The sequence below is a fragment of the Rossellomorea oryzaecorticis genome (assembly GCF_038405515.1).
GTDB lineage: Bacteria > Bacillota > Bacilli > Bacillales > Bacillaceae_B > Rossellomorea > Rossellomorea oryzaecorticis_A.
Window position 1 is genome coordinate 1 of the sequence record NZ_JBBYAF010000026.1, and the last position, 56,230, is coordinate 56,230.

The window sequence follows — 56,230 nt, forward strand, 5'->3', positions numbered from 1 at the left end:
CTCCGGCGGCTAGAGGCTCGAGGTCATAAGTCAAGCAAGCCAAAAAGGCAAAGAACGCCTTTCCGGCTTGCTCGCCTTATGCTTGTCGCCTCTGGCCAAGCCGCCTCCGCTTTTCTAGCCCACTGGAACGCAGTGACGAGGAGGCTCACGGGCTACCCGTGGAAAGCGAAGTCTTGCACGGAAATCATTAGCGGTTTTTAGAGCCTACTATAAAATGTTCGTCTTTAGACAGTGTTATTAGGGTTTTGTCTCAGCCTTTTTCTTTTTCCTTGCTGGGTTAAAATCAATGACGAGCCCAATTTTGATAAAGATGTCAATCGCCCGTTGACAACGGATGATAGATGATATATTATTATCTCATATTCAAGATATTTAAAATCGAGATAATTTGTCCGGGAGGTGACGCGGCGACAGATAAAGTGAGAATGGGTAACGATATGTTGCTTTGTGCAATCAAAGTATGCAAGAATAAAAATTTTTGGATAAATATCTCGAATTCGAGATAAAAATAGGAGGATTTCATTATGATGGATCTTGGATTATTAATCATTCGTTTAGTTATTGGTGTGTTGTTCATTGGGCACGGGGCGCAGAAATTGTTTGGATGGTATGGCGGTCATGGATTGAAAGGCACGGGAGGCTGGTTTGAATCCATCGGGATGAAGCCTGGTGTAACGATGGCCCTGCTGGCTGGACTTTCAGAACTGGTTGGAGGAATCTTATTTGCGCTTGGGCTTCTGACTCCGTTTGCGGCCATCCTGATTGCAGGGACGATGTTCATGGCGATTGTTAAGGTACACGGCCAGAATGGATTATGGGCAACATCCAATGGGTATGAATACAACTTGACGCTGCTTGCAGTGGCGATCGGAATTGCGTTGATCGGTCCGGGTCAATATGCAGTGGATGCATTTTTATTTTAATGAGTAGAAGGGTTAATACTAGTAGCAGCAGATAAAAGGAGTGATGAACATGAACAAGAAGACAATGGGTATCCACCATATCACGGCAATCGTCGGGCACCCCCAGGAGAATGTGGATTTCTACGCAGGGGTGCTCGGCTTGAGGCTGGTGAAGAAAACAGTCAACTTTGATGACCCTGGAACGTATCATCTCTATTTCGGGGATGAAGGCGGGAGACCGGGGACCATCATCACGTTCTTTCCGTGGGCCGGTGCGCAGCAAGGTGTCATCGGTGACGGCCAGGTCGGAGTGACTTCTTACGTTGTACCTAAGGGCTCGCTGTCTTTCTGGGAAAAGCGGTTAGGTTCGTTCGATATTCCTTTTACAAAAGTGGAGCGTTTTGGTGAAACGTATGTGGAATTCGATGATCCTCATGGTCTTCACTTGGAAATCGTGGAGAGGGAAGATGGGGAACACAGTACGTGGAGCTTTGGCGGGGTGACCCCAGAGGTGGCGATCAAAGGATTTGGAGGCGCCACATTATTATCGGTACAGCCTGAGAAAACAGCTGGATTGCTTGAAGACGTTATGGGACTGGAGTTCGTCGGCAGAGAAGGAGATTTGGCCCGGTATCGTGCTGCTTCTGACATCGGGAACGTCATCGATCTGAAGATGACTCCGACCGGACGCGGCCGGATGGGTGCCGGAACTGTCCATCATATTGCATGGCGTGCCCAGGATGACGAAGATCAATTGGAATGGCAGAAACTCGTGGAATATAATGGATATAGCGTCACTCCAGTGATTGACCGGAATTATTTTAATGCGATTTACTTCCGGGAACAGGGGGAGATCCTGTTTGAAATCGCGACGGATCCTCCGGGATTCGCACATGATGAATCAGAGGGAACAATGGGGGAGAAATTGATGCTGCCCCAGCAGTATGAAGGCCATCGTGAACAGTTGGAGCGGGCGTTGATTCCGATTGAGGTTAGGGAAATGGATTGATTTGTGTGAGGGAGAGGATCGGATGTGTGTCCGGTCCTTTTTAAGTTGATAGGGATTTTTTGTTGAAAATGGGTAAGAAATGAGTGAAAATCGAATGATTTTAGAAGAGTGGAATTAATTAATACGATTCATCGTTCGGATTTACTCTTTTTTGCTTGTCAAAACCCTTTTTAGATGGGAATTTTGAACGGACATTAATTTTATTATCGATATTGAAGGATTTATTATCGGAAAAAGCGGTTCTTTTATCGAAAATGAAAGATTTATTATCGAAATGGGAGACCGGGTAAAATATATTCTCAAAAAGATAAGGGTGAAATTGATTTCAGCTTTTTATCATCGAAATGTCCTTTTTATTATCAAATAACTTCAAGGGCAATGGAGATAAGGGATCACAGCACATCCCATAAGCAGATAAATAGTCAAATCCATTTTCATCTACTATGATATCCCTTAGCACCAAGAAGGAGGCAAAATCATGAACGACAAATACAAAGAATTATTATCACCATATACATTTAAAAACGGAGTGGAGCTGAAGAACCGCATCATCATGGCGCCGATGACCAATTTTTCATCTGATGAAAACGGCAGCGTAACGGATGCAGAGCTGAAGTACTATGCGCGCCGTTCAAAGGATGTCAGCATGGTCATCACGGCGTGTACATATGTGACGCCGAATGGGAAAGGGTTCCCGGGTGAGTTCGGTGCGGACTCTGATGAGATGATTCCAAGTCTCGAACGACTGGCAAAGGCGATCAAGGATCAGGGGGCGAAAGCGGTTCTGCAGATTTTCCATGGCGGGGTGCAGTGCCCTCAGGATCTGGTTCCGGATGGGGACGTAGTCAGTGCGAGTGAGGTAACCGGAGATAATGGAGAGAAAAAAGCAAGGGGATTATCCGAAGCGGAAGTGGAAGAAATCATCGAGGCATTCGGTGAGACGACCCGCCGTGCAATTGAGGCCGGCTATGATGGCGTTGAGATCCACGGAGCGAACGGCTATCTCATTCACCAATTCTTTTCTCCGATGACGAATCAGCGTGATGACCGTTTTGGCGGAAGTCTGGAGAAACGCATGGCGTTCCCGATGGCGATTGTCGATAAAGTGAAGAGTGTGGTTGAAGAGCATGCTGATCCGTCTTTCCTCGTCGGGTACCGTTTTTCACCTGAAGAGGCTGAGGAGGATGGCTTCTCTATGGGCGACACGCTTGCGCTGGTGAATGCGCTGGCAGATAAGGATCTCGATTATCTTCATGTCTCCCTGTTTGAATTCTTCTCAAAGCCAAGAAGGGGCGTCGAGGATCTTGAGAAGCCAAGAATGGAGTATCTACTGGAAACAATCGCAGACCGCACACCTCTTATTGGAGTTGGTTCGATATACTCAGCTGAAGATGCCCGTAAAGCATTCGAGACGGAAGTACCGTTATTGGCACTCGGCCGCGAGCTCATCATCGATCCTGACTGGGTCGAGAAGATTGCAGAAGGAAAAGAAGAAGAAATCGTGACAGAGATTGATAAGGAGAAACAGGAAGAACTGGTTGTTCCTGATCCGTTGTGGAACGCGATCATCAATACGCCGGGATGGTTCCCGGGGGTATAACTTCTTTTTTTAAAAAAAACGTGCCTGTCCCAAACATTCGGGGCAGGCACGTTTTTATGATTTTACATCAGTTCTTTATCAGGTGTTCTCTTGTTGCTTGGTGCAAACCATCCAAGTAAAGCAATCGCCACCAGGACGCCATAGAAAATCAGGGTCCAAACGGTGCTGTGCGGGAAATCGTGAGCCAGTATGTGAATGTCTTCATGGGCAAGTGTGATGACAGCAAGCTTCACTCCGACCCAGGCTACGATTGCATAAGCAGTCGTTTCCAATGCCGGTCGTGTATCAAGCAGCTTCACGAACCAAGTTGCCGCATACTTGATCAAGATCAGACCAGCGATTCCGCCGAGGACGACAACCAGGAATTTCCCACCGTCCATACCGCCGAAATCCGGCAGCGGTGAATCCGGAAGACCAAGGGCAAGCGCCACTGCAGCAAGGATCGAATCGATCGCAAATGCAAGGTCGGCTAAACCAATCTTGCTGACTGTCGGCCAGAAGCCTTTTCCTTTTGCTTCTTCTTCCGTATCTTCCCGTATATTTTCATTTTTCTTCCCGAACTTTGCCTTGATGACATGCTTCAAACCTAAATAAAGCAGGTAAGCTGCACCGATCGCCTGAATCTGCCAGACATTGGCGATGAAGGAAATGGCAAACAGCGCTCCAAAGCGGAAGACAAAAGCCATTAATATACCGTAGCTGATGGCCTTTCTCTTTTGATCTTCAGGCAAGTGTTTCGCAATGACGGCAAGGACAAGTGCATTATCAGCTGATAAAAGGCCTTCAAGTCCGATAAGGATCAATAATGTCCATCCGTATTCTAACCAAATTGAATCCAAACATAACTCTCCTCTCAATATGCAGTCAGAAATGTGGGTCCCATTTTACAAAAAGCCAGAGAAAGAAGTGAATAAAACGAGTGCCGTTTTACATCACACACAGTCATCCGGCCGAGAATGGCCCCGTCTTTTCTGTACGTGTACTTTTTCATCATAGATTTTAAATTCTAAACTTTTTGCATACAAGTCTCCAGTGCCTATCTTACCACTTATTGTGCGTCAAATCTCTTTTGAACATTACCCTTTTTAAATAAAATTAATCAATATAAAAAATTGTCGGGCTGAGAAACCGCTGGGGGCTTAGGGATTGGCCTTGGGGATAATGGGCTTTCTCTTTTAGAAAATCCGTGGTATAGTGAATTTACTAATTATGACAGGAGTGATGGGTGGACGATGAAGCACTGATCTTATTTTTGAGACGTTTGAAATTCCATATTTCAAATCAACCTGAATAGGATTAGTCTGCCCATTTTTATACATTGCCTGAGCTATCGATTGAGAATAGCTTTGTTTGTGCACGTGACAGGTACGGCTAATCCTTCCAGATAAGAGATTCTGGGAGGATTTTTTTGTCCTCCCTTTTATAAGAGGGGAAGATTGTATGAGAGAATTAATGAAATTATTGAATATCCGTTATGAAATTGGAGATCAGAAGATATTTGAAGAGGTGAATGGGAGTGTTCAGGAAGGGGAGGTCATCGGAATCATCGGCCGGAATGGTGCCGGGAAGTCGACGCTCCTGAACTTGATTCATGGCGGTGTTGAGCCGGCGGAAGGACGGGTTCAGTGGATTCATAGCGGGCTGAACATGAGTATGGTCGTGCAGGAAACGGAGGAACATTCTTCTGATGAGGTGTCGGCTGCTGAAGTGAAGCTTTTGGAAAAGTGGCGTGTGCCTGGGCATGACTTTTCTCAGCTGAGCGGAGGGGAGAAGCTGAAGGCGAGACTTGCGAATGGGTTCGCCCGGAATGCTGACCTGCTCCTGCTTGATGAGCCGACGAATCATTTGGATCAGGACAGTTTGGAACTTTTGACGAAAGAAATCGCGGAATATCGAGGGACGATCATTCTCGTGTCCCATGACCGGTCTTTTTTAGATGAAGCGGTGACGAAGATTTGGTCGCTTGAACATGGCAGGCTGATTGAACACAAGGGGAATTATTCGAGCTATATGGAAGAGCGGGAGCAGAAGCGGCTGACGCAGCAGCGTAAATATGAGAAGCAGCAGAAGATGGTGAAGCGGATCGAAAGTCAGATGAAGGAGCTCTCTTCTTGGTCGGAAAAAGCGCATGCCCAGTCGACGAAGCAGGAAGGTTTCAAGGAATATTACCGCGTACAGGCAAAACGGACGGACAGCCAGGTGAAATCGAAGCAGAAGCGGCTTGAAAGGGAGCTTGAGAAGGCGAAGGTTGAGCGGGTGGAAGAGGATCATGAAGTGCGGTTCTCGATCAAATCCGCGCATAAGAAGGGGAAACGGTTCTTGGAAGTGAAGGATCTGGCGAAGTCGTTTGACGGGGGGACGTTATTTAGTAAGGCGAATTTTACAATTCAGTATGGTGAGAAGGTGGCGATCCTTGGTCCGAATGGGAGCGGGAAAACGACGCTGTTAAAGATGATCATGGGTGAGGAAACGGCTGACGGAGATGTATGGGTATCACCTTCCGCCGAGATCGGCTATCTGACGCAGGAGGTGTTCGACCTGCCGCTTGATGAGGCGCCTGAGGAGCTTTTTTATAAGGGAACGTTCGAGGAGCGGGGCAGGGTCCAGACGCTGATGAAGCACCTGGGGTTCTCGTCTGCCCAGTGGCGGGAACCGATCCGGGATATGAGTATGGGCGAGCGCGTGAAGTGCAAGCTGATGAAGTATATTCTAGAGGAAAGGGATGTGCTGATCCTGGATGAGCCGACGAACCATCTTGATCTCCCTTCGCGTGAACAGCTGGAAGAGACGCTTGCTAAGTATAATGGCACACTGATCGTCGTGTCGCATGATCGGTATTTTGTGGAGAAGACGACGGATGTGAAATTGGTGATTGAGAATGGAGGGGTTCGAAAGCAGCTTAGTCAGCCTGCTCCTGAGCGGGATGATGTGGAAGAATTGCGGTTGAAGCTTGAGACGGAGAGGCAGGAAGTGCTGGGGCGGCTTAGTTTTATGGTGCCCGGGGATGCAGAGTATGCTGAGCTGGATGCGCGGTTTTTGGAGTTGACGGTGTTGATTAATAGGTTGAAGTAGGGTGGTTGTGTTGGCGGTTTGGTGTGGTCATGTTAAATGAAAAATATTCGACATGAAGGGTAGAATTAATCTGGTGAAAGGCACAATGATTTAATTGAAGGGTGTAATAGGAATAGTGAAAGGCCTAATAATTGAATGAAGGGTGCAATTATCCGATTATAAGGCACAATCCGCTTTAGAAGGCCGTTTTTATAAAAGACACTTAACTTTTTAATACAAAACACCTCCGATTGGTTATTCGGGGGTGTTTTTTTACCAGGAAGATCAGCAGATACACGTTTTCCGTTTCAGACCGATACGATTTTTGTCAGCAATCTTCTTAATGTACGTTGAAGCAAGCGGCACCTTGCATGCGGTATTTCCGACATCCACATGGACCTTCCCGATCGACTCGGCGACACCCATGGCTTCCTCATGAAGGGCCGGGACATAGCTTCCGACTGAGATGACAAAGCCGTTCATCACATAGCGCACGCGGTTCCGTTCATTATGGACAGAGTTCTTGACCCGGTTCAGGAGCACCCTGATTTCGTTCAGGCCAAGCTCGTCATCCGGCGTGATGGAGAGATAATTTGAATACGTACTCCAGCCGCAAACCGCCATCATCTCTTCATCGGAATCCATCCATTTCTTTGCTAGCTCCCGCGCGTACTGACTTTCCGCAGCCACACCGGCCACCGTGTACTCGGCAATCATATACCAGTAGGCTTTTTCGGCCCAATCCTCCAGTGTTTCTTTTGAAACAAGCTTCGGATTGATGGAGAGACCGGCAAGATACATGGCATCGTGGTTGCCGGAATCATAGAGTCTGAGAGCCAGTCCATGATCCTTTTTTACGTATTTGACCAGCTTTTTCAAATCCCCGATCTTCACACCGTAATATGGTTCTTTCACGCCGTGGTTCAGGTAGATCCGCTTTGTCTGGTCCGTTCCGAGTTCTTCTAGTTTTAGCATGATTTCTTCGTAGGTCATGGTATCGCTCCTTTGGGAGAGGGGTATAGGTTAATGATACTGTATGGAGGGGAATCTTTCCTTTTTTAAAAATTGAATAGCGTTAATTACTATATGTAAAAAGGCACCACAGACAGCGATGCCTTTCTATTATTTGAAATTAGATCCTTTTGACCAAGCTGTTTTACTTATTTTTAATGACCGCCTGTCCATCCCCTCAGATGATTTCGTTGGGCACGGCAGAAAGCGTCATATCCGTCAGGCTTGTGAGTATCATAACAGTTACCAGAGAGATAGCCTTGGGAAAAATACCGTTCCTTGATGCTGCCGACAGTGACGACACCAGCCATGAAGGATAGTGGAATAAGAACGAATAACCAAACCATTTTGTTACCTCCTTTTTATGAACCGACTTGGGTAAAGCAGGTGAAAAACGATTATTGGATAAAAGCCTCTACTCTTATCATATCATTGAACTTGGAAAAAAATAGATATTTTCTAGACGGGTTCACAATTTTTAATAATCAACTAATCCCCCCGATAAAAAGCGACCGTCCTTTCAGCCCTCTCCAAAACCCTGCGGCTTAGTCCTTCAGGCTCGACGACTTTCAGCTGATCCCCGAATCCCAGCAGATAGCCCACAGCTTCTTCTTCCGTATCAAATGAGAGAGTAACGGGTACCCGGCCTTCATTGTTTTCAGAACCAACATTGAGGACACGGGCAAACCGTCCGCTGAAGGTAAGCCTTGAAACGACGGCTGCCGCTGCCTCTACTTTCACTTCATAGCTGGGCAGGTTCCTTATGAAGGTTTTGGTGGAAGAGGTCCAGTATTCGGCGAGGTTGAAGTCATCCGGCCGGACAAATCTTTCTTCGAGAAGTTCTGCGTGTTGGATCCTGGACGCCCGGTAGTTCCTGAGGTCGCCGTTATCTTTGGCGGCGATCAGGTACCAGAGGTCACCTTTAGCGACGAGGCCGAGCGGGGAAACTGTGCGGTCGTCGGTCTTCCCGTCTGCCCTCTGATAGGTGATCTTCAACTTGTTTTCTTCCCATATGGCTTGTTTCAGTATGTCGAACGATGCAGTTTTTCCCTGCTGCCTGCGCCAAGACCGGGTGTCGATGTGGATCCGGTTCCAGACATCTTTAGCGTTTTCCCGGTAGGTGGTTGGAAGGGAGGCGATCAGTTTGTTTCTGGCTTCTTGAGATAGACGGGTAAGCCCGAGATCGTCGAGCAAATGTGCGGAAGTTGAAACGAAGAGGGCCTGTATTTCAGCTTCCTTCAATCCGGTCAGGTCCGTTTTGTAGTTTTCAAGCAGTGACCAGCCTCCGTTCTTGCCTCGTTCCGCAACGACCGGGATGCCTGTCCCGCTTAACGCTTCCATATCCCTGTAGATGGTTCTTTCTGATACTTCAAGCTGTTCTGCCAGTTCTCCCGCGGTCATTCGGCCGTGAGACTGCAATAATAGTAGGATGGAAATCATTCTGTCGCCTCTCATTTCGTTCACCTTTTTCATAAATTTATTAGTTTAATTTAATTAAATATGACACTTGATGTCAAGAATACAATCGTATAATGAGAGTATCTTGAAGATGAAAGGGTTGAGGTTGATGAATTCACTGGCTGGAAAAGTGGCACTTGTAACCGGAGCAAGCAGGGGAGCTGGACGCGGAATTGCGATAGAGTTAGGAAAAGCAGGTGCGACTGTATATGTAACGGGACGAAGTACGAAAGGGAATTCCACCAATGATTGGCCGGGTACGATCGATGACACGGTTTCAGCGATTAAAGCAGCTGGCGGCCGAGGGATTGCGGTCCGGTGTGATCATACAATTGATGCGGAAACGGAGGCAGTCATCAATCAGATTCGTGACGAACAGGGGAAGCTGGATATTCTCGTGAATAATGTGTGGGGAGCTCATGATATTGGTGTCGAACCGGGTGCTTTCTGGGAACTGCCGCTTTCCCTTTGGGATAAAATGTTCACGGCGGGTGTGCGTGCCCAGTTGGCGACGAATCATTATGCGATCCCGCTGCTTTGTGAGAATCCGGGTGGAATGATCTTTCACACCACCTTCTGGGATGAAGGCAAATACTCAGGTCAGTTTTATTATGATCTGGCAAAGAATGCGCTTGTCCGCATGGCGTTTGGCCTATCGGAAGAATTGAAGGAAGACGGCATTGCGGTTCTTGCCGTGTCGCCGGGATTCATGAGGACGGAGCTCGTGCTGAAGCATTTTGGAACGGACGAGGAGAATTGGATGGAGTATGACGACTTGAAGCAAACCGAGACGCCTCACTATATCGGACGTGCCATCACTGCACTGGCAATGGATCCTGAAGTGGTGGAGAAAAGCGGACAGGTGTTAAAAGCAGGGGATTTGGCAGAGGAGTACGGGTTCACCGATATAGACGGGCGGTATATCCCGCCGTTTATGGTGTAGAGCCGGCAGCTTATTTCGACTAAGAAACAGGGGCTCGTAAAGAAGGTTAAAGGCCTGTCTTTTATCATATTTAATGTGATTAAGGACAGGCCTTTTAATGATGAGATTGCAGCTGTGGAATTTTCGACAATAGGCGCAATTATTCGGGGAAGTGGCGCAAATAACAGGAAACCGGCGCAATAATTTCTGTACAGGCGCAATTACCGTCGAAGTGGCTCAATAATGTGGATTCCGGCGCAATTATTAATAAATGAGGCTGGCTACTGTCCGATTCCCCCTGAGAGATCAGTTTCTCGCCTCGAAATCATCATGGCTTCCTATATTTCATAAAAAAACGAACCCGGATGGCCGCTTTAGCAGAGTTTTGGACCGGACCAGTGTGTTCTTTTTTTGTCACATTTCTCCAACCGGCGGCCAACTGGTATATAATGAAAGTATCAACTTCAGGGAGGTACATATGAAACAGCAAAATTATGAAAATCACAGTAAGATCGACCCGGTCTATCATTATGGATTGGCCATTTTAACAGTGGTCACGTTGATTTTGTCAATTACGTTTTTTGTGAAAAATGCCGGTGCGGAGACGCTGCTCAGTTTCATCGTGCTTTTCGCTGCGGTTACGTTCCTATTAATCGTGGCTAAACTGAGATTATATGCCCTGCAGGTGCAGGACCGGATTATCCGTAATGAAGAGAATTTCCGTTATTATCGTTTGACTGGTAAAACGCTGGATCCGGGTCTAACCGTGAAGCAGGTGGTTGCCCTGCGCTTTGCTCCGGATGAAGAGTTCCCAGGCTTGGTGGAACGGACAACGCAAGAGAACTTAACACCTAAAGACATTAAGAGAGCTGTACAGAATTGGCGTGAGGATCATCATCGCGTATAGACAACAGGGAAGGGACCGCTCAACGCCTGAGCGGTTACTTTTTTCAAAAGGAGGCTCTTTATGCCTGATGAAGTAATGGTTGATGTGAAAAATCTTGTGAAAAAGTATGGCACCTTTACGGCAGTGAATGGTGTTGCATTTCAAGTGAAAAAAGGAGAAATCTTCGGCTTGCTTGGTCCGAACGGGGCCGGGAAGACGACGACGATCGAGATGCTTGTCGGTCTCCGGAAGCCTGATGCGGGGACAGCAAGCTTGGCGGGCAATGATGTCCGTAAACAAGTGAACAAGGTGAAGGAAGTGATTGGGGTACAGCTTCAGTCGACTTCTCTTTTTGAATTATTGAAGGTGGAGGAAATCCTTCATTTATATGCGAGCTTTTATCCGAGTCATGTGGATATTGAAGGGCTGATCGGGGACATGCTTCTGACCGAGAAGCGGCGAGACCGGATCAAGGGGCTGTCTGGCGGCCAGAAGCAGCGGCTTGCGATTGCGCTCGCACTGATTCATGATCCCGCGATTGTGTTTCTCGATGAGCCGACGACAGGACTGGATCCGCAGGCAAGACGGACGCTGTGGGACATCGTGCTTCGCTTGAAGGAGCGGGGGAAGACGGTTATTCTTTCGACGCATTATATGGATGAAGCCCATGTGCTCTGCGACCGCATCGGCATCATGGATCAAGGGGAGCTGATCGCGCTCGACACGCCGGCGAATCTTGTGAAAACCTTGCAGTCGACGAGTACCGTGGAATTTTATCTGAACAACCCGCCTGAGCAGGAGTGGTTCATGAAAATGGACGGGGTCGAAGAAGCGGCAGTCAAAGATACATTCGTCCAGCTGTACACAGATGACCTTCAGTTGGCACTGACATCCCTTATCGGGGTATCGGCCGAGCACGGCCTGGAAATCAGGGACCTGCAGACACGGCAGGCGACACTGGAAGACGTGTTCATTCATATGACCGGAAGGAGGCTGCGTGAATCATGAGAGCTTATTGGCAGCTGACATTGGCACAACTGCGCATTTTTGCCCGCAATAAGCAGGTGATATTCTTCACGCTACTCTTCCCGATCATCCTGATGGTGGCGCTCGGATCTTTCGTGGGCGGCGGAAATTCCCTTTCGCTGACGGCAGGGATGGTCGACCGTGATGCAACTGATGCCTCAAAGGACTTGAAGGATTTATTTTATGAAAATGAAGGAATTGAGACCGCTGACTATAACACAGTCGACGCAGGTAAGGAAGCTGTCGAGAACGGTGATATCCAGCTTCTGATCGAGATTCCGGAAGGGTATGGAGCGAGCCTTGAGGATGGGGGCGGGGCATTTTCCGTTCCTGTTTATTATAATGAGAAAAATTTGACCACTGCTGAGCTCGGCCTTACGGTGGTGAACGGGATCATTGATCAATACAGCAAGGACCTTGTCGATTACAAGCCGCTGGTGACGGTTGAAAAAGTGGGGATCGAGGCGCTTAACATCCGCTATATCGACTTCCTCGTACCAGGGATCGTTGCGATGATGATCATGAGCAACAACATGAACGGTGTCGCAGGGCAGATCTCGGCCTGGCGCGAACGCGGAATCCTCCGCCGAATGCAGGGGACGAGGTTGAAAGCCTCAACGTTCATCGCTGCCCAGATTACGGCACGCCTCTTGCTGAACGGGACGCAGGCTTTATTGGTCGTCCTCATAGCGAATCTCATTTTTGATATTAATGTTGCCGGTTCGTGGCTGGCATTGATTTTCTTTATTGTACTCGGCACCCTGGCGTTCATGTCGATCGGTTTCATCATTGCCGGAATGGCGAAAAACCCGGAAAGTGCAGGACCGATTGCAGGATTTGTGTCGTTTCCGCTCCTATTTCTTGGCGGGGTTTTCTTCCCGATCAACAATATGCCTGAACTGATCCAGCCGATTGTGAAGGTCCTGCCGATTTCTCATCTGACTTCTGCACTGCGGGAGACGATGAATATCGGGACCTCGTTTTTTGCACTGGGGACGGAGATGCTCATTTTGGGCATATGGCTTGTTGGCGGGTTTGCGGTGGCGAGCTGGGTGTTTAAGTGGGAATAGGCTTGGTATGTGTAGACTGAAGCGGTTGGAAGAGTGGCTTAGGGCGGGGCACCTGTCCCTGTGGATGATGCTCCCCTGGTCATGAAGAGGTCGAATCGGGGTCAGTCCTCCGTGCACGGGGCACCTTTAGTCAAAGACAAGCAGAAAAGGAGTTATGAAATGAATTCAACTAAACCTGTTACTGAGAAATTGAATTTCAGCAAATATCCTGAGAAACTCATTCTTAACATCCCGGAGGATATCGAGGACTTTGATGCAATCGATTATGACGCGAACATTAAACAGGTTCGTTATGACCTCGTCTTCACTTTTATTTTCAGTTTAGAAGCTTTCTCCACTCAATTGAAGGAAATTTCCGAAAAGCAATTGGTGAAGGACAACGGCTATTTATACTTTGCCTATCCTAAGAAGAACAATCCAAAGTATGCCGAATACATAGACCGTGACAGCATTTATAATGAGAAACATTATAATGAGGAAGGATACGTTCATGGAAGTAACCTGAAGTTTTCAAGAATGATCAGTCTGAATGATGTGTTCACCGTGGTGGGCATGAAGGCTGCGCCTAAGAAAGCGAAAAAAGCCGCCACCACGAAAAGCAGTCAATGTGTAGATGACTACATTGACAATATTGATGACATCAAACAGTATTTGAGCAAAAATGACGCAGTCTTAGCCATTTATGCCGGATTGACGCCTGGATACCAAAAGGATTGGGCCCGTTACGTCTATAGTGCGAAACGAAAAGAAACGCAGGAAAAGCGATTGAAGGATATGGAGACTGTCCTGGATGAGGGCTATAAGTCGATGGATTTGTATAGAAGGAAGAATAAGTAATGGAATATGGTGCCTGATTCGGATTTGATTCGAGTTTGGGCATCTTTTTTAGATTTTAAATTTGATGCAGCTGGGTGTGGCTTCTGAATTTGGAGCGTTAGCCTGTCCAGAATGGTGAGCGGCATTCTCAGGGGCAGGTTTTTACAGGAGGGCTTGAGGTTTGGGATTGCCAGGCCCGTGGGAAAATCGAGAAAGTTGGCGCAATTATTTAGAATCTGGCGCAATAAATTGAAATCTGGCTCGATTATTTAAAAAAGTGGCGCAATTATTTGGAAGTCGTCATGATTATTAAAAGTGAAGCTGGATTTTTCGGTGTTGAGCGGGACCGACTAAAGGTAAAGAAGCGCGTTTTCAATGAAATTAGCTCTTCCAGATTCACTTTTCATTAAAAAAGTGCAAATCAGGGCCATTTTGTGTGCGCCTGGTCCCCAATATAGGGACCAGGCACTTTTTTATGGCTTAAGGATGACCTTGATGCAGTCGTCTTCTTTTTTGTTGAACAGCTGGTAGCCTTTTGCTGCGTCGTCAAGTTTGAGTTTGTGGGTGATGATGGAGGTGGAGTCGATTTCATTGTTGACGATTTGTTTATAGAGAGGGGCCATGTAGGCTCTGGCATGTGCCTGCCCCATTTTCAGCGTAATGTTCCTGGAGAAGAATGCTCCGAGGGGGAACATGTTGTAAAGTCCCCCGTATACGCCTGTCAATTGAACGGTGCCGCACTTTCGTACCGCTTTGGTCGCGATTTGAATCGGTCCGATCGTGCCGCCCTGCAGTTTTAATTTTTGTTCCACAAATTCGAGGGGTGATTTTTTACCGTCCATCCCGACGCAATCGATCACGACATCTGCTCCGCCCTTGGTCAATTCCTTCAAGGTTTCCCCCATATCGTCGTATTGGGTGAAATCAAAGGTTTCGGTGCTGTTCATCTTCTTTGAGTGCTGAAGCCGGTAGTCGAAATAATCGACTGCTATCACCCGTTCTGCGCCTTTTTTCCATGCGAACTGCTGGGCCATCAAGCCGACCGGTCCGCATCCAAGCACGATGACGGTATCCCCTTTTTTTACGCCTGCATTTTCTACACTCCACCAGGCAGTGGGCATTACATCAGAAAGCATGAGAAGCTGCTCGTCCTCCAACTCACAATCTTCCGGTACAAGAAAGGGGGTGTAATTCCCAAATGGGACTCTCAGATACTCCGCCTGACCGCCGGGATAATTTCCGAATTTCTCCGAGTAGCCGAATAGTCCGCCGGAATCGTAATGAGGGTTGGAATTGTCACACTGGCTTTCCAGATGGTGACTGCAATAGTGACAAGTTCCGCAGGCGACCGTGAAGGGGATGATCACGCGATCTCCTTTTTTTACTTTCGTTACGTCGTGACCGATTTCTTCGACGATTCCCATCGGTTCGTGACCGATCACATAACCGATGGGAAGGGGAAAGTTCCCTTGATACAGATGCAAATCCGAGCCGCAGATGGCGGTAGACGTTATCCTGACAATGACATCTTGCGGATCTTCTATGCGCGGATCATCCACCTTCTTGACGGCCACGGAATTCTTCCCTTGATAGGTTACAGCTTTCATGATTATTCCTCCCATTCAATTCTCTATCAGTTTTCTTACGACATCAGATTTTAGAATGCGAAATACGGCACTCTTAAAAGGACTATACTCGGTGAATCACATAGTCATTGAAGATGCTCTGGGGGAGTCTTCACTGATGAGTTTTCTTGAATTTCCGCGAAAATATCTTCCATAGGGGGTTCCTGGCTCACTGGGTGACTGGTCGCCGGCTGATTCAGGAGGAGGTTTCTAATTTCCTGTATCTGCGCTTGAAGCTGCTGGAAATCTTTCATCGTCACAGGTTTCGCCTGCTGTTTCAGCTCGATTCCGACTTGTCCGTTTGGTTCAAGGGTTGCCCATTTAACATCGGTGATCTTGCTGACACCATTCTGCCTTAACTTCATTTCGAGCTGATCCACGGTTATGCGCAATTTCTTGAAATTCTTTTCATTGAGGATGCCATTCTCCACCAGGATCTTAGATTTGCCGGTGATCATTTTTTCCACCCGGTCCGATTTCACTTGTAAAAATTCCATCCCCATCAGTGTGAGGACGAGGATGAGCCCGACGCCGATTGTCGTCCAAATATTCTTCCCTGCTACAGGTTGGATCAATAACGACCCGATCCCGATCATGATGACCGTCTGGGCCAGGGTCATCTGGGAAATCGACTTCCTGCCGGCGATCCTTAACAGCAGTGTCCCGGCAAGGACGATAAGGACGGCTTTCCATATCCAAGAGAACTCCATTTATGCTCAATCCTTTCTATTGAAATTCTATTTTAAAAGGGGAGTGAGATACTAATATGGTCTTGCATACTTTTTACAGGTGAGGGTGGAATTATTCATGGGGCTTATCCAATGGTCAACCGTTCAAGAGGGGAAGGAATGACAATAAGAGAAGAGTGCGCGGTTGTTGAGGGTGAACAATATTAATGAAAAAACCGCCTTCCTGCCAATCGGCAGAAGAGCGGTTTTTTCATTAATTGCGGATGAGATAATCGAACGCGCCTAAAGAGGCTGTCGCACCTGATCCCATGGAAATGATGATTTGATTATATGCACTGTCTGTACAGTCTCCTGCAGCGAAAACGCCTGGAAGACTTGTCGCTCCGTGCTTGTCCACGACGATTTCACCGAATCGTGTGCGTTCGATCGTTTCGTCAAGCCAGTCCGTATTTGGTACAAGACCGATCTGGACGAATACACCTTGCAGCTCGATGTGGTGTTCTTCGTGTGTGTCGCGATTTGTATAGGTGATCCCGTTCACCTTGTCGGTTCCGGTGATCTCCTGTGTCTGTGCGTTCGTGATGACCGTCACATTCGGAAGGCTGTGAAGACGTTTTTGCAAGACGTCATCGGCTTTCAGTTCTGAGTTGAACTCAAGGACCGTTACGTGGTTGACGATGCCGGCAAGGTCGATCGCCGCTTCGACACCGGAGTTACCGCCGCCGATGACCGCTACATCTTTTCCTTCGAATAACGGACCGTCACAGTGAGGGCAGTATGCCACACCTTTGTTCTTGAATTCCTGCTCGCCAGGGACGCCGATGTTTCTCCAGCGGGCACCCGTCGAGATGATCAGGCTTTTACTCTTAAGGACTGCGCCGTTTTCAAGTTCAAGCTCGATCAGGTCTTTCTTTTCAAGGCGCTTGGCACGCTGAAGGTTCATGACATCGATTCCGTAGTCCTTCACGTGTTCTTCAAGGCTTGCAACAAGCTTGGGGCCTTCCGTCTGCTTGACGCTGATGAAGTTCTCGATGCTCATCGTGTCAAGTACCTGTCCTCCGAAGCGTTCAGCTACGATACCCGTGCGGATCCCTTTACGTGCTGCATAGATCGCCGCACTGGAACCAGCCGGTCCGCCGCCGACAACAAGGACGTCGTATGGATCCTTGTTGGAAAGCTCTTCAGCATCAGGACCTTCAACGATTTTCGCAAGGATTTCTTCAAGCGTCGTGCGTCCGCCGCTGAAGAATTCAGCATTCAGGTGAACGGATGGAACAGCCATGATGTTCTTGTATTCTGCCTCTTCCTTGTACGCTGCACCGTCAATCATCGTGTGAGTGATGTTCGGGTTGAGCACACTCATGATGTTGAGGGCCTGTACAACATCAGGGCAGTTATGACAGCTCAGGCTGACATACGTTTCAAAGTGATGCTCGCCTTTGACGCTCTTGATCTGATCGATGACACTCTGATCAACTTTCGGGGCTCTGCCGCTGACTTGAAGAAGGGCAAGCACCAGGGAAGTGAATTCGTGGCCGAGAGGGATACCGGCGAAATGGACGCCGGTATCTTCCTCTCCTGCACGATTCACACTGAAGCTTGGTGTTCTTGGAAGGTCAGCTTTTTCGACAGAGATCATAGGGGACATGGAAGAAAGCTCTTCGACGAGAGCCAGCATGTCCTTTGATGTGTCATCTTCACCTGCTGAGACTTTCAGGACGATATCGCCTTCCATCATTTGCAGGTACTGTTCTAATTGTGCCTTAATATCTGCTTCGAGCATGATTTACTGCACTCCTTATAATTTACCAACTAAATCAAGGCTTGGCTTAAGTGTTTCAGAACCTTCCTGCCATTTAGCCGGGCAAACTTCGCCTGGATTCGTGCGCACGTATTGTGCAGCCTTGATTTTGCTGATTAGGATGTCTGCGTCACGGCCGATGCCGCCTGCATTGATTTCTACTGTTTGGATGACACCATCTGGATCGATGATGAACGTTCCGCGGTCAGCAAGACCTTCTTCTTCGTTCAATACTTCGAAGTTGCGGGTGATTGTTTGAGATGGATCCCCGATCATCGCGTATTTGATCTTACCGATTTTTTCTGAGCTGTCGTGCCAGCCTTTATGTGTAAAGTGAGTATCTGTTGATACGGAATATACTTCTACGCCAAGCTCTTTAAGAGCGTCGTAGTTATTTTGAAGGTCTTCAAGTTCAGTTGGGCATACGAATGTGAAATCTGCAGGGTAGAAGCAGAAAATGCTCCATTGACCTTTCAGGCTTTCGTCAGTGACAGTGATGAACTCGCCGTCCTTGTATGCTTGTGCTGTGAATGGTTTTACTTCTGATCCGATTAAAGACATAGTGTAAATTCCTCCTAAGTAGTATGTGGTGTGTGATTGAGAATTATTAATAGTTTATAATAATTCTAATTCGATATTTATTATTATATATGCTGGTGAAAAAGTCAAGGATGAAGAGTTTAATATTTTCATATAGTTTATCTGTGGGGCAGAGCAAGGGGCATCTTCCATTTTTCATTTCATATATATAGCCTCCTCAATGGTTGGTGAGGCTGGTTTGGTTTATTCAATTATGAAAGTATGCAGCCTTCGATCCAAGTGGAATGTGGCAGAGATTATTCGACATGAAGGACGCAAAAAAAATTTTATAAGGCGTAATTATTTGAAAGAGGGGTAGAATGAATTTTTTTAAAGGTACAATCAGTGAAAATAAGGGCACAATCTTTCGGACGAAGGGTGTAATTATTTTTCTGGAGGGTGCACTTCTCCATTAAAGGCCCGTCCCGCGTTACGGTGAAGTTTTACTGTAGTGCGGGACGGGCCTTTTTATTCACGGGCAGGATTTACGTGGCAAACTGGCGAAATGGTTATACGAATAATCGTAATCGAAGTATACCTTGAAAAATATAGGAGGTGATCGTTGTGGAACGGATCGAATTGCTTACTAAAGTACTGGATTCAACGTTTGATAAGGAGAGCTGGTATGCTCCCCTAAAAGATGGCATGGAAGGGATCACGGCAGAGCAGGCGAGTTGGAAGCCTGCGGGTGTAGCCGTGAAATCAATCTGGGAGAACGTGAATCATCTCATTTATTACAAAGAGAGGCTTGTCGCGAAGATGGAGGGTCGTGAATGGACACAACATCTCAGCGGGGACGAAAATTTCCATTTGACTGAACAATCTGGTGAGGATGATGAGTGGCGGAAAGTCGTTGAACGTGCTGAAACCGTTCATCTGAAGTTAAGGCAGAGGTTGAGTGAAATGACCTTGGAGGAACTTGATGGACAGTCCTTTGAAGCGGAATTGATGGATATCTTTCTTCATGATGCTTATCATACGGGTCAAATCATTCAAATTCGAAAAATGCAGGGATCGTGGCCGGCGCAGAGGTAAAAGGAAATTATAAGAAAAGGGCTCTCCAACTTTAAAAGTCGGAGAGCCTCATCCTCACCTCACGAATCGATGAATATATCAATGACCTTTCTGCATATATCATGATGGATGGTGCCGTCAAAATTCAGCAGGACCACGACCCCCAGGTTAAGGTCGGGCAGGATCGACATCAGTGATCTAACGGCCATCTGACCGCCTCCATGTTCCACGATTCTTTTTCCTCTATATATGTCTGTAAACCATGCGAGCGCGTAACTTCTCTCATCACTGTCGAACCTCCATTCTTCACTGACAATATGAACTGGATGCTGCATGTCCTCAACTAGGTCTGGACGTAAGATGTCTTGTTTTTTATTTAAATGGAATCGCAGATAGCGCGCTAAATCATTTGCCGTAGAATACAGATATCCGATTGGGGCTGAAAGCGGGTTTTTTGGAAAAGGCGTTTCAATTTTATCCTCTCCTAAATAATATCTCGCGCTGTTCGGATCCTTTTCGACCATTTCTGAATCGCCTGTTGTGCGCTTCATATTCAGAGGGGTGAGGATTTCTTCTTTAAGGTGATCTTCCCAAAGGGTGCCTGTCACTTTTTCAAACAAATCGGCAAGGATTACATACGCATCGGTGCAATAATTCCAACCGGTCCCAGGTGGATATTCCAGTTCTGCTTTTTCAAACCATTTCGTCAGGTCTTCGCGGGTTTGAATGCTTTCAATCTCTTCTTCAGTGAGGTTGTAGTAGTCCAATGCTTCCTGGAATTCGGTGGGTGTATCTGAAAAAATCTCCCTTACATTTGGAGCGGCCATATTGGCAATCCCTGCGTTGGAGGGCAGGCCGGCCGTATGGGATAACAGATGCCGGATCGTAATGGAATCGCTCTGTTGTTTGTTTTTTGTTCTGAAATAGGGCAGATAGGTAACCACAGGTTGATCCAATGAAATAAGATTGTTTTCAACAAGCTGCATGATGGAAAGAGCCATGAAATTCTTGGATATACTTTGAATGCTCATCATGGTGTCACCATCAATTGGCTGGTTAGGATGAATCTGCGAATGTCCGAAACCCTTGGAATAGATGATGTCTGAGTCTTTTACGATGGCCACGCTCATTCCGACTCCTTGGTGGGTATTCAACATTTCGTTAATGTCATTTGTTAGTTGGTTTAGGTTTTGTGTGGATGTGTTCATGTTTGTTTCCTTTCTTCATGCAAAATTATTCTCCCAATGCCTCTTTCGCTACTCTATTAATCTCCCTGATTTTAAACGTTGTAATCTCTTTCATTCTTTCTTCTGATACATACCCTTTGTAATACTTTTCGATTTCCCACGCCAGCATCATGGTTGTATGATCGATGTACAGGTGATTAAAGTCATTTCTATAATCTTCTTTGCTTATCGGAAATCCCTTGGCTTCTAATAAATCTCTATAGTATTTATTGGAGTACTGAATAAGATCAGGGTCATAAATATCTTGCAGCAGGATGGTTATGTCTCTAAGTGGAGATGCCATGGCTGCCCATTCCCAATCGATAAACCAAATGCCCTCATCTAGTAGGAAAAGGTTTTCTAAGTGGGGGTCGCCATGAGTTAAAGTGAGCGGACTTTTTATCTTGTAATGGTGGAGGCCTAATTTTGAGTATGCGTGCTGAAGCGATTGGATCCACTCCGGTTTCGCCCATTTATGCCGGGTGCATAATCGCTTCATTTGATCCAGACCCCATTCGTACCATTCAGAGGAGATAGAGTGGACAGGCAGATCATCTGCGATTTTACCAAGGTGCAAGCTATGTAAATCAGCCAGTCTTTTCAAAATGTGTTTGAGCAAATTCTTTTTATTTTCTAAAGGCAGTTCTATGAATCCCTCCTTCATAGGGGCATGTAGATCACACATAAGAATAGCTTGTGGAGAAGAGTCCCACAATTTAATCAATTTACTGAACGGCTTGAGCGTACTTTGCAGTTTCTTATAGACGTCTGCTTCATTATTTCGCTCCTTGACAAATTCCTTATAGATATAAGTGCTTCTATTATTATCATGAGTGGTTACGGTAATTCTATAAATAGACCCGGCATGGACACCGGTGATAGGTTCCTTATTAAGCAGCTGCCAGTTCATTTCTTTCAGTCTTAATTCTGGAGAGGTCATGGGTTCGCTCCTTTATTTTTTGAAAATGCGTCTTAACAACGTTATTTGCCCAATCTTCTAAGGTAAGGTTTTTGAAAATCCGATTCTCCTTAATCAACCCCCTGGCAACTTATTTTACCCCCCCTGTGTGGCGTGCATCCTTATTTTACCATAATGTAAGTTTGATAGAGGGTTTTTATGAAATCTAAGCCTGGGGACTTGTCCCCATGGCACATCTACTAATGGCGGCAAAAACAAATTTTACATAAGCAGATTAAATTGAAAATTCTTATGGATTCAAAGAAAAGGATTTTCCTTAAAAGTGGTAAATATATTTATGTATTCCTAATGGAAGGGAAGAGTCCATTTATGAAATATCAGCAAAGGGATTTTGATGGAGAACTTAAAGAAAAGATCAAACGTACTGAGCGGGTACTTAATGATAATATTGAAAGATTCGCAGCCGAGCAGGCATCTGTTTTTGAAAAGAGGGACTTGGATTTTGAGGCTCGATTCGATCAAGAGGGAGAGGACCGGTTTACGCCTGGATACAGTTCGTCGCTGTCCATCGGCATTGCTGAAAAAGGCGGGGAACTCATTGATTTACATGTGATAAAAATATGGAAATGCGATCGTTCAATCTTAGGTATGCCGATTTCTAAAAACGTACCGGGGAGTAAGGTTACGGGGGAATACCTTGACGAATCGATTGAGGAAGTGAAAGAGGAGTTAAGGAGGTATGTGAAGGAATCTTTGCTCAACGAACATTAAAGAACGGGTACAATTTTGGGGATGAAAGAGGTATGTGTATGCTGTTGAGTGAAGTGGTAGGGCAGAAGTATGAAGCGGTTTTTTAGTGGATAAAAACCCCGAAGAGAAGTCCGAATCGCAAAAACATCGCGATATTGAAAGGGATCCATCGTTCAGAAGGTTTCCAGTTAAGATGCGAGGTTTATAATGAAAAAGGACTTCGGATTGTTGATGAATTATTAGTTGAAGAGGTAGGGAATGAAATGGTGTATGCTAGATTTTTAGGAACACTTAGATGGGAGACTGACCATCATATCGTGGTGAAATCCAAGTCCAGCAGCTGGAAAGCTGAGATTTATCTCTAGAGACTTTCTTATAAATAATGGGCTGGTTTTTATAGATTGACAATTTTTCCATCCCGATGGTATAGTAACTTTACAAAATAATAAACTTACTCTCTGATAATAGAGGCGCGAGAATGAGGAGTAGCTTTCCTGAGGATGAAGGATCCTAGGACGGGAAGTGAAAGGCAGATCGCCGAAACGAGAAGCAGCCATTCGGTTTCTTGTTGGGCTGGCATTGAACAAGTGTCAGACTGTCACAATGGTCACGTTGTGGAGAACTATTGAAGAGATGTTAATACAGAATTCTTCAGGACGTTCTCCGTTTTGATCAGGAAACCGTATGAGCATCGCTTCATACGGTTTTTTTGTGTGTTTTTTTCGGAGGGATTTCAGGAGGAGAATAATATATGACAGCGATGGAAACGAATGTACATGGACAATTGGAGATTGGCGGGATGAGTACGGACGAACTTACTGCAGCGTATGGCACGCCGCTGATGGTTTATGATGAAGAGATGATCAGGGAGAAGGCTCGCTCGTTCCGTGAAGCGTTCATTGAGAGCGGCCTTGAGTTCCAGGTCGCGTATGCGAGCAAGGCATTTATGTGCAAGGAAATGGTACGTTTAGCGGAAGAAGAGAATCTTTCGCTGGATGTGGTGTCCGGCGGGGAGCTGTATACAGCGCTTCAAGCCGGGTTCCCTGCAGGACGGATTCATTTTCACGGGAATAATAAGTCCGAGGAGGAGCTTGTGATGGCGCTCGAGGCGGAGATCGGCTGCTTTGTGGTTGACAGTTTCCTTGAGCTTGAGCTCTTGCATGACTTGGCGAAAGAGCGCGAACAGCAGGTGAACATCCTGCTTCGTGTGACGCCGGGGGTGGAGGCACACACCCATGATTACATCATGACGGGGCAGGATGATTCGAAGTTCGGATTCGGGATTTCGACCGGCCAGGCCGACCGCGCGATGCAGATCGCCCTTTGCAAGCCGTATTATACGGTGCTCGGGATCCATTCTCACATCGGGTCCCAGATCTTTGAACTGGACGGGTTCCAGCAGGCGATCACGGTGCTGTCCGATTTCCTTCAAGGGGTGAGGATTGAGTGCGACGTCGTGCTTCCCGTCTTGAACATCGGAGGGGGATTCGGGGTCCGTTATACGGAAGAAGACAAGCCGCTTCCGATTTCTGATTATATAAAAGCGATTACGGACAGCGTGAAGGAAAGCTTCGGCGAGAACGGGTATCCGCTGCCGGAGGTGTGGATCGAACCGGGCCGCAGTATCGTTGCGGAAGCGGGCACCACGCTGTACAAGGTCGGATCGAAGAAAATCATCCCGGACGTCCGCACGTATGTGTCGGTCGATGGAGGGATGACTGATAACCTGCGTCCGGCTCTATACGGTGCGAAATATCATGCGGTGCTCGCGAATCGTCCGAATGAAGAATGCACGGAGCTTGTCAGCATTGCGGGTAAGTGCTGCGAGTCCGGGGATATGCTCATCTGGGACCTGATGCTGCCGCCGGTGAACTTCGGGGACACCCTCGCTGTATTCAGTACGGGTGCATACGGGTATTCGATGGCGAACAATTATAACCGGATTCCGCGTCCGGCCGTTGTGTTTGTGAAGGACGGGGAGTCGCGTGTGGTGATTGAACGGGAGAGTTATGCGGATTTGGTGAGGCTGGATCGGTAGATGGAAAGAACCTTTGCTATCAGGTGGCAAAGGTTCTTTTTTATCCCTTATTACTGCTTCAACGTAAACAAATCCTTGGAAACACCGGCTGTCGATTTCTCCCTCTCTATTTTCACCTTTTTTACTTTAGTGAAAGGCTTGTCGTTTTCGATGAAGATTCTTCTCAACTGTGAAGTGATACTGTTCATGCAAAGTATGATCACGGCGAAAAAAGCTAACGGAACAAGCACTAGGAGTGGATTGGAGAATATGAGTTGGATATTCATCCCGATGGTGGCGCCCCATTCATTGGTCTTTGAGAAGTACACCGGATTGCTTGGGTCCAATGCAGAGAAGGCGAACTCAGCGACCTTTAATCCCCCCAGAGCCATCAGCATGATTCCGAGCTGGATCAGCAGGGAAAGGGCCTGCGTGACTTGTTCTGAAAACAACACGATGGAATGCCTTAGAAACTGAGGGAGTAGATGTATCTTCATGATATTTAAGCGGCCGGCGCCCATTGTCCGGGATACCTGAATAAATTCCTGATTCAGGTAGAGCTTCATTTCTTCACCCAGGTAGATTCCTAGAGAAGGGGCTGTGATGAGTGCGATCACACACAATTGAATCTCAAAGTACTCATTGGAAGGCAGGAACCCCGGCTGAAAAGAACTTTCCAATGGGACGAGTATCGCAAAAACGATGATGGCAAGCGGGATATATTGAAAAGATTCACCTAAGCCCTTTAAATATCGCCCAATGAATGCAGGCAAAAACGAGTAGAAGACGGCAAAAATGAAACCGAAAACGATTCGCAGAAAAGCGATGAACAATGCGGCGAAAATTGTATACTTCGCCCCTGCCAACAGTAAAAGAAAAAAGTTCCTGCCGAGCCGGTCGCTTCCCAAAGGAGCCATTTCAGCAGGTGAAAAGGGCGGGGCAGCAATCAGTCTTCCTTCATCATCCTTTAAGTAGTTCATGATCTTATCAAAATCCGGGTACCAGACAGGGATCAGGAAGCTGATAATGACAAGGGCCACTACAATCAACACAGGAACCGATATGCCTTTCAACAGTCTGCTAGACATGATATTCTCCTCCCTTTAACCATTTCCTCAAAACGTACGAGCCTGTTTGAAAGACGATGAAGAATGGCACAAAAATCATTAGCATCCCCAGGAAAAATGCAGCGGCTGAACTTGTTGAGGCCCTGAATAACACCATCATGAAGCCATTCATACGAAACAATATTTCGATGACGAATAAATTTGAAAGCATCAGCAGAAATATCGGTTTTAAGTGAAGAAAGAAGTGGATCCATACATTACGGAACAAATGAACCCAGACGGTATAAGTTTTTCTGAATCCTTTCGCGTAAGAAAATTCAACGTACGGCTTGTCGGCTTCTTCCTTCAGCTGGAATAGAAACTGCTTGACTAAAAAAACAACCGGTAAGATGGAGAGGCAGACGATCGGCAGGACATAGGTTCTCTCATCTTGCAGAGCATAAATATTAAAGAAAAGGATGTCTGTTTTTTTATATAACCAGATGGTGAGTATCTGGAAGGAAACAACAATAAATACTTCAGGCAAAGCATCCAGCACATTCAAGAACTTCAGTGAAATCTGGTAACCGCGGCGGGGCATAAGCATTATGAGGTAGCTGATCATGACGGAAATACAGACGGCAAAGAAAAATGAACTGATTAATATCGTAAATGAATACCCATACGTACTTAGAAAAATCCTGGGTAAAGAATAGGTGCGGTCATCTTCTCCCAAATAAACAGAAATCGAAGCAGGATTCATCATATCAATTAAAGATTGATAGAGTTGGTGAAAGTAATAGCCGACCGTGAGGACAAGTTCCGTATCATAGGCAAGCAGGGAACCCACGCCGCTAAGGAAAAACAAACCTAAAATGACAATAAAAAAATGAAAGGAAGTATTCACTATCCTTTTCATATAATCCCTCCGCAAATTTTTACAAATAAATACAATTTTTTCATGCTTAATGTTACAATAACAAAACGAAGTTGTAAATAAATTCCGAATAATCCTTATTAAAGCAGGTGTCATATATGACTAAAAAAAACCGATTGCGCTTTGTATTCATTTGGATGATGCTTTCCCTTCTGACAGCCTGTCGATTGGACTTTTCTGAGGATAAAAGCAGTGTCAGGCAAATGGTGAAGAAGGATGGAAAAACAGAGATTGTGGATAAAGTCGATAAGGAAGGTCAAGCGTCCCCGCAAAAAAAGGAAGAACCTTCTTATACATTTGATGCAGCAGTCACGTTGGATTCAACAAGCCTGCAACTCAAAGGGAAGACAACGCTTCCGCCTGATGCCGTGCTATATGCAAGACTCAGAGCATACCCGGAAGATGCTTCCTTGGATGACATTGATGATTACCATGCAGAACCCTATATGAAAATCACGTCAGAAGAATACATGGCAGTTAAGGCTGATGGAACATTCCAGTCAGACGAATTAGAACGAATGGATTTCCCGCAAAGGTATCTGCTTGAACTGATTTTTGCCCCGACTAGAGCGGAGGAATCACTGCAGCAAAAGCTTGTAAAAGAAGGTGAAAGCATAGAAGACCTGGCCGGGATGACAGAAATCGATCTGCCCAGCCGCAATGAGTTTTTTGAGGATGTCGTACCTGGGTACATTAAGCGTGTGAATATTATGGAAGCTGCTGAGCCTAAGGGGGATGGTGTCACGCTGGAGTTAGTGTCTGTTGATGAAGAATGATTGTTTACAGAAATGGGGATGGTTCACTGTTCCAGAAGATAGAGGACCGTCCCAGTATTTTCCTGGCTCTGTTCAACAATTAGAAGAAAAAGATTTATTAAAGCAATTATAAAAAATAGTGTTGCAATTTCAGAAGGAGATAGTTTATAATCTATTTGTGAAATGATTCACAAATAGAAGTGAATCAAAAAATAGCATTGACATACAAATTTTTTTAAACTAATTTGTGAAATACTTCACAAAATTTTGTATTGACTTGTGAAGTGTTTCACATTACATCGAAGTTCAACGGAGGTAATGAAGATGAGTATAACATTGGGAAACAAAGTGGTATTGGTTGGTACTGGAGCGGTGGGATCGAGCTATGCGTATTCTTTGATGAATCAAGGGTTGAGTGATGAGCTGGTTCTGGTTGATTTAAATGAAGGAAAAGCGCAAGGAGATGTGATGGACCTGGATCATGGTATTGTCTATGCACCGAGTTCCATGATGATTCGGTATGGTTCTTATGAGGATTGCAAGGATGCAGCGATCGTGGTGATCTGTGCGGGAGCAGCGCAGAAACCCGGTGAGACAAGACTGGATCTGGTCAATAAGAATGTGAAGATCTTTGAATCCATTGTTGGAGAAATCATGAAATCGGGCTTTGATGGTATCTTCATTGTAGCGACGAACCCGGTTGACATATTGACTTATGCGACACGGAAGTTTTCCGGACTTCCAAAAGAGAGAGTCATAGGGAGCGGTACGGTTCTTGATACAGCAAGGTTCCGCCACTTTTTAGGAAAAGAATTTGGAACGGCGCCGACAAGTGTTCATGGATATATCATCGGTGAACATGGGGATTCACAACTTCCGGTTTGGAGTTCTGCCAATATATCAGGGACACCGGTAGCTCCTAAGCTTTCAGAGGGAAGAAAAAGTGAAATCGCGGAACAGGTGAGGGATGCAGCGTATCGCATCATCGAAATGAAAGGTGCCACTTATTATGGAATCGCCATGGGACTGGCAAGAATCACGAAGGCCATCCTTCGGAATGAACATGTGGTCCTGCCGGTAGGAGCAATGCTTGAGGGGGAATACGGTGAGGAGGATGTCTATATCGGGGTGCCATGTGTCATTCATCGCAAAGGAATTGAAAAAGTGATTGAGCTGTCACTGAACGATGTGGAAAAAGAGAAGTTTACAGCATCTGTACAGACATTGAAAGACATCCAGGGCCAAGTCTGGGGATAAACCATTTCAACTTAGATTCTTACAAAAGGGAGTTATTCTATCATGTTAGTAGAAAGTTTCAATCCGTTTGATCACCTGGGAATGACGGCGATTGTAGCGGCGATTCCGATTCTATTATTTCTATTAAGTCTTACCGTCTTCAAAATGAAAGGGATTCATGCTGCACTATTGAACCTGGGTGTGACATTTCTGATCGCTCTATTCGTCTTTAAGCTTCCAATCGGTGAATCGGTGGGAAGTGTCGCACAAGGTGCGGTGCTTGGTGTATGGCCGATTGGATATATCATCGTCATGGCTGTATGGCTGTATAAAATTGCGGTGAAATCAGGGAAGTTTGACGTACTGAGAGGCAGTATAGCCGGTATTTCACATGATCAGCGCCTGCAGCTGCTGCTGATTGGATTCTGTTTCAACGCCTTTTTGGAAGGGGCGGCAGGTTTCGGTGTGCCAATCGCCATCTGTGCAGTACTGCTGGTATCACTTGGCTTCAAACCATTACAGGCAGCGATGCTCTGCCTGATTGCGAACGGTGCTTCAGGGGCATTCGGAGCGATTGGTATTCCTGTGGGGATCATTGATGCATTCGCATTGGAGAATGTGACTTCCATGAAAGTATCAACAATGACGGCTCTCACATTGCCAATCATCAACTTTACAATTCCATTTTTACTTATTTGGTTGATCGATGGATTTAAGGGAATCAAAGAAATTTTTCCAGCTATTCTTGTGACATCATTTACTTATACCGTTTCACAAGCGCTTATTACGGTGACAATCGGCCCGGAACTGGCTGACATCATACCATCTTTATTAACAATGGGAGTACTTGCGCTATTCCTGAAAAAATGGCATCCGAAGAACGTCTTTCTGCTTGAGGAAAAAGAAAGCAAGGTGGAAACCTACACAATTGGTGAAGTGATAAAAGCGTGGTCTCCATTTTATCTATTGACCCTTTTTATCATGATTTGGAGTCTTCCTGTCTTCAAAAGATTATTCTCCAGTGGTGGAATCCTGGAATTTTCAGTGGTAAAATCGGTGATTCCAGGTTCTTCAATACCGGTGAGTGTTGATTTGATCGGAGCCACTGGAACAGCAATCCTATTATCTGCCTTAACGACAGTTGTCACTACGAAGGCAATCAATTTTAAAGAAAGCTTCAGGCTTCTAAGAAAAACAGTGGTAGAATTCAGTATCCCGATCATCATGATCTGTGCGATCCTTGGTATTGCAAAGCTTATGACTTATGGCGGGATGACTGCGGCGCTGGGTGAAACAATGGCGAAAACCGGGCAGGTATTTCCTTTATTATCCCCTATCCTGGGCTGGATCGGTGTATTCATGACGGGCTCTGTTGTGAATAACAACACGCTGTTTGCGCCAATCCAGGCCACAGCCGGTTCTATTCTCGGGGCCAATTCATCCCTGCTTGTTGCCGCGAATACAGCCGGTGGTGTAATGGCAAAGCTTGTTTCTCCTCAATCCATTGCGATTGCCACAGCGGCTGTAGGGCAGACAGGCAACGAAGCTGCACTGATGAAAATGACGTTAAAATACAGTTTTGGACTGCTTGCCTTCGTTTGTGTTTGGACATTGATTTTGACAATGGTTTTCTAAGGGATTGATTTTTGGAAAGTGCTGAATTAAAGTACCAGCAGAGATATCCCTCCCAGAAGCAGAAGAACAGTTACGGTCAATATACATTTTTCTAGATAAAATCTCCAATCTACCATTGTACTGCCTGATCAAAATCGTTTACTATTAAGAGGCGAACCGTAATTTATCAGAATTGTGAGACTACTATAAGGCGGAGGGGAAACAATGGGACGAATGGTGCATTTTGAAATTCATGTGGAAGATGTGGAAAAAGGGAAGGAATTTTACGGCGAGGTCTTCGGATGGAAGTTTGAGGACTGGAGTGAATATGCGGGGATGCCTTACTTCGGGGCGGTAACTGGTGATGAGAGTGTGCCCGGGATCAATGGGGCGATCATGAAACGCCAAGGGCCGCGTCCTGAGGCGAATCAACCGTTGAATGGGTATTCGTGTACGATGGGTATCGATGATTATGATGCGGCTGAGAAGAAGATCCTTGAGCTTGGCGGAAAAGTGGCTTTACCTAAACATGCGCTGCCTGGCATGGCCTGGCAGGGTTATTATACCGATCCGGAAGGAAATATTTTCGGGGTCCATCAGCCAGATGAGAATGCGAAATAAATAAATGAGGATAAAAAATGCCTGGCCATTTGTACGAGTGTTGTACGGATGGGAGGCATTTTTTTATTTCGTGCAGAATGGAGGTTTTCCCTTTTTTGCTGAAAGAGGAAATCACCGAACTTTGTCGAAGGGTAATAGAAATAGATTCGTGGAGGAGATATGATGACCAGGAAGAATGAATCGTTATCCTTGATTCTGCCCTTGAAGAAGAGGGAAGAAATCCATAACCGCTGGCTGTTCCACCGGTTGAATACGCTGCTGCCGGCATTGATGAAGAAGCATGAACTTGACATGTGGGTCGTGATCGGACGGGAGTATCATGAGGATCCCGTGCTGAAAACGCTCTATCCTTCTGCGATCGACAGTTCCAGGAGATTGACCATCTTGGTCTTTTGGCTGGATGAGGGCGAACAATTGAAGCGCTGGGTCATTCAACCGAATCCGAGCTTCGAGCCTTTTTATGAGCGGATTTGGAACAGGGCAGAAGGTGATCAGTGGGAGTGTCTGAAGAACACGGTAGAGAAGTGCGGCCCGGAAAGGATCGGGTTGAATTATTCCCATACGTTTGCTGCGAGTGATGGACTGAGTCATTCTTATTTTGAACAGTTACAGATGGTCTTGGAGGATTACAGTGACCGGTTTGTGAGCGCGCAGCATCTGATTGTCGACTGGCTTTCGAATAGAAGTGATAAAGAAATGAAGGCGTACCCGGCAATTGCTGAATTGGCGAGGGAGATTACGGAGGAGGCGTTGTCGTCAAGGGTCATCCATCCGGGGATCACCACGACTGAAGATGTAGTGGACTGGATCCGCCAGCGGGTGCTGGACCTCGGACTCGAAACCTCTTTTTACCCAACAGTCGACCTGCAGAGAAAGGGTTCAGAGATGGATCGCCTAGAAGGAGAGATCATCCGTCCGGGCGATGTCGTCCATTTGGATTTTGGGATCAGGTATCTCGGCCTTGCCACCGATACACAGCAGCTTGCCTATGTGTTGAAACCGGGGGAAACGGAGGCTCCGGAAGGACTGCAATCTGCGTTTTTCACCGCGTTGAGACTCGAGGATATTTTGAGTTTTCATATGAAAGAAGGAAAAACGGGGAATGAAGTGTTCCGCGCGGCGATGGCGTCTGCCAAGAAGGAGCAAATCGATGCTATGATTTACTGTCATCCGGTCGGGTCACATTGCCATGAAGCGGGCGCGCTGATCGGCCTTTATGACCAGCAGGGGGATGTGCCGATAAGAGGCGACCTGCCACTCACGGCGAATACGTGTTATGCGATGGAGTTCAATATCCGTCAGTTCGTGCCTGAATGGGGGCAGGAGGTTCCGATTTATTTGGAGGAACCGGTGGCGCTCCTGGATGGGAAGGTAGAGTATATGGCTAAGAGGCAGATGGGGTTTTATTTGATATAGAGAATAGAAGGCGGTGCCCCGATCGGAGGCCCGTCCCTCGATGCGGTAACGCTTTACCGCATCGAGGGACGGGCCTTTGAATTGAAATTTGTAACGAAGTATTTCTCAGTGATACATGATCGAATAGCTCATTCAAAGATCAGGTCATCAATTGAAGTTCTTTATATATTTGCCATGTAAGAGACGTTCACAATTTAACCCATTAATATAGTTGCGAAGAAAATATTTCCTTATATGATAAATAATAGTAATATAGTACTATCTACTAAGTTTGTAAGGGGTATACTTCATGTTTAAAAAGGGAATCAGACTGCGGATTGCCATTGGTCTGCTCATCATGATGGCAGTCATCACCAGTACGTTGGTCAGTTGGTATGCGGCGACGAATGGATTAAATGATTCATTGCAAGGGAGATATTTAGATAGTAATTATAACTATTCTCAAAAATTGGCCCAAAGCACAAATGATCTGCTTAGTTATATGCAGGAAAATATGATTGCGATGGCTGAAATTGTAGATAATTCACAATTTGAACAAAAGGATTTAGATACATGGCACAATGCGAACAGTGGGCATTTTAATTCTACATTTGTTACTGATGAAAATGGGATCATCCGGTTATTAAGCCCTTCCGTTGTTCAGTTTAAAAAGGGAGCAAAAGTCAAAGTCGGGACGAAGATTCAATCGGAAACGGTCAATAATGCCCTTTCAATTAAACAGCCATTTATCTCCAAGCCTTACCGTGCTACTTCGGGACAACTGATCATGTTGGTTTCAGCCCCCATTTTCGATGATCAAGGGGACTACCAAGGATTGATTGGAGGAACTGTATACTTAGAAAGCGATAATGTGCTTAAGAAAACTCTAATCAACCACGGACATGGGGATGGTTCCTATGTATATGTGGTCGATCGTGATGGCCGGTTAATTTATCATCCTGAAACGGACCGCCTGAATGAGAAGGTTTCAGAAAATAAAGTGGTGCAGCAGTTGATGGAGGGGAAAAGCGGATCAACCATCGTAGTCAATACAAAAGGAAATGAATATTACGCAGGTTATACTTATATAGATAGCACAGGATGGGGAGTTGTCAGTCAGACACCAACATCCGTCATAGAATCACCGTTACAAGAGTTGTTTGCAAAAATGGCTATACAGTCTATCCCGAACTTACTGATCATCTTATTGATTGCTTGGATCCTTACCAATAATATCTCTAAACCCCTGAATGTGCTTGCTCAATATTCAGAGGAGGGATTCAATAATAAACAGGTATCAGTCAACTTTAAAGAAGTAGAATTGAAGTCAAATATATACGAAGTCCGTCAACTCTATTACCAGGTGAACAAATACTTCAATAGACTGAATGAAGAAATTCAAATTGACGGATTGACTGGTATCGCAAACCGGAAAACGTTCGACTCGGTCATTAAAGACTGGATTGGCAGAAGAGAAGCCTTTTCGTTAATCATGCTGGACATCGACCGTTTTAAACAAGTGAATGATACGTACGGACATTTAACCGGCGATGAAGTGCTGAAATTCCTATCCTCCATCATCACCCGATATGTTGAAGGGGAACATTTGGGGTTCCGATATGGCGGGGAAGAGTTTGGACTGTTGTTAAAGGACCTTACTGCTCATGAAGCCTTTATCGCTGCTGAAAACCTGAGAAAAGAAATTGCCGGAACCAACAGCCCCACTGGGAGACCGATTACCATTTCATTAGGGGTCACCGATTTTCAGGAGAAAGATAACCACCCCGAAACCATCATCGAAAGGGCGGACTCAGCGCTCTATGATTCAAAGATGGCTGGAAGAAATCAGACTAGCATATATCATGGAGACTATGATGGCAATGAAAGAACCTCAGCGGGCAGCTGAGGTTCTTGTTTGTGGGATATACCTTTCTCCCTCAGAGAATAACACAGCATTTTCTGGAAAATCGGGGAGTTTGAATGTTGACGAAACAGTTTTAAGCGTTCATAATATGTATATATGATTACATATTCACATATATAATGTATACAGAATAGAATACGGATATAAAACAAGAATAGGAAGACAGGGAGGTATGAACATGGGACACGACCACGGACATGACCACACGCATGGCGCAAACAAAAAGGCATTATTGATCAGCTTCATCATCATCACTGGGTATATGATCGTTGAAGCAATCGGGGGATTCGTTACGAACAGTCTTGCTTTGTTGTCCGATGCAGGTCATATGCTGAGTGATTCTGTGTCACTCGGAATCGGATTACTGGCTTTTACTTTGGGTGAAAAAGTGGCTGACTATAGTAAGACGTATGGATATAAACGGTTTGAGATTTTGGCTGCCGTCTTTAACGGGGTGACTCTTGTACTGATATCGCTTTACATCTTTTACGAAGCCTATCATCGCTTCATGGAACCGCCGGAAGTCGCATCGACCGGGATGCTTGTGATCGCTACGATCGGGTTGGTCGTGAATATCATCGTTGCTTGGATCTTGATGCGCGGGGATACGGAAGAAAATCTTAATCTGCGTGCGGCATTCCTGCACGTGCTGGGTGATCTGCTTGGTTCTGCCGGGGCGATTCTGGCAGCGTTGTTCATTATCTTTTTCGATTGGGGCTGGGCCGATCCGGCTGCGAGTGTGATTGTCGCACTGCTTGTTTTGATAAGCGGGTGGAGGGTCACGAAGGATGCGGTCCATGTATTGATGGAAGGCACGCCTAAGAATGTGGACCTGAAAGATGTCATCGCTGCCATTGAACGTATTGAGGGAATCGAGAGGATACATGATCTCCACGTGTGGAGCATCACGAGTGGACAGAACGCCCTTTCTTGTCATGCCGTTGTGTGTGATGAGTTGACGATACGCGAAAGCCAGGAGCTATTACGCAAAATTGAACAGGAGCTTGCGCACAAAGGAATCGGACATGTGACGATTCAGTTGGAAAGCAGTGATCATCCTCATGATGATTCGTTGATGTGTGAAGGGAATGGTGGATCTTCGCATCATCATTGATTGCAGTACCCTCATTCAATATGGATGAGGGTTTTTCTCCTTTATTTGAAAAGAGAAGCTTCACCTGCCTCTCAAATGTTTGTCTATTTCCATCAATACTTCTACAATAATAAGTAACCATGTCAAAACTTGCGGTGGAGGTGTAAGGAAATGAATGATACGGAGAAACATTTTTCAGAGGAGAAGTTTTGGAACAAGCTTAAAAAGTTCGGAGTGAAGGCAGGGCACTCGGTCGTGTACACAGCGCTGCTTCTGTACTTCGTCCTGCAAAAGCCGGATGTGCCGAAGAAGGCAAAGATGGTGATCATCGGGGCTCTCGGGTACTTCATTCTGCCGACAGACCTCATTCCTGATTTCGCAGTCGGGGTAGGGTTCACGGATGATCTTGGTGCACTGGGTGTCGCTTTACTGCAGGTTGCCATGTACATCGATGACGATGTGAAAGCGAAAGCCAAGGCGAAATTGAGAGACTGGTTCGGGGATAACGTCGATACGTCAGAGATTGATAAGAAAATATAAATGTTGAAGGCCCGTCCCTCGCTGCGGTAATGCTTTACCGTGACGAGGGACGGGCCTTTGAAGTGGGACTTTGATTTTGAGTCTGCTATTAGGTAAGCTTAGGACATATGTCCTTTCGGGAATATCGATTCTTCTATTTAATAAGTTTCAGAAAGAATAGGAGGCGGTAAGATGAAAGGTGCTGTATTTGCGCTGCTTGGGGGGCTTTGCATCACCATGCAGGGCATTTTCAATGCTAGAATGAGCGGCGCGATCGGCGGATGGCATACGACGTCCATCGTCCATATCGTCGCTTTTACCATCGCGATGGCGATCTATATGAAAGAAAGAGATGGAAAAGGGAAAAGCTTCGGGCAGGTGCCATTCCTTTATTTGATCGGGGGTTCGTTCGGGGTCGTTGTGGTCTTTTCTGAATTGACGGCGATTCATATGATCGGGCCGGCATCGGCGATTGCCATCCTGCTTGTGGCACAGATCGGAACGGCATTTGCCATCGAGTCGAAAGGATGGTTCGGGGAAAGGAAGGTCCCTGTTACGCTCAGACAGGGTGTCGGATTGATCATGATGCTTGCCGGGGTGGTTCTTTTCCAATTGTAAAAAGAAGGAGTCCATACGGTGAAAGAAATCCAAGCTGCCAAATCAGAACAATATATATGTGGGACCGAACTGGAGGATTTATTTCCGGTGCATTTCAGAAAATACATCAAAGTCTACGGGTTTGAAAAGGGGGACGTCCTGTTTTCGACGGGGGATGAGCTCGACGAACTTTATTTCCTTATGGAAGGGAAGATCAAGATCTTCACGCACACCCCTGAAGGGAAGCTTTTGATCAACCGGTTCAAACGCCCGCCCGCTTTGATCGGGGATGTGGAATATTCGAGGGGAAGTGCGGTCATCAACTCGGTTGAAGCCGTCACGGACGGGGTGTTCCTTGCAGTGCCTTTTGCTGATTTGGCCAGAATCGAAAGGGAACATCCGGCGATGATCCGGTTCCTCTTTGATACGATGGCTCATAAATTTTATACGGAACTGCATGCGACGAGCATGCACATGCTGTACCCGGTCGAAGTGCGGCTGGCGAGTTATCTGTTATCCATTTCAGAAGTGGCTGAAGGGACTATGTTCCATGAGGAAATGAGGACGTCCAACCTGATGGAACTGGCCGAATGGATCGGAACGAGCTACCGCCACTTGAACAGGGTTTTAAAGAATATGGCAGCTGAAGACATCATCGAACGGGTGAATGGTTCGATTAAAATAAAGAATCTAAAGAAACTCAGCACCCTTGCAAAAGGGAATATTTATGAATAAGGAGGTGCTCAGGTGATTGGTGTGATTCTAGCGGTGATTGCAGGCATCTTGATCAGCCTGCAGAATGTATTCAATGCACGTGTAAGCGAGAAGACAGGTCCTTGGGCGACGACGAGCCTGGTCCTTGGTCTCGGCCTTGTTTGTTCACTGCCGGTCTTTTACGGGGTCGAGCAGCGAAGTCTTTTCGAGGTTGGCAATATCAATCCCGTTTTCTTGTTCAGCGGGGTATTTGGCGTCGGGATCGTGTTTTTCCTAATGAGGGGCGTCACCTTGATCGGTCCTGCCTATGCGATCTCGATTGCGCTCATCTCGCAGATCATGATTGCGTTCGTCATTAATACAGGCGGCTGGTTCGGCTTTGAAGTCTCTCCTCTTTCCTGGCAGAAGCTGCTCGGCATTGCGCTCTTGATTGGCGGAGTGCTTGTGTATAAGCTGGAGAAACGAACAGAAGATAAGGTTGAGATCACGGTAGAAGAGGAAAAAATGAGGGCGTGACGACTGATTGGTGAAGGTAAAATTGAAGGCCCGTCCCTCGCTGCGGTGAAGCTTTACTGTATCGAGGGAGGGACCTTTAATCTTTTTTATTAAGAAGGTGAATTTATGCTTGTAAGTGCCTCTTTTTACCACTATAATTGGAATAAGATTTGGGAAGGAGGTCTTTAAGTGGACTTAAGAAACTTAAGTGAAGAAGAAAAATTGCTGGTCTTTAGTGCAGATCCTTTCCAAATGACACAATTTATTTTAAAGAATAATCTACGGGGTCTTGAAAAGATTTCGATTGAATCGATAAAAGGGATGAAGCTCCTTCCGGTGGAAGTGGTGAATGTTCTCCTCGTATACTTTTATGGAGAGTTTGCGACCCAGGTTTATAATCGCAATGATTTAAAGAAGCTGTACCATCTTTGGGCAGGGCAGGGAATTAGAACGTTTGAGGATGCCCTGCTTATGACGGACAGGGACATTCATGCTGAATTGGGGTATACCCCTCCTAATAAGGGCGGACGATAAATTAACGTGCAGATACTGTCTGCACGTTTTTCTTCGTTTAGGAGACAGTTTTCTTCTTACGCGTCCTCCCGACGTCCCCGTGAACTTCGACATATGGAATCACCACGTCTGACGTTTTGTCCTCCAGTAAGCTCTCTTAATGCGTTCAGACGAGGAATTGACCAGACTCCCCCAGGTATCTTTCGAGTTCTCCAGCATGGTTTTCGCGTATAAAGCGGACAGCTTTTGCTGGCACTGCAATAAGTTGTGACGGCATCTCCCTATTATGAAGAATGCTTTTTTTATAAAAGAATAATTCTGTGGCAATAAAAATATAATTAAAATCAATAATAATTTATTGCAAAGCAATAAATTTCATGATACATTCATTATGACAATAAATAGTGGGGTGGTTTGTGTGAAACGGGAAACACTTTTTTTGAAGATTGTTGTTTTTCTGATGGGACTTCCGGTCCTGGCGCTGTGTATATTTGTACTGCCGGAGATCGCCGGATTTTTTGCAGAATTGAATCCGGAGCTGGATTATTTGCAATATCCATTTTTAATCGGGTTGTATATAACGGCAATCGTGTTTTTCGCTGCTTTGTATCAGACATTTAAGCTTTTAAGTTACATTGACAGGAATGAGGCATTTTCGGACTTATCTGTAAGGTCTCTGAAAAATATTAGAAACTGCGGCATCACGATCGGCGCCTTCTATGTGGTCTTCATGCCGCTCATCTATCTGATGGCAGAGGTGGACGATGCCCCGGGGATCATCCTGATTGGTATGGTCATCATTTTCGGATGCATGGTGATCGCTGTCTTTGCCGCCGTGCTGCAGAAACTCTTGGAAAATGCCATCGAAATAAAATCAGAAAATGATTTAACGGTCTGAGGTGAATGAAATGGCGATTATAATCAATGTTGACGTGATGCTGGCCAAAAGGAAAATGAGCGTGACCGAACTTTCAGAGAAAGTCGGAATCACGATGGCGAACCTGTCTATTTTGAAAAATGGGAAAGCAAAAGCAATCCGCTTTTCGACGCTGGAGGCGATTTGTAAGGCGCTGGATTGTCAGCCGGGGGATATTTTGGAATACCGGTATGATGGGGAGGCGGAAGGCTGATGGAGATGTGTCACTGGGGATAGACAACGTTAATCAATGAGCTTTGAGCATTATTCTATGAGTTTTTCCCGATAATCTTTGAGTTTTCAGGGTTAATCTATGAGTTTACCGTCATAATCTATGAGTTTCGGGAGATAATCTCTCGTTTTTACATTTTACCCCAATGATTATACAAGTGGTCCATAGGTATAACAATTTCCAAGGAGGCAAAAATCATGAGAGCATTGAAACAACTCGTTCGTTTTGGCTGGCAGCAGGCACTGTCATGTTTGTTTCCTGTCGTCATTTTTGCCTCTTTGGCTATCACACAGATCATACCGCTTCCTTTCCTGTCGCGGTATGACTGGCTGCTGATCATCTGCCTCTTGATGCAGTGGGGGATGCTTCGGACCGGGCTTGAAACGCGGGATGAATTGAAGGTGATCACCTTGTTCCACTTGATTGGCCTGGCGCTTGAGGTTTTTAAGGTACATATGGGGTCGTGGGCTTATCCTGAGGAAGGCTATTCGAAGGTTTTCGGGGTGCCTCTATACAGCGGATTCATGTACGCAAGTGTGGCAAGTTATCTTTGCCAGGCGTGGAGGAGGCTGAGGGTGGAGCTGGTGGAGTGGCCGCCGTTCTGGTTAGTCGTGCCTCTTGCATCTGCGATTTATTTGAATTTTTTCACCCACCATTACTGGGTGGACATACGCTGGTTGCTGTCCGGTCTTATCATGATTGTATTTTGGCGCTCATGGGTCTTATACGAGGTGGGAGGCACCCGTTACCGCATGCCGATCGCGCTTTCTTTCGTGCTTATCGGATTTTTTATCTGGGTCGCCGAAAATATCGCCACCTTCTTTGGAGCCTGGGAATATCCAAACCAAACCGATGCATGGAGCCTCGTGCACCTGGGGAAGGTGAGTTCATGGCTGCTCCTGGTGATCGTCAGTTTTCTGATCGTCGCTACGTTGAAGCGGGTGAAGGGGAGAGAGTCGTTTGAGATGGACGCAGGTCGATTTTTATAACATAGGTACAAATAGAGCGGATGGCACTCGCCCCTTCCGCTATTTGCATACTAGAAACGTCCTTTCCCGCAGCTCGCTAGTTTCATAGGCAGCGGCAATCCCCATGTGTTCAACATCACGCTTCGCTACCTCTTTGTACTGCAGTGTTAACGAAAAATCGCTGATGAAAGGGAAGCTTTCTATCCTGATTTCCTCGTTGTTGATCCATTCCCCGTTGAGACGCCCGTCACGATCATTGAAAAATTTCGTATTCTTAAAGCCGTTCCTGAACCACGGATGCTCTTCGTCTTTTTTTACGCCTGGTTCATTCAAGCACATATATAATGACAGGTCATCGGAAAACTGGAGCAGGCGGAAATGCTGGTTCAGCAGTTCTTCATCTAGTCCGGGCAGGATTTTCTTCAGGCTGGCTTGTCTTTTTGCTTCTTCCTGTAAAAAAGCGATGCATTCTTTCTTTTTTGATTGCGTGAAGAATGAGTAGAAATGCAGACTGCAAAGGAGAGCCGAGTAGGGATTCGTTTGCTCGATTTCATCCAGGCCGATTTTATAGAATGCCATTTTAGGAATCAGCGGGTAATCTGAAAAGGTGTACGGGATGTTATCCTGGTCATTCCAGATCGGGGTGTCGTCGAGTCCGATCCAACTGCGGTCGTGCTGGAAGGCAGCGTAAATCATCTCTTCGAAATAGCGATCTGATTTCAAGAGTGAAGTGTTAAAATGCTTGGTGATTTCTCCGGATAAATAGGCGTGGTCGTGTTGTTTGATCATGATGAAAGAGTCCTCTGTCTGTCGCAGGATCATGGGTTTGGCCCCTTTCTTTGAATATAGGTATTAAGGAGTTTCGATACTTTAATTATATCAAATGTTTTCCGTTATCCATTCCCTGATTTTGTTGACGGGGGATATCGGGGGAATTCGACAAGTGGCACGATAAGTTGCACATCTCATTCACACTTGTATCCGCTTATAAAGATTAATACACCACGTACCGCTGTCCCCACTCCCTGCAGTGATGGTGAATGAAGTCGGGTTAAGTACTGATTTCGCTTGTGAATTGCCTGGAAAAATCTCTAGATCAGTTGCTGAAGGCTGGCTGGTGATCGTCCCTAATAACGGGCCTGTACTGGCACTGGAGTTAAAGACCTCAAATGTCCCCTGGATATAGTCATCAAGAGGGGCCGACCAGATGGGTATAGCAGTCGCGGGGTCACTGATGCCTTTGAAATTACCGCATAGCTTTTCCTGGAAGATCTGGGCTTGGGGCGACCGTTTCTTGCATTTCTTCTTTTTTTTATCACACATGATTTCTCATCTCCTTAACAATCATTACACTGGAACTATAATCAAACTAAGCAGTTTATATTGTGTAAACAGCATGTTCCGCTGTAGTTTTTGCTTTCCGATAAAATGAAAATTCTTATAGCAGTATATGTAGATTCAATGGAAATCGTATGGACAGGTGTACGTGATGGCGGGTTTTAGCAGGGGTTGGAAGTATAAAAAAGGGCTTTTCGTTCTGTTTCCAGTAACTGACGCAATTTTAGAACGGATGCCTCAAAATAGGTCATTTATGCTAAGCTATTGCTATGCGAATCCGCATCTTCGGGGGAAGGATGGATGAAGATGAAAACAATGATTGAAAAGATCATTTATGTTGTCTTTACGCTTTTTATTTTCATGCTTTTGTGGAAAATAACCTCTGCGTTTTGGGAGGCATTTGTGCCGTGGAATTATAAAACGGATCTGATTGGCATCTTTGTTGTGATCCCGGCAATGACGGCAGCTGCCTTTATACTATCCAGCCTGTCTTTTAAAATGATTAAGAATTCCGGGGGAAAGACCTCTGTAAAATAAAACGTTCAAGTACCGGGGGGCGGCCCCCGAATAGTAAAAGATTCTCAGGTTTCTGCAGCCTGAGAATCTTTTATGTTTATGAATTACTCACAGTGTTCGTTTTTGTTTTTGTGAAGCGGTGGAGGGATCAACCATCCTTTTTCTTTGTTTAACTTTAGGACTTTGGCACCCAATTGGGCTTTTTGCATGTGGAATTGGCCGAACATCGCTGCCACGTCTTCACGGATGCTTTGTCCCATGATCGCGCTGCATGCGACTAATCCTGCAGCGATGTTAACGGATAATCCCGCTGCAATCGCAGGATCAGGCATGCGGGCACCTGTCGGGATATCGTCCAGGCATGCAGTCGGAGGCTCTGGAGGAGTAGGAGGCAGCCCGATCCCATTTTCCTTCAGAAGTTTCTCCACTTGCTTGATTTCTTCCTGTCCAACCTCTATGCTGTCTTTCAATAATTTCTTCAGATCATCATCGCCCGCATGGTTGAGCTGCATTTGATAACCTGCAACAGTTGATTTGGCAGTCAACAAATAGTTCCATGTTCCGAATACTTCGCCATAATGCAACGGCTCTTCTTGTGGATTTCCACTTAAAATACCCATAATCATCCTCCTGATTGTCATAGTTGTGCCACCTCTCAAAACGATTCGCAGAGCACAAGGACTATTCTTTCCATCAGGCAGTGAAACATGTATGCAAGTTCACCCTCTTTTACCATTCAAAAATGGATGTGTAAAATCAGGAGGCGTTGTTTTTATATTGCTGCCTTTCTTTGTTATAGTGATAAATGAAGTAATATCAGGAAAGCGTGAATCACATATTATTACACAGAGGAGTTTTACGATGACCCAATACATTGGATATGTTGGAACGTATACGAAACAGGAAAGCAAAGGTGTTTATCAGTTCACCCTTGATACGGAAAAAAAAGAAATCATCGATGTGAAACTGGCCGCTGAAGTGAGCAATCCTACATATGTGACGGTTAGCGGTGATAATGAGAATCTTTACGCTGTATCGAAAGAGGGAGAAAATGGCGGAGTCACGGCCTTTTCGATAAATGAAGAAACAGGCGTGCTGACCAGATTGAACAGCGACAGCACTGCCGGCGCCAACCCTTGCCATGTGAGTGTGGATCATGAGAGCGGCACTGTAGTGACAGCCAATTACCATACAACGATGATCGAATCCTATGTAACGAATGAGGATGGTTCCCTTCAATCCCTCGTTTCCAGTATCGAACATGCCGGGTCCGGGCCTCATGAGAGACAGGAAAAGCCTCACATGCATTATGCAGGTTTCACTCCTGATGGCAAGTATGTCATCGCCATCGACCTCGGAAGTGACCGTGTATACACGTATGCAGTAAAGAATGGTGAGTTAAGCGAGGCAGGAGTACTTGAAACGAAGCCTGGAAGCGGCCCAAGGCATATCACGTTTCATGCTAATGGGAAATTCGCGTATGTCATGACGGAGCTCAGCTCGGAAGTACTTGTCCTGCATTATGATGGGAACGATGGAAGTTTTTCAGAACAGCAATACATTTCAACGCTTCCAGATGACTTCAAAGAAACCAATGATGGAAGTGCCATCAATATTTCTGCGGATGGACAATATGTGTACGCCGGAAATCGCGGGCACAACAGCATCGCGGTCTATAAGGTCGACCAGGATTCAGGTTTATTGACGTTTGTGGAATGGACGTCCACTGAAGGCAACTGGCCACGTGACTTTGTGATGGATCCGACAGGTGCATTCCTTGTCGCATCCAATCAGAAATCGAACACGTTGACGTTGTTCGGAAGGGATAGCGAATCCGGGAAGCTTGAACTGCTTCAGTCGGACGTAGAGGTGCCAGAACCTGTGTGTGTGAAATTCTTGAATGGTGAAAAATAAAAGTGAGTTGAATAGCCCCGCTCCGGTCATTGAACCGGGACGGGCTTTTTTTGTGAGGATAGCGGAACATTTTAAAAAAAGCACATAATCACCGGGAATTATGAAGATAGATATAAAGACAGGCAGGCACTTCTTCATGGTGTGAAAAACGAGGGAGGATATCTATTGAAACCGTTGGATAATGATTTTTCAGAATCACATCTTCCTTTCTTCAGCGTGAAGAGCGGTGAGGGAAGAGAAGTATGCAAAGATGTTTATTATTGGACGAATCAGATTGTGAATGTAGGCTTTTACGGGGTTGCAGGAACGAGGGATTGGGTGTTGATCGATTGCGGGATGCCTCACTCAAAGGACAAAATAGTAGAAACGGCTAAGGAGCGTTTTGGTCATGAAGGGAAACCAAAAGCGATTGTGTTAACCCATGGCCACTTTGACCACGTCGGGTCGCTGGAACCACTATTAAAAGATTGGAACGTTCCTGTTTATGCTCACGAGCTGGAAATTCCATATCTGAACGGGGAGCGTAATTATCCCAAGGGAGATCCGACGGCAGATGGCGGATTGGTCAGCGAGTTATCCCCGTTTTATCCACATCATGGGATCAATGTATCAGGCTCCGTGCAGAAGCTGCCTGAGAATGGGGAAGTTCCGTTTATGCAAGGCTGGAAATGGATCCATACACCAAGCCACACACCGGGGCATGTTTCTTTTTACAGGGAAGAGGATGGTGTGCTGTTTGCCGGCGACGCGTTTGTGACGGTGAAGCAGGAATCGTTGTACCGGGTGTTGGTCCAGAAGAAGGAAATAAGCGGTCCGCCGCGTTATTTCACGATGGATTGGAAGGCTGCGGAAGCGTCTGTCGGCCGGTTGGCGGAACTGCTTCCGAAAGCCGCTGTGACAGGACATGGGGAAATGATGGCAGGGGAAGAATTGGAACGTTCGTTGGGGATGCTGGTTGAGCGGTTTGATGAAGTGGCGCTGCCGCCGAACCGGAGATCCCATTGATCTTCCTGTCTTTAATGGAATGAGTTCAACACATGACTTATAGAAAATATGTACCCTCTTTAAGCGAAGGGGGTTTCTTGACGTGGGATGAAGCTAAGGTGGTTTGAAAAAGGGTCTGGTCACCGGCGAAAGGACACATGCATGCACCGGGGACCAGGCCCTGTTTTTAGTATGCGCCTTGAGAGTAGGTCAGCTCATAGCTATGGGTATAGATTTCAAAAATGTTGCCGAATGGATCCTCGACGTACACCATTTTATACGGTTTGTCATCTGGATAGTATTCACGGATCGGCATGCGCTGCTTGCCGCCATGTTCCACGATTTTTTGTACAAGCCCTTCGATATCGGGGTCTTGGACGCAGAAGTGGAAGATTCCTGTCTTCCAGTATTCGAAGTTGTTTTCCGGTTGTTCGTTGTGCGGGAATTCGAATAGTTCTACCCCGATTTTATCTCCGGTTGAAAGGTGGGCGATCCGGAATGTCTCCCAATCGTTCCCGAATACGTCGCGGCACATTTGGCCGATCGGCGAATCATCGTTTTGGACATCGGAAGGCTCCATGATCGTGTACCAGCCTAATACTTCTGTGTAGAATTCCACTGCTTTGTCCACGTCTGGCACGGATAAACCGATATGTGAAAAGTTTCTTGGATATGGCATCATGTTTACTCTCCTCCTTCATATGTTTGACAATCACTAGTATAGAGGGTTATTCTTCTACTCAAAAGTATGCACTTTTTGGAGAGATACTACCCAAATGGTGAGTAAGGAGTGAAGACAGGGGATGACCGATCCGATTGAAGTGGACGAAAACGGAAAGCTCAAATGCTCGATTGAATATACATTGAACAAGGTTGGAGGCAAGTGGAAGCTCGTCATTCTTTGGCATCTTGCCTACGATGGCAAGCAGCGATACAACGAAATGCGGAGACTGCTGCCCGGCATCACCCATAAAATGTTAAGCCAGCAGCTGAAGGAACTTGAAGGGGAAGGTTTGATTGTTCGTAAGCAATACAATGAAGTTCCGCCAAAAGTGGAATATTCGATTTCCGAAAAGGGACTGACGCTGAAGCCTCTGCTTGAGGAGATGCATCGGTGGGGGAAGGAGCAGTGGGATTGACAGATTGGGATTGGTTGGAAAATAGGGTCTGATTATGTGATGAACTAATAGCGGGTGGGCGCTGGACTTTCGATAATAACAGAACTAATTCGATTAGAAAGTTTGGATTTCAATAAGAAAGGCGCACGATTGATAATAGGCTGAAGCGGCTCCAATCAATTCGATAATAAAATCGCCATTATCGATAAAAAACCTTTTATTTTCGATAATAAACTTGAAGAAATCGATAATAAATGTGAAGTCATTCGATTGGTGATGGTGAATTTTATGTGAAATGGGGCTTGAACCTTACTTTTTCACCTGAATGGAATAGGGCGGAGTCTGTGATTATGAGTGTCGGGCTTTTTTTTCGTTGTTTTATTGTATTTTTCCTTGTTTAGATGCAGTTTTCTGTGAAAAACATAAAAAAGGTCCGGCCCCGGCAGAAGGAACACTCCTGCGCCGGGGGCCGGACCTTTTTACATTCTTTTTATTTCACATCAAACCGATCCGCATCCATCACTTTCACCCATGCTGCAACAAAGTCACGCACGAATTTCTCTTTATTGTCATCCTGGGCGTAGACTTCAGCGAGGGCACGCAGTACCGAGTTTGAACCGAAGACAAGGTCGAAGCGTGATGCCGTTCTCACGACTTCACCTGTTTTGCGGTCGCGTCCTTCGTATTGGTTGAAGCCCGCTGGTTTCCACTCGATGCCCATGTCCAGAAGGTTCACGAAGAAGTCGTTGGTCAGTGTGCCGACATTATTTGTGAAGACGCCATGTGCCGTGCCGCCGTGGTTTGTGCCAAGGACACGCATGCCGCCTAGTAGGACGGTCATTTCAGGTGCAGTCAGGCCTAAGAGCTGGGCTTTGTCGACGAGCATTTCTTCAGGGCTTATCGAGTATTCCTGCTTCTGATAGTTGCGGAATCCATCCGATACTGGCTCAAGAACGTTGAAGCTGTCGACATCCGTCTGCTCGTGTGTGGCGTCACCGCGTCCCGGGTTGAAAGGAACCGTCACGCTAAAGCCTGCATCACTTGCGGCTTTTTCGATGGCTGCATTTCCTCCTAGCACGATCAAATCAGCCAGGCTGACTTTCTTGTCCAGCCCGCTTTGGATGTCTTCGTAGACACCGAGGACTTTCTCCAGCTGTTCCGGTTCGTTTGCTTCCCAGTCTTTCTGCGGGGCGAGGCGGATGCGTGCACCGTTCGCGCCCCCGCGCATATCGGAGCCGCGGAATGTGCTGGCTGAAGCCCAGGCTGTTTTCACAAGCTCGCTTACGGATAATCCGGAATCGAGGATTTTTCCCTTCAACTGAGCGATTTCCGCATCGGACAGGTCATAATCGACCGCCGGTACCGGGTCTTGCCAGATCAACTCTTCTTCCGGTACCTCTGGCCCCCAGTATCGTACTTTTGGCCCCATGTCGCGGTGGAGGAGCTTGAACCATGCACGGGAGAAGGCTTCGGCGAACTCGTCCGGATTCTTATGGAATCGGCGGGCTATTTTTTCATAATCAGGATCCATCCGCAGGGCCATATCGGCTGTCGTCATCATCGTCTTCACACGGATGGACGGGTCTTCAGCGTCAGGCGCCATATGTTCCTCCGTCATATTGACCGGTGCCCATTGGGAGGCGCCAGCAGGACTCTTCGTCAACTCCCACTCGTATCCGAATAGCAGATCGAAGTAGCCGTTATCCCATTTGGTCGGGTTTGTTGTCCAGGCACCCTCGACACCACTTGAGATCGTGTCGCGGCCTTTACCGCTTCCGTGTGAGCTTTGCCACCCCAGTCCCTGTGCATCCATCGTCGCCGCTTCAGGATCATCTCCGACAAGAGAAGCGTCGCCTGCACCGTGTGCCTTCCCGAATGTGTGACCGCCGGCAATGAGAGCCACCGTTTCTTCGTCATTCATCGCCATGCGTCCGAATGTATCCTTGATATCCCGGGCGCTTCCAAGTGGATCCGGCTCTCCGTTCGGGCCTTCCGGATTGACATAGATCAGCCCCATCTGCACAGCAGCAAGCGGATTTTCAAGCTCACGGTCGCCAGAATAACGGTTGTCCGCCAGCCATTCCTTCTCGGTACCCCAATACACATCTTCTTCCGGATGCCAGATGTCTTCACGGCCTGCACCAAAGCCGAAAGTCTTCAAGCCCATCGACTCAAGCGCCACGTTACCTGTCAACACAAGCAGGTCCGCCCAGGAAATCTTGTTTCCATACTTTTGCTTGATCGGCCATAACAGACGGCGGGCTTTATCCAGATTGACGTTGTCCGGCCAGCTGTTCAAAGGTGCAAAGCGCTGAGAACCGGATGAACTGCCTCCGCGTCCGTCGCCTTCGCGGTATGTACCTGCTGCATGCCAAGACATACGGATAAAGAAGGGACCATAATGGCCGTAATCGGCAGGCCACCAATCCTGGCTGTCTGTCATCAATGAGTGGAGGTCTTTCTTCAGTGCATCGTAATCAAGCTTCGCGAACTCTTCTTTATAGTTGAAGTCTTCTCCCATTGGATTGGACTTTTTGTCATGCTGGCGGAGGATGTTCAAATTCAGCATATTCGGCCACCAATCTTTATTCGTGGTCCCCCGCGGGTCCGTCGTCGTTGTAATCGCACTGTCCTTATGTTGGGTGACAGGACACTGCCCTGAAGCAGCCGTGTGTTCTTTTTGGTCCGGTCTATTATTGTTTTCCATCTACCATTCCCCTTTCCGTTCCCTGGATCTTTTTTTATCTTGCAAAAAGCAGAAGTAGGATAATTGTGAAAATTCATACTTTTAATTATATTGGACTGGAACGTAGATTGAAAGTGTGAAGCGTTAGCGTATGCTTTATTCATTTTTTCGGGTCAGTCCAGATATTCTTGTTTCTAGTAGGAAGTTATTCACTCGTTATCGAAATTATTAATAGAGAACGATTTTCTTTATTCTTCTATTTATAAAAAACAAAGCGGTATGACAATTAAAATGAGTCATTGCAAGACGTCGGTTTCCAGACCAGGAAAAAAGAAGGAAAGAAGCCCGAGTTTTCAGATACACTAGTAAAAGCAAAGTAATTAGGAGGTCGTTCAATTTGAGTATCGCGTTCGAAGTGAAAAGAAACTTTCAGGTTTCAAAAGAAGAAACATATGCAGGCCTGCTAGACCTCGATTCAGCCAGACAATGGATGCAAGGATTAGTGGGAATCGAGCGAATGGATGAAGGTCCTCTTCATGAAGGCAGCGAATGGAAAGAAACGAGGAAGATGTTCGGCAAAAAGGCTTCTGAATATTTTGAGGTAGTGGAGCTTAAAGAACCTGACAAGATTGTGCTCAGGTGCGACGGGACGAAAGGGACGACGGGCAAAGGGGAGTTTGTTTTTACATATTTGCTGACTTCAACAGGTGATCAAACTGAAGTGACCCTGCTTGGTGAAATCAGAGGATTGACCGGCATTTCAAAGTGGCTGGGCAAGTTGATGGTGGGGAGCTTTAAGAAGGCTTGCTCAAAGGATATGGATTCTTTGAAGGAGTATTTGGAGAAAAAGAAGGTGACCAGTCATTAAGAAGGGCCTTCCCCCGGTAAGTTGAAGCGTTAATGTACCGGGAGGAGGCCTCGGTTTAGTTACCATGAAAACATATGAAATGGAGGTTGAGCGATGAAAGATGTCCTCATTCAATACATGAAACGTTTTTCAAACCTCAGTGAAGAAGAGCTAAGAAAACTTACAGAAAACGTTCCTGTAGCTGACTTTAAGAAAGGCACGATCTTGTTACAGCAAGGGGAAATTCCTGATAAGTGTTATTTTGTATTAAAGGGGTGTGTTCGCCAATATGCCGTAGCTGCAGATGGGAAAGAGACCACCTTCAATTTTTTCACAGAAGAACAAAGCGTTACAATTTTCAACCAGCATTCCATTGATAAAGCCTCTAACTATTCACTTAGCTGCTTGGAGGACTGTACGCTCATAACTGGTGATTTATTTACAGAGCAGGAGATGTATGATCTACATCCGGTTTTACAAACGATGACTCGAAAAATGATTGAAGAAGACATCGGTGTAATGCGTGATGATTTTGCTTCCTTTGTCGCCTCCTCGCCGGAAGAGCGTTACAAGGCATTGCAGGAAAAAAGACCAGATCTGATTAACAGAGTGCCTCAGTACCAGTTAGCCAGTTATCTTGGAATTACGCCAGAATCCCTCAGCCGCATTAAAAAGCGATTCGGGGAAAGCCATCTAAGAGTTGTAGATTAATTGGCAGATGACAGTTTTCTTCCTTTCACCAACAGCCAAATAGCGAATCCCAGTTCACCAATAAACATCGGTAGTAGTAGAATCGATTCTACTACTACAGTTAAACGTTCAACTTGAGGCATAAATCGGTACATGATATGAACCAGTGTGTAACTGAATCCAGCTGCCATGACCAAGCTGCTGATTAATTTTGGGATTTGCTTTGATTTCCATGCGGCAAAACCGGCAGTAATGAGGTGCAGACCGAAAATAATTAATCCCATTGACCAGACTGATTCAAATGATTTAAAGGATGACATAACGCTCGAAGCAGCCATATCAGCCGATTCACTAAATAAAGCTTCACTAGCGGTTTTGTTAGCGAAAATGAGATGTGATACTGCTGTTCCAAGCATGAAAGTGTAAAGCAATCGAAGCCAGCCAGATACGGATGCATATTTTTGATGGAATGGCTTCAAAAACATATAAAACCCCCATGACACCAACAAATCCATCAGAATAATGACGATCCAGCCCAGGATCTCCAGTTCAAACAATGAACCAGATGTTTGGATGTTTTTTAGCGTAGCTATGTCATCCCCGTCACTAACGATTGAACTGTGAACATAACCATATAAAAAAAAAGCTGCGATGGTCATGATCAGCAAAGCTGCCCCTGAAATGATTGCGGCCTTTTGCTGTCTGTTTAGAACTTTACTTGTTCCCATAAAGAACCTCCTTATAGATGATTTCATGAACAGATTTTAACGTTGGTTTGCAAAATCCTCATTGACTTAAGTCAAGAGATCGATATTATGTATGAAAAATGAAAGCAGGCCAAGCCAGGCAATATACAGATTCTTATTTAAGAGGGGGAAGATTATGAACTTTAAATTAAATGAAGGAATCGAGATTCTGGAAAGAACACCCAGAACATTGGAGGGGTTCCTTGCGGGTTTATCCGCAGGGTGGCTCGAGGGTGATGAAGGAGAGGGAACCTGGAATGCGGTTGGTGTCGTGGAGCATTTGATTGAGGGCGAGAAGCATAATTGGATTCCGCGGTTAAAGATGATTTTGCACGATGGGGAAAGCAGGGTGTTTCCGGTATTTAATCGGTTTTCACATGTGGAAGAGCCGTCTTCTAAAAGTATAGAGGAGAAGCTGGCTGAATTTGCTTCGCTCAGGTCAGATAGTGTGAAAGAATTGAAAGCGTTAATCGTTGATCAGGATCACTCCCTAGAAGCGACAGGGCTGCATCCTGCTTTCGGGGAAGTGAGCGCCCGTGAATTGATCTCGACGTGGGTGGTGCATGACTTGACTCACATATCCCAGATTGTCAGGGTGTTTTCAAACCGGTACCGGGAGGACGTTGGGCCGTGGAAGGAATATTTGGGGGTATTGAAAAGAACGGAACCTTCATGAGGACCGTTTGTAAAATGAGAATGAATAAGTTTGATGAGTAATCGGGAGGAATTAAAATGGGAACAGTCAGGCTGGCGCAGTACAGCGGAAAATATAAAGAACAGTTATCAAGGTTTCATCTGCCGGAGCAGCAGCTGGAATTCACAAGCATGCCGCTGGAGAAAATCAAAAACCCGCATATTTCAAACAACACTGCACACGTGCTGATTTTGGAAAACGAGGATCCGGTTGGCTATTTTGCATTGGAAGACGGGGAGAAATTACATAAGTATAGTGAAAATGATCAAGCCAGGCTGCTGACTTCGTTCTCGATTGATTCAGGCCAGCAGGGCAAGGGTCTTGCTAAAAAAGGATTGAGATTGCTGCCGGCATTCGTCAGGGATCATCTTCCCGGGGTCGATGAAGTGGTGCTTGGTGTGAATAAAAGAAATGAAGCGGCGATCGGCCTTTATTTGAAGACAGGATTTGTAGATGAGGGAGAAATATATGTGGGGCCAAAGGGTCCGCAGCATGTGCTGCATTTGAGGATTTGAGTTGTGTTGGGGGCCGTATGGGCCTCTTTTTTATGAGGAGAAAACAATTGGATTATTATGGAATTACCTGTAAGATGAAAGGAGAATGAGATCTGGAATTATAAAAGGGGGAGATCACTTGAGTAGGAAGAAAACAGCTCAAGCGTTCAACTGGACTGTGTTTGGACTTTTGGTGTTAGCGGGGCTGGTGCTTGCTGGGGACACTTACGGGAGCCTGATGAACGCAACTCCAGATGAGCTTGATGGGATGCAATCACGGATTGAGAATCGCTGGAATCAAGACATGTTGGTGTTTGCTGGAATCTTAGGTGTCTTTACTCTTTTCCTTGTAGTCTTATGGAAGAGGCTGTTTCCTCATAATGTGCCGCTTGCCATCATCCTGGGCGGATTTTGGTTCATGTTACTATTTCAGGCGACGGTCACGGGATGGGCTGGTCTCGCGGGACTGGTCGGGCTTGCTGTGGCACTTGTTGTCGGAATCGTGATGATGCTGGTTTATGCTGTGGGGGAGAAGTGGTGGAGATTGCGGGAAGGCCGGTAGATGTCCGCTTTTCAAGGCATCGTTTTGGAAAAGTTTTTCGGTCAGCAGGGAGTTGAAGGGATGGCTAAGATTAGACCTAAAATCAAATTAGCTAAGACGAAGGCAGAATGGCTCTGGGATGTCGCTGGATACTCCATTTATATAGGTTCGATTATCATTTTGATCTACAATTGGGGCGAACTTCCTGCTGAAGTACCCGCACATTACAATGCGCTGGGGGAAGTAGATCGATGGGGATCTAAAATGGAGCTTCTCATCCTGCCTGTAATAGGAGCATTCCTTGCTGTGTTCATGCAAATTATTGAAAGGTTTCCGGAAACACATAATTATCCGGACCGATTAAATGAAGAGAATGCAGAAAAGTTTTATTTGCAGAGCAGAAAAATGATCAACAGTTCAAAGAATATTTGTTTAATCATTTTTTCTTTGGTTTTATATGAATCGATTTCTATTGCACTTGGATGGTGGAACGGGTTTGGGGCGTGGTTTATGCCGGTCATGTTACTTTCTGTATTCATCCCGATCATTGCAGGAATCATGAAGCAGCGAAAAATCAGATAGCGGGTCATGTGAATAGGTGCCTTGACCCGTTTTTCCGTGAGCTGAGGCTGACGGTTTTTTTAATATTTATATAAGCGCAATTCATTTTTAAAATAATTTGAGCCAAATCGATAAACCCACTGTCTAATGTACATAAAAGCTAAACGAGAAGAGGGTGACTCGCCATCAACAAGTTAGTTCGAAAAGCTCAAAAGGGCGATGATAAAGCTTTCATCAAACTTTTTCAACTCTATGAGGAAGACCTTTACCGGATGGCATTTGTGTATGTGAAAAATGAAATTGATGCATTGGATGTGGTTCAGGAGACGGCCTATCGTGCCTTTAAGAACATTGAGACGATAAAAAAGCCCCAATATGTGAAGACGTGGCTGATCAGGATTGCCATCACATGCTCGCTGGATCTGCTCAAAAAGAATAAAAACGTCGTACCGTTGATTCCGGATTATGAGCAGTTCATGGGAGTTGGAGAAGACCCAATTGCAGCGATCACGCTTAAGGAAATGCTTGAAAAGCTGAACGAAGAAGAGAAGAGTACGGTATTATTACGCTTCTATGAAGGCTATACGTTCAAGGAAATTGCAGAGACGCTTTCAATCCCTCTGGGGACAGCCAAATCCATCCTGTACCGGGCAATGGGGAAAATGCGGAAAGAATATGAGGAGGGTGAGCAGGATGAATCCTATCAAGCAGGAGATCGATAAAATTGCCATTCCGTCACGATTGCACGAACGTTCAGTCAGGGGGGTGGAAAGAGCGAAGCAGGAAAGGAAAGGCAGAGGCAGGGGGCGGATAAAAAAACAGATGCTTTCGGCGGTTCTGGTAGCCGCTCTCATCGTCCCCACCACTGCATTTGCCTATCAGTCTTTGCTCGCTGATGAACTGTACGGCTCGTTTCAGCAAGTAAAAAAACATTTTCTCGGTGCTACGATGGAAGGGTATCTTTTATTTGATGCAAAACTGTCTCAGGCCCAAGGAGAACTTGGGAAGGAAGACTATAAGGAGTTCAAGGATTTACTGGATGTCGTGATTAGTGCCAAAGTGGATTATGGGGACCGTAACGGGAACATTGATTATTCGCTGGTGCCGCAGCAGCGATTGAATGAACTGAGTTCCGTATATTTTGACATCCAGCCCTATTTCGATCGATTGAATGGACAGAGATCAAGTAAGGAAGTACTTTCTCCTGAGGAGTATGAAGAATATATAGAGGCAATGATGACGTACGAACAAATCATGGTGCAAAGCGGGATTAAGGACCCTTCACAAGTGGACGAAATTCCTGTGCATCTCCAAGGAGAGTTTGTGCAAGCGAGAAACCTTTTATGGGAAGTGGATGAGAAAATAACGAAATAATTTTAAAGCCCGTTCCTCACTCCGTATGGTGAGGGGCGGGCTTTTAGTGTGGTTAAGTAATCATAGTAAATATCTTCTGATACCCAAAAGGCAGAACAGAAGCAACGATCAGACCACTCATGACGGCAGCAGCGGTGTTGATGATGAATTTTCGGAGTGTCAGTTCGTTTCGTTTATAAGCGATCATCAGTACCTTTATCATAGAAAAAACGGTGATGGCGATGATGAGGGCGGAACATGCGCTGGCGATGATGACTTCCATGAAAACATCCCTTTCTATAATGCGTTAACTAAATATTACCATATGGTGCGGGTAGAGTGGGAGTCATGTTTGTGATTTCCCCTTAAAAAGGAAAAGGGTTTGGGTTTAATTTGCAGAATATTCTAATAGTATGTATTTTATAAGTAAACCAACTTACAACACGAAGCTGTGACATAGATCGTTCAAACTTATCCCTGGGAGGAATGTAAATGAGTACGACGATTGGCAAGATTTTTGACCTGACTGTAAAGAAGTCCCCGAACAAGGAAGCCCTCTATGATGTAAGGAAAGATCTCCGTTTTACATACAGTGAGTGGAGTGATGAGGTGAACCGCCTGGCAAATGCCCTGATGGAAGAGGGTGTGAAGAAGGGGGACAGGGTGTCGACGTTTATGTTCAATACCGAGGAGCTCGGGACAGCATTTTTCGCATGCGCAAAGATCGGTGCGGTGTTCAATCCGATCAATTTCCGGCTGCAGGCAGAAGAGGTGGCGTTCATCCTGACCGATGCTGGCCCGAAGGTCGTTCTGTTTGAGAAGGCGGTCGAGCCTGTCATTGCTTCGATTGAGAATCGATTCCCGCATACGGCCTTCTGGTTTATCGATGACGAGACACCGGGGTATGCTGCCAGTTACCATGAAAAAGTGAATGCTGCCGAGCCGAAAGCTGTGGAGGCAGATGTGGATGAGGATGATCTATACGCGATCATGTACACAAGCGGGACGACCGGCCGTCCTAAGGGTGTCATGCATAAGCACCGGAGCATGGTGGAGCAGAGCCTCACCGTTATCGGTGCGACAAAATTGGGAGCGGAGGATGTCGGTCTGGTGACCGCGCCGATGTTCCATTGTGCAGAGCTGCATTGCGCCTTCCTTCCGAGAATCCATGCTGGCGGGAGCAATGTCATCCTTCACCAGTTCCATCCGAAGAAAGTGCTTGAGCTGATCGATTCCGAGAAAATCACCAAGTTCTTCGCTGCGCCGACGATGTGGAATATGATTTTGCAGGAAAATCTATCAGATTATAATATTGAAAGTCTGAAACTTGGACTCTACGGTGCAGCCCCGATGGCGCCGTCGCTCGTCCATGCGTGCCATGACAGGCTTGGAATCAAGCTCATACAGGCATACGGCATGACGGAGATGGGGCCGGCAATTACGTTTTTACCAGAAGGTGACCAGCTTCGAAAGGCGGGGGCAGCAGGTCAGGCGTGCCTGAACCATGAAATCAGGGTCGTGAAGCCGAACGAAGATGGACCGAGTGATCCCGATGAGATCATGCCGCCGGGCGAAAGCGGTGAAATCATCGTGCAGGGGCCGTGTATGATGACCGGGTACTTCAACAGAGAGGAAGCGTCGGAAAAAGCGATGCATAAAGGCTGGTATCATTCTGGGGATATCGGGTACCTCGATGAAGACGGCTATCTCTGGATCAAAGACAGAGTTGACGACATGATCATCTCGGGCGGCGAGAATATTTATCCGCGTGAAGTCGAGGATGTGCTGCATGCACATGAAGG

60 protein-coding genes, 1 pseudogene and 1 riboswitch (1 of these 62 cut by a window edge) are annotated in these 56,230 nt (G+C 46.1%); of the genes and pseudogenes, 42 read left to right on the forward strand and 19 right to left on the reverse strand.

Annotated elements, in window-relative coordinates:
• Positions 1–524: 524 nt before the first annotated feature.
• The 3 genes from AAEO50_RS13370 (at position 525) to AAEO50_RS13380 (ending at position 3,511) form a co-directional block, all read left to right on the forward strand.
• Positions 525–923, forward strand: a complete 399-nt coding sequence (locus AAEO50_RS13370; protein WP_341984449.1) for a DoxX family protein — start codon at positions 525–527, stop codon at positions 921–923.
• A 49-nt stretch (positions 924–972) separates the two neighbouring features.
• Positions 973–1,911 carry a ring-cleaving dioxygenase gene (locus AAEO50_RS13375; RefSeq protein ID WP_341984451.1) on the forward strand — a complete coding sequence of 313 codons (939 nt, stop codon included), beginning with the start codon at positions 973–975 and terminating at the stop codon, positions 1,909–1,911.
• Between the two features lie 478 nt (positions 1,912–2,389).
• Positions 2,390–3,511 (forward strand): NADH-dependent flavin oxidoreductase, encoded by a 1,122-nt coding sequence (locus AAEO50_RS13380; RefSeq protein WP_341984453.1) that lies wholly within the window; start codon positions 2,390–2,392, stop codon positions 3,509–3,511.
• 62 nt (positions 3,512–3,573) lie between these two features.
• Here the strand turns inward: AAEO50_RS13380 and AAEO50_RS13385 are convergent, their stop codons facing one another.
• On the reverse strand, positions 3,574–4,350 hold the full coding sequence (locus AAEO50_RS13385; RefSeq protein WP_341984455.1) for a TerC family protein: 777 nt from the start codon (positions 4,348–4,350) through the stop codon (positions 3,574–3,576).
• Positions 4,351–4,951: 601 nt separating this feature from the next.
• On the opposite strand from AAEO50_RS13385, the gene abc-f reads away from it, so the two are divergent.
• Positions 4,952–6,583, forward strand: coding sequence for a ribosomal protection-like ABC-F family protein (gene abc-f / locus AAEO50_RS13390; RefSeq protein ID WP_341984457.1), 1,632 nt, complete (start codon positions 4,952–4,954; stop codon positions 6,581–6,583).
• A 264-nt stretch (positions 6,584–6,847) separates the two neighbouring features.
• On the opposite strand, the gene AAEO50_RS13395 is transcribed toward abc-f, so the two are convergent.
• The 3 genes from AAEO50_RS13395 to AAEO50_RS13405 form a co-directional block, all read right to left on the reverse strand.
• Entirely contained in the window at positions 6,848–7,555 is a 708-nt protein-coding gene (locus AAEO50_RS13395; RefSeq protein WP_341984458.1) for a DNA alkylation repair protein, read from the reverse strand.
• A 173-nt stretch (positions 7,556–7,728) separates the two neighbouring features.
• A complete protein-coding gene (locus tag AAEO50_RS13400; RefSeq protein WP_341984461.1) occupies positions 7,729–7,920 on the reverse strand; it encodes a hypothetical protein in 192 nt (63 codons plus the stop codon).
• Between the two features lie 142 nt (positions 7,921–8,062).
• Positions 8,063–9,028, reverse strand: a complete 966-nt coding sequence (locus AAEO50_RS13405) for a YafY family protein (protein ID WP_341984577.1) — start codon at positions 9,026–9,028, stop codon at positions 8,063–8,065.
• Positions 9,029–9,140: 112 nt separating this feature from the next.
• Between AAEO50_RS13405 and AAEO50_RS13410 the strand changes: the two genes are divergently transcribed.
• The 5 genes from AAEO50_RS13410 to AAEO50_RS13430 all read left to right on the forward strand — a co-directional run bounded on the left by AAEO50_RS13410 (position 9,141) and on the right by AAEO50_RS13430 (position 13,772).
• Positions 9,141–9,974 (forward strand): SDR family NAD(P)-dependent oxidoreductase, encoded by an 834-nt coding sequence (locus tag AAEO50_RS13410; RefSeq protein ID WP_425383200.1) that lies wholly within the window; start codon positions 9,141–9,143, stop codon positions 9,972–9,974.
• Positions 9,975–10,431: 457 nt separating this feature from the next.
• Positions 10,432–10,860 (forward strand): DUF6526 family protein, encoded by a 429-nt coding sequence (locus AAEO50_RS13415; RefSeq protein WP_341984466.1) that lies wholly within the window; start codon positions 10,432–10,434, stop codon positions 10,858–10,860.
• Between the two features lie 60 nt (positions 10,861–10,920).
• The gene (locus tag AAEO50_RS13420; RefSeq protein ID WP_341984468.1) at positions 10,921–11,847 is read left to right on the forward strand and encodes an ABC transporter ATP-binding protein; all 927 of its coding nucleotides are present in this window, start codon (positions 10,921–10,923) and stop codon (positions 11,845–11,847) included.
• Entirely contained in the window at positions 11,844–12,935 is a 1,092-nt protein-coding gene (locus AAEO50_RS13425) for an ABC transporter permease (protein ID WP_341984470.1), read from the forward strand. Before AAEO50_RS13420 ends, AAEO50_RS13425 begins: the two co-directional genes overlap by 4 nt.
• 159 nt (positions 12,936–13,094) lie before the next feature.
• The gene (locus AAEO50_RS13430) at positions 13,095–13,772 is read left to right on the forward strand and encodes a YdeI/OmpD-associated family protein (protein WP_341984472.1); all 678 of its coding nucleotides are present in this window, start codon (positions 13,095–13,097) and stop codon (positions 13,770–13,772) included.
• Between the two features lie 452 nt (positions 13,773–14,224).
• Here the strand turns inward: AAEO50_RS13430 and AAEO50_RS13435 are convergent, their stop codons facing one another.
• From AAEO50_RS13435 to ahpC, 4 genes are all read right to left on the reverse strand, one after another.
• A complete protein-coding gene (locus tag AAEO50_RS13435) occupies positions 14,225–15,358 on the reverse strand; it encodes a zinc-dependent alcohol dehydrogenase (protein ID WP_341984474.1) in 1,134 nt (377 codons plus the stop codon).
• A gap of 104 nt (positions 15,359–15,462) precedes the next feature.
• Positions 15,463–16,086 carry a DUF421 domain-containing protein gene (locus tag AAEO50_RS13440; protein ID WP_341984477.1) on the reverse strand — a complete coding sequence of 208 codons (624 nt, stop codon included), beginning with the start codon at positions 16,084–16,086 and terminating at the stop codon, positions 15,463–15,465.
• A 232-nt stretch (positions 16,087–16,318) separates the two neighbouring features.
• Positions 16,319–17,851, reverse strand: a complete 1,533-nt coding sequence (gene ahpF, locus AAEO50_RS13445) for an alkyl hydroperoxide reductase subunit F (RefSeq protein WP_341984579.1) — start codon at positions 17,849–17,851, stop codon at positions 16,319–16,321.
• Between the two features lie 12 nt (positions 17,852–17,863).
• Positions 17,864–18,427 (reverse strand): alkyl hydroperoxide reductase subunit C, encoded by a 564-nt coding sequence (gene ahpC / locus AAEO50_RS13450; RefSeq protein WP_341984479.1) that lies wholly within the window; start codon positions 18,425–18,427, stop codon positions 17,864–17,866.
• A 582-nt stretch (positions 18,428–19,009) separates the two neighbouring features.
• On the opposite strand from ahpC, the gene AAEO50_RS13455 reads away from it, so the two are divergent.
• Positions 19,010–19,480 (forward strand): DinB family protein, encoded by a 471-nt coding sequence (locus tag AAEO50_RS13455; RefSeq protein ID WP_341984481.1) that lies wholly within the window; start codon positions 19,010–19,012, stop codon positions 19,478–19,480.
• 59 nt (positions 19,481–19,539) lie between these two features.
• On the opposite strand, the gene AAEO50_RS13460 is transcribed toward AAEO50_RS13455, so the two are convergent.
• On the reverse strand, positions 19,540–20,667 hold the full coding sequence (locus tag AAEO50_RS13460) for a serine hydrolase domain-containing protein (protein ID WP_341984483.1): 1,128 nt from the start codon (positions 20,665–20,667) through the stop codon (positions 19,540–19,542).
• A gap of 25 nt (positions 20,668–20,692) precedes the next feature.
• Positions 20,693–21,625 (reverse strand): phosphotransferase, encoded by a 933-nt coding sequence (locus AAEO50_RS13465; protein ID WP_341984484.1) that lies wholly within the window; start codon positions 21,623–21,625, stop codon positions 20,693–20,695.
• Positions 21,626–21,973: 348 nt separating this feature from the next.
• Between AAEO50_RS13465 and AAEO50_RS13470 the strand changes: the two genes are divergently transcribed.
• The 3 genes and pseudogenes from AAEO50_RS13470 (at position 21,974) to lysA (ending at position 24,392) form a co-directional block, all read left to right on the forward strand.
• Positions 21,974–22,375 (forward strand): hypothetical protein, encoded by a 402-nt coding sequence (locus AAEO50_RS13470; protein WP_341984486.1) that lies wholly within the window; start codon positions 21,974–21,976, stop codon positions 22,373–22,375.
• 44 nt (positions 22,376–22,419) lie between these two features.
• Positions 22,420–22,719 (forward strand): annotated as a pseudogene (locus tag AAEO50_RS13475) (hypothetical protein); the annotation flags it as partial.
• 92 nt (positions 22,720–22,811) lie between these two features.
• Positions 22,812–22,987: riboswitch (Lysine riboswitch) on the forward strand.
• A gap of 118 nt (positions 22,988–23,105) precedes the next feature.
• Positions 23,106–24,392 carry a diaminopimelate decarboxylase gene (gene lysA / locus AAEO50_RS13480; protein WP_341984488.1) on the forward strand — a complete coding sequence of 429 codons (1,287 nt, stop codon included), beginning with the start codon at positions 23,106–23,108 and terminating at the stop codon, positions 24,390–24,392.
• A 50-nt stretch (positions 24,393–24,442) separates the two neighbouring features.
• On the opposite strand, the gene AAEO50_RS13485 is transcribed toward lysA, so the two are convergent.
• On the reverse strand, positions 24,443–25,459 hold the full coding sequence (locus tag AAEO50_RS13485) for a hypothetical protein (protein WP_341984489.1): 1,017 nt from the start codon (positions 25,457–25,459) through the stop codon (positions 24,443–24,445).
• Complete coding sequence (locus tag AAEO50_RS13490) at positions 25,452–26,336, reverse strand: ABC transporter permease subunit (protein ID WP_341984490.1); 885 nt, start codon at positions 26,334–26,336, stop codon at positions 25,452–25,454. The genes AAEO50_RS13485 and AAEO50_RS13490 overlap by 8 nt, the downstream gene beginning before the upstream one ends.
• 116 nt (positions 26,337–26,452) lie before the next feature.
• Between AAEO50_RS13490 and AAEO50_RS13495 the strand changes: the two genes are divergently transcribed.
• The 16 genes from AAEO50_RS13495 (at position 26,453) to AAEO50_RS13570 (ending at position 39,967) form a co-directional block, all read left to right on the forward strand.
• Positions 26,453–27,130 carry a hypothetical protein gene (locus tag AAEO50_RS13495; protein ID WP_341984491.1) on the forward strand — a complete coding sequence of 226 codons (678 nt, stop codon included), beginning with the start codon at positions 26,453–26,455 and terminating at the stop codon, positions 27,128–27,130.
• Positions 27,120–27,242: a hypothetical protein gene (locus AAEO50_RS13500; protein WP_341984493.1), complete on the forward strand. Its 123-nt coding sequence runs from the start codon at positions 27,120–27,122 to the stop codon at positions 27,240–27,242. The genes AAEO50_RS13495 and AAEO50_RS13500 overlap by 11 nt, the downstream gene beginning before the upstream one ends.
• A 191-nt stretch (positions 27,243–27,433) precedes the next feature.
• Positions 27,434–28,366, forward strand: coding sequence for an L-lactate dehydrogenase (locus tag AAEO50_RS13505; protein WP_341984495.1), 933 nt, complete (start codon positions 27,434–27,436; stop codon positions 28,364–28,366).
• A gap of 42 nt (positions 28,367–28,408) precedes the next feature.
• The gene (locus tag AAEO50_RS13510; RefSeq protein WP_341984497.1) at positions 28,409–29,980 is read left to right on the forward strand and encodes an L-lactate permease; all 1,572 of its coding nucleotides are present in this window, start codon (positions 28,409–28,411) and stop codon (positions 29,978–29,980) included.
• Positions 29,981–30,184: 204 nt separating this feature from the next.
• On the forward strand, positions 30,185–30,580 hold the full coding sequence (locus AAEO50_RS13515; protein WP_341984499.1) for a VOC family protein: 396 nt from the start codon (positions 30,185–30,187) through the stop codon (positions 30,578–30,580).
• A gap of 162 nt (positions 30,581–30,742) precedes the next feature.
• The gene (locus tag AAEO50_RS13520) at positions 30,743–31,996 is read left to right on the forward strand and encodes a M24 family metallopeptidase (protein ID WP_341984501.1); all 1,254 of its coding nucleotides are present in this window, start codon (positions 30,743–30,745) and stop codon (positions 31,994–31,996) included.
• A 289-nt stretch (positions 31,997–32,285) separates the two neighbouring features.
• Positions 32,286–33,881, forward strand: a complete 1,596-nt coding sequence (locus tag AAEO50_RS13525) for a sensor domain-containing diguanylate cyclase (protein ID WP_341984503.1) — start codon at positions 32,286–32,288, stop codon at positions 33,879–33,881.
• A gap of 190 nt (positions 33,882–34,071) precedes the next feature.
• A complete protein-coding gene (locus AAEO50_RS13530) occupies positions 34,072–35,013 on the forward strand; it encodes a cation diffusion facilitator family transporter (RefSeq protein ID WP_341984505.1) in 942 nt (313 codons plus the stop codon).
• 150 nt (positions 35,014–35,163) lie between these two features.
• Positions 35,164–35,532: a YkvA family protein gene (locus AAEO50_RS13535; protein ID WP_341984507.1), complete on the forward strand. Its 369-nt coding sequence runs from the start codon at positions 35,164–35,166 to the stop codon at positions 35,530–35,532.
• A 171-nt stretch (positions 35,533–35,703) separates the two neighbouring features.
• The gene (locus tag AAEO50_RS13540; RefSeq protein WP_341984509.1) at positions 35,704–36,129 is read left to right on the forward strand and encodes a DMT family transporter; all 426 of its coding nucleotides are present in this window, start codon (positions 35,704–35,706) and stop codon (positions 36,127–36,129) included.
• Positions 36,130–36,147: 18 nt separating this feature from the next.
• Positions 36,148–36,843 carry a Crp/Fnr family transcriptional regulator gene (locus tag AAEO50_RS13545; protein WP_341984511.1) on the forward strand — a complete coding sequence of 232 codons (696 nt, stop codon included), beginning with the start codon at positions 36,148–36,150 and terminating at the stop codon, positions 36,841–36,843.
• 12 nt (positions 36,844–36,855) lie between these two features.
• On the forward strand, positions 36,856–37,338 hold the full coding sequence (locus AAEO50_RS13550) for a DMT family transporter (protein ID WP_341984513.1): 483 nt from the start codon (positions 36,856–36,858) through the stop codon (positions 37,336–37,338).
• Positions 37,339–37,506: 168 nt separating this feature from the next.
• Complete coding sequence (locus tag AAEO50_RS13555) at positions 37,507–37,851, forward strand: hypothetical protein (protein ID WP_341984515.1); 345 nt, start codon at positions 37,507–37,509, stop codon at positions 37,849–37,851.
• A gap of 397 nt (positions 37,852–38,248) precedes the next feature.
• Complete coding sequence (locus AAEO50_RS13560; RefSeq protein ID WP_341984517.1) at positions 38,249–38,728, forward strand: DUF2975 domain-containing protein; 480 nt, start codon at positions 38,249–38,251, stop codon at positions 38,726–38,728.
• 10 nt (positions 38,729–38,738) lie between these two features.
• Positions 38,739–38,960 (forward strand): helix-turn-helix transcriptional regulator, encoded by a 222-nt coding sequence (locus AAEO50_RS13565; RefSeq protein ID WP_341984519.1) that lies wholly within the window; start codon positions 38,739–38,741, stop codon positions 38,958–38,960.
• 215 nt (positions 38,961–39,175) lie between these two features.
• Positions 39,176–39,967, forward strand: coding sequence for a DUF817 domain-containing protein (locus tag AAEO50_RS13570; RefSeq protein ID WP_341984521.1), 792 nt, complete (start codon positions 39,176–39,178; stop codon positions 39,965–39,967).
• Positions 39,968–40,006: 39 nt separating this feature from the next.
• Here AAEO50_RS13570 and AAEO50_RS13575 read toward each other — a convergent pair whose 3' ends face one another.
• On the reverse strand, positions 40,007–40,768 hold the full coding sequence (locus tag AAEO50_RS13575) for a DUF3891 family protein (RefSeq protein ID WP_341984523.1): 762 nt from the start codon (positions 40,766–40,768) through the stop codon (positions 40,007–40,009).
• A gap of 147 nt (positions 40,769–40,915) precedes the next feature.
• Positions 40,916–41,269, reverse strand: coding sequence for an S-Ena type endospore appendage (locus AAEO50_RS13580; RefSeq protein WP_341984525.1), 354 nt, complete (start codon positions 41,267–41,269; stop codon positions 40,916–40,918).
• Between the two features lie 315 nt (positions 41,270–41,584).
• Here AAEO50_RS13580 and AAEO50_RS13585 point away from each other — a divergent pair, with 315 nt between their 5' ends.
• On the forward strand, positions 41,585–41,821 hold the full coding sequence (locus tag AAEO50_RS13585; protein WP_341984528.1) for a hypothetical protein: 237 nt from the start codon (positions 41,585–41,587) through the stop codon (positions 41,819–41,821).
• An 83-nt stretch (positions 41,822–41,904) separates the two neighbouring features.
• On the opposite strand, the gene AAEO50_RS13590 is transcribed toward AAEO50_RS13585, so the two are convergent.
• A complete protein-coding gene (locus tag AAEO50_RS13590) occupies positions 41,905–42,420 on the reverse strand; it encodes a DUF3231 family protein (RefSeq protein WP_341984530.1) in 516 nt (171 codons plus the stop codon).
• Between the two features lie 241 nt (positions 42,421–42,661).
• Between AAEO50_RS13590 and AAEO50_RS13595 the strand changes: the two genes are divergently transcribed.
• Positions 42,662–43,714, forward strand: a complete 1,053-nt coding sequence (locus AAEO50_RS13595) for a lactonase family protein (protein ID WP_341984533.1) — start codon at positions 42,662–42,664, stop codon at positions 43,712–43,714.
• Between the two features lie 165 nt (positions 43,715–43,879).
• Complete coding sequence (locus AAEO50_RS13600) at positions 43,880–44,719, forward strand: MBL fold metallo-hydrolase (RefSeq protein WP_341984535.1); 840 nt, start codon at positions 43,880–43,882, stop codon at positions 44,717–44,719.
• A gap of 166 nt (positions 44,720–44,885) precedes the next feature.
• On the opposite strand, the gene AAEO50_RS13605 is transcribed toward AAEO50_RS13600, so the two are convergent.
• The gene (locus AAEO50_RS13605) at positions 44,886–45,377 is read right to left on the reverse strand and encodes a lactoylglutathione lyase family protein (protein ID WP_341984581.1); all 492 of its coding nucleotides are present in this window, start codon (positions 45,375–45,377) and stop codon (positions 44,886–44,888) included.
• Positions 45,378–45,501: 124 nt separating this feature from the next.
• Here AAEO50_RS13605 and AAEO50_RS13610 point away from each other — a divergent pair, with 124 nt between their 5' ends.
• Entirely contained in the window at positions 45,502–45,837 is a 336-nt protein-coding gene (locus AAEO50_RS13610) for a helix-turn-helix domain-containing protein (protein ID WP_341984538.1), read from the forward strand.
• 469 nt (positions 45,838–46,306) lie between these two features.
• On the opposite strand, the gene katG is transcribed toward AAEO50_RS13610, so the two are convergent.
• The gene (katG, locus tag AAEO50_RS13615; protein WP_341984540.1) at positions 46,307–48,523 is read right to left on the reverse strand and encodes a catalase/peroxidase HPI; all 2,217 of its coding nucleotides are present in this window, start codon (positions 48,521–48,523) and stop codon (positions 46,307–46,309) included.
• A 376-nt stretch (positions 48,524–48,899) separates the two neighbouring features.
• Here katG and AAEO50_RS13620 point away from each other — a divergent pair, with 376 nt between their 5' ends.
• Positions 48,900–49,370: an SRPBCC family protein gene (locus AAEO50_RS13620; protein ID WP_341984542.1), complete on the forward strand. Its 471-nt coding sequence runs from the start codon at positions 48,900–48,902 to the stop codon at positions 49,368–49,370.
• Between the two features lie 93 nt (positions 49,371–49,463).
• Entirely contained in the window at positions 49,464–50,060 is a 597-nt protein-coding gene (locus AAEO50_RS13625; protein WP_341984544.1) for a Crp/Fnr family transcriptional regulator, read from the forward strand.
• Here AAEO50_RS13625 and AAEO50_RS13630 read toward each other — a convergent pair.
• A complete protein-coding gene (locus tag AAEO50_RS13630; protein ID WP_341984546.1) occupies positions 50,057–50,767 on the reverse strand; it encodes a DUF4386 domain-containing protein in 711 nt (236 codons plus the stop codon). The genes AAEO50_RS13625 and AAEO50_RS13630 overlap by 4 nt on opposite strands.
• A 154-nt stretch (positions 50,768–50,921) precedes the next feature.
• On the opposite strand from AAEO50_RS13630, the gene AAEO50_RS13635 reads away from it, so the two are divergent.
• From AAEO50_RS13635 to AAEO50_RS13660, 6 genes are all read left to right on the forward strand, one after another.
• The gene (locus AAEO50_RS13635; protein ID WP_341984548.1) at positions 50,922–51,461 is read left to right on the forward strand and encodes a DinB family protein; all 540 of its coding nucleotides are present in this window, start codon (positions 50,922–50,924) and stop codon (positions 51,459–51,461) included.
• A 56-nt stretch (positions 51,462–51,517) separates the two neighbouring features.
• Positions 51,518–51,994 carry a GNAT family N-acetyltransferase gene (locus tag AAEO50_RS13640; protein WP_341984549.1) on the forward strand — a complete coding sequence of 159 codons (477 nt, stop codon included), beginning with the start codon at positions 51,518–51,520 and terminating at the stop codon, positions 51,992–51,994.
• Between the two features lie 118 nt (positions 51,995–52,112).
• A complete protein-coding gene (locus AAEO50_RS13645; RefSeq protein WP_341984551.1) occupies positions 52,113–52,535 on the forward strand; it encodes a hypothetical protein in 423 nt (140 codons plus the stop codon).
• 60 nt (positions 52,536–52,595) lie between these two features.
• Positions 52,596–53,096: a DUF1648 domain-containing protein gene (locus AAEO50_RS13650; RefSeq protein WP_341984554.1), complete on the forward strand. Its 501-nt coding sequence runs from the start codon at positions 52,596–52,598 to the stop codon at positions 53,094–53,096.
• Between the two features lie 212 nt (positions 53,097–53,308).
• Entirely contained in the window at positions 53,309–53,797 is a 489-nt protein-coding gene (locus AAEO50_RS13655; protein WP_341984583.1) for a sigma-70 family RNA polymerase sigma factor, read from the forward strand.
• The gene (locus AAEO50_RS13660) at positions 53,769–54,449 is read left to right on the forward strand and encodes a DUF3600 domain-containing protein (protein WP_341984556.1); all 681 of its coding nucleotides are present in this window, start codon (positions 53,769–53,771) and stop codon (positions 54,447–54,449) included. The genes AAEO50_RS13655 and AAEO50_RS13660 overlap by 29 nt, the downstream gene beginning before the upstream one ends.
• Before the next feature lie 52 nt (positions 54,450–54,501).
• Here the strand turns inward: AAEO50_RS13660 and AAEO50_RS13665 are convergent, their stop codons facing one another.
• Positions 54,502–54,711, reverse strand: coding sequence for a hypothetical protein (locus AAEO50_RS13665; RefSeq protein ID WP_341984558.1), 210 nt, complete (start codon positions 54,709–54,711; stop codon positions 54,502–54,504).
• A gap of 209 nt (positions 54,712–54,920) precedes the next feature.
• Between AAEO50_RS13665 and AAEO50_RS13670 the strand changes: the two genes are divergently transcribed.
• Positions 54,921–56,230: the 5' portion of a fatty acid--CoA ligase gene (locus AAEO50_RS13670; protein ID WP_341984561.1), read on the forward strand. Its footprint extends 262 nt past the window's final position; 1,310 of the gene's 1,572 nt are visible here — the first part of the coding sequence; the start codon lies at positions 54,921–54,923; its stop codon lies beyond the right edge, outside the window.

What these genes read in the sequence shown, in the direction of transcription:
- AAEO50_RS13650 (WP_341984554.1), top strand. Translation starts at nt 52,596, where the DNA reads ATGGCTAAGATTAGACCTAAAATCAAATTAGCTAAGACGAAGGCAGAA.
- AAEO50_RS13380 (WP_341984453.1), top strand. Translation starts at nt 2,390, where the DNA reads ATGAACGACAAATACAAAGAATTATTATCACCATATACATTTAAAAAC.
- AAEO50_RS13440 (WP_341984477.1), bottom strand. Translation starts at nt 16,086, where the DNA reads ATGGAGTTCTCTTGGATATGGAAAGCCGTCCTTATCGTCCTTGCCGGG.
- AAEO50_RS13595 (WP_341984533.1), top strand. Translation starts at nt 42,662, where the DNA reads ATGACCCAATACATTGGATATGTTGGAACGTATACGAAACAGGAAAGC.
- AAEO50_RS13420 (WP_341984468.1), top strand. Translation starts at nt 10,921, where the DNA reads ATGCCTGATGAAGTAATGGTTGATGTGAAAAATCTTGTGAAAAAGTAT.
- AAEO50_RS13530 (WP_341984505.1), top strand. Translation starts at nt 34,072, where the DNA reads ATGAACATGGGACACGACCACGGACATGACCACACGCATGGCGCAAAC.
- AAEO50_RS13505 (WP_341984495.1), top strand. Translation starts at nt 27,434, where the DNA reads ATGAGTATAACATTGGGAAACAAAGTGGTATTGGTTGGTACTGGAGCG.
- AAEO50_RS13375 (WP_341984451.1), top strand. Translation starts at nt 973, where the DNA reads ATGAACAAGAAGACAATGGGTATCCACCATATCACGGCAATCGTCGGG.
- AAEO50_RS13430 (WP_341984472.1), top strand. Translation starts at nt 13,095, where the DNA reads ATGAATTCAACTAAACCTGTTACTGAGAAATTGAATTTCAGCAAATAT.
- AAEO50_RS13635 (WP_341984548.1), top strand. Translation starts at nt 50,922, where the DNA reads ATGAACTTTAAATTAAATGAAGGAATCGAGATTCTGGAAAGAACACCC.
- AAEO50_RS13575 (WP_341984523.1), bottom strand. Translation starts at nt 40,768, where the DNA reads ATGATCCTGCGACAGACAGAGGACTCTTTCATCATGATCAAACAACAC.
- AAEO50_RS13540 (WP_341984509.1), top strand. Translation starts at nt 35,704, where the DNA reads ATGAAAGGTGCTGTATTTGCGCTGCTTGGGGGGCTTTGCATCACCATG.
- AAEO50_RS13465 (WP_341984484.1), bottom strand. Translation starts at nt 21,625, where the DNA reads ATGACCTCTCCAGAATTAAGACTGAAAGAAATGAACTGGCAGCTGCTT.
- AAEO50_RS13500 (WP_341984493.1), top strand. Translation starts at nt 27,120, where the DNA reads ATGAAGAATGATTGTTTACAGAAATGGGGATGGTTCACTGTTCCAGAA.
- AAEO50_RS13400 (WP_341984461.1), bottom strand. Translation starts at nt 7,920, where the DNA reads ATGGTTTGGTTATTCGTTCTTATTCCACTATCCTTCATGGCTGGTGTC.
- AAEO50_RS13395 (WP_341984458.1), bottom strand. Translation starts at nt 7,555, where the DNA reads ATGACCTACGAAGAAATCATGCTAAAACTAGAAGAACTCGGAACGGAC.
- AAEO50_RS13405 (WP_341984577.1), bottom strand. Translation starts at nt 9,028, where the DNA reads ATGAGAGGCGACAGAATGATTTCCATCCTACTATTATTGCAGTCTCAC.
- AAEO50_RS13520 (WP_341984501.1), top strand. Translation starts at nt 30,743, where the DNA reads ATGACCAGGAAGAATGAATCGTTATCCTTGATTCTGCCCTTGAAGAAG.
- ahpC (WP_341984479.1), bottom strand. Translation starts at nt 18,427, where the DNA reads ATGTCTTTAATCGGATCAGAAGTAAAACCATTCACAGCACAAGCATAC.
- AAEO50_RS13425 (WP_341984470.1), top strand. Translation starts at nt 11,844, where the DNA reads ATGAGAGCTTATTGGCAGCTGACATTGGCACAACTGCGCATTTTTGCC.
- AAEO50_RS13490 (WP_341984490.1), bottom strand. Translation starts at nt 26,336, where the DNA reads ATGAAAAGGATAGTGAATACTTCCTTTCATTTTTTTATTGTCATTTTA.
- AAEO50_RS13470 (WP_341984486.1), top strand. Translation starts at nt 21,974, where the DNA reads ATGAAATATCAGCAAAGGGATTTTGATGGAGAACTTAAAGAAAAGATC.
- katG (WP_341984540.1), bottom strand. Translation starts at nt 48,523, where the DNA reads ATGGAAAACAATAATAGACCGGACCAAAAAGAACACACGGCTGCTTCA.
- AAEO50_RS13570 (WP_341984521.1), top strand. Translation starts at nt 39,176, where the DNA reads ATGAGAGCATTGAAACAACTCGTTCGTTTTGGCTGGCAGCAGGCACTG.
- AAEO50_RS13435 (WP_341984474.1), bottom strand. Translation starts at nt 15,358, where the DNA reads ATGAAAGCTGTAACCTATCAAGGGAAGAATTCCGTGGCCGTCAAGAAG.
- AAEO50_RS13460 (WP_341984483.1), bottom strand. Translation starts at nt 20,667, where the DNA reads ATGAACACATCCACACAAAACCTAAACCAACTAACAAATGACATTAAC.
- AAEO50_RS13665 (WP_341984558.1), bottom strand. Translation starts at nt 54,711, where the DNA reads ATGGAAGTCATCATCGCCAGCGCATGTTCCGCCCTCATCATCGCCATC.
- AAEO50_RS13370 (WP_341984449.1), top strand. Translation starts at nt 525, where the DNA reads ATGATGGATCTTGGATTATTAATCATTCGTTTAGTTATTGGTGTGTTG.
- AAEO50_RS13660 (WP_341984556.1), top strand. Translation starts at nt 53,769, where the DNA reads ATGAATCCTATCAAGCAGGAGATCGATAAAATTGCCATTCCGTCACGA.
- abc-f (WP_341984457.1), top strand. Translation starts at nt 4,952, where the DNA reads ATGAGAGAATTAATGAAATTATTGAATATCCGTTATGAAATTGGAGAT.
- AAEO50_RS13630 (WP_341984546.1), bottom strand. Translation starts at nt 50,767, where the DNA reads ATGGGAACAAGTAAAGTTCTAAACAGACAGCAAAAGGCCGCAATCATT.
- AAEO50_RS13410 (WP_425383200.1), top strand. Translation starts at nt 9,141, where the DNA reads ATGAATTCACTGGCTGGAAAAGTGGCACTTGTAACCGGAGCAAGCAGG.
- AAEO50_RS13565 (WP_341984519.1), top strand. Translation starts at nt 38,739, where the DNA reads ATGGCGATTATAATCAATGTTGACGTGATGCTGGCCAAAAGGAAAATG.
- AAEO50_RS13495 (WP_341984491.1), top strand. Translation starts at nt 26,453, where the DNA reads ATGACTAAAAAAAACCGATTGCGCTTTGTATTCATTTGGATGATGCTT.
- AAEO50_RS13585 (WP_341984528.1), top strand. Translation starts at nt 41,585, where the DNA reads ATGAAGATGAAAACAATGATTGAAAAGATCATTTATGTTGTCTTTACG.
- AAEO50_RS13605 (WP_341984581.1), bottom strand. Translation starts at nt 45,377, where the DNA reads ATGCCATATCCAAGAAACTTTTCACATATCGGTTTATCCGTGCCAGAC.
- AAEO50_RS13625 (WP_341984544.1), top strand. Translation starts at nt 49,464, where the DNA reads ATGAAAGATGTCCTCATTCAATACATGAAACGTTTTTCAAACCTCAGT.
- AAEO50_RS13525 (WP_341984503.1), top strand. Translation starts at nt 32,286, where the DNA reads ATGTTTAAAAAGGGAATCAGACTGCGGATTGCCATTGGTCTGCTCATC.
- lysA (WP_341984488.1), top strand. Translation starts at nt 23,106, where the DNA reads ATGACAGCGATGGAAACGAATGTACATGGACAATTGGAGATTGGCGGG.
- AAEO50_RS13510 (WP_341984497.1), top strand. Translation starts at nt 28,409, where the DNA reads ATGTTAGTAGAAAGTTTCAATCCGTTTGATCACCTGGGAATGACGGCG.
- AAEO50_RS13590 (WP_341984530.1), bottom strand. Translation starts at nt 42,420, where the DNA reads ATGGGTATTTTAAGTGGAAATCCACAAGAAGAGCCGTTGCATTATGGC.
- AAEO50_RS13610 (WP_341984538.1), top strand. Translation starts at nt 45,502, where the DNA reads ATGACCGATCCGATTGAAGTGGACGAAAACGGAAAGCTCAAATGCTCG.
- AAEO50_RS13640 (WP_341984549.1), top strand. Translation starts at nt 51,518, where the DNA reads ATGGGAACAGTCAGGCTGGCGCAGTACAGCGGAAAATATAAAGAACAG.
- AAEO50_RS13515 (WP_341984499.1), top strand. Translation starts at nt 30,185, where the DNA reads ATGGGACGAATGGTGCATTTTGAAATTCATGTGGAAGATGTGGAAAAA.
- AAEO50_RS13485 (WP_341984489.1), bottom strand. Translation starts at nt 25,459, where the DNA reads ATGTCTAGCAGACTGTTGAAAGGCATATCGGTTCCTGTGTTGATTGTA.
- AAEO50_RS13415 (WP_341984466.1), top strand. Translation starts at nt 10,432, where the DNA reads ATGAAACAGCAAAATTATGAAAATCACAGTAAGATCGACCCGGTCTAT.
- AAEO50_RS13580 (WP_341984525.1), bottom strand. Translation starts at nt 41,269, where the DNA reads ATGTGTGATAAAAAAAAGAAGAAATGCAAGAAACGGTCGCCCCAAGCC.
- AAEO50_RS13535 (WP_341984507.1), top strand. Translation starts at nt 35,164, where the DNA reads ATGAATGATACGGAGAAACATTTTTCAGAGGAGAAGTTTTGGAACAAG.